General features: G+C 71.5%; 49 protein-coding genes (2 of these 49 cut by a window edge). 25 read left to right on the top strand and 24 right to left on the bottom strand.

Going from position 1 to position 57,374, the window contains the following annotated elements; genetic code table 11:
- Positions 1-94, bottom strand: partial view of a septum formation family protein gene (locus N1031_RS14930; protein ID WP_259480500.1) — the beginning only. 410 nt of this gene lie to the left of the window's left edge; only the first 94 of its 504 coding nucleotides appear in the window; the start codon lies at positions 92-94; its stop codon lies beyond the left edge, outside the window.
- 76 nt (positions 95-170) lie between these two features.
- Here N1031_RS14930 and bcp point away from each other — a divergent pair, with 76 nt between their 5' ends.
- On the top strand, positions 171-653 hold the full coding sequence (gene bcp / locus N1031_RS14925) for a thioredoxin-dependent thiol peroxidase (RefSeq protein WP_259480499.1): 483 nt from the start codon (positions 171-173) through the stop codon (positions 651-653).
- 13 nt (positions 654-666) lie between these two features.
- Here the strand turns inward: bcp and N1031_RS14920 are convergent, their stop codons facing one another.
- Positions 667-1,029 carry a hypothetical protein gene (locus tag N1031_RS14920; protein WP_259480498.1) on the bottom strand — a complete coding sequence of 121 codons (363 nt, stop codon included), beginning with the start codon at positions 1,027-1,029 and terminating at the stop codon, positions 667-669.
- A 278-nt stretch (positions 1,030-1,307) separates the two neighbouring features.
- Here N1031_RS14920 and N1031_RS14915 point away from each other — a divergent pair, with 278 nt between their 5' ends.
- On the top strand, positions 1,308-1,556 hold the full coding sequence (locus N1031_RS14915) for a WhiB family transcriptional regulator (RefSeq protein WP_136641661.1): 249 nt from the start codon (positions 1,308-1,310) through the stop codon (positions 1,554-1,556).
- 12 nt (positions 1,557-1,568) lie between these two features.
- On the opposite strand, the gene N1031_RS14910 is transcribed toward N1031_RS14915, so the two are convergent.
- Complete coding sequence (locus N1031_RS14910; protein WP_259480497.1) at positions 1,569-3,062, bottom strand: sensor histidine kinase; 1,494 nt, start codon at positions 3,060-3,062, stop codon at positions 1,569-1,571.
- Positions 3,063-3,404: 342 nt separating this feature from the next.
- Between N1031_RS14910 and N1031_RS14905 the strand changes: the two genes are divergently transcribed.
- Positions 3,405-3,947, top strand: coding sequence for an Rv3235 family protein (locus N1031_RS14905; RefSeq protein WP_259480496.1), 543 nt, complete (start codon positions 3,405-3,407; stop codon positions 3,945-3,947).
- 75 nt (positions 3,948-4,022) lie between these two features.
- Here the strand turns inward: N1031_RS14905 and secA are convergent, their stop codons facing one another.
- The 6 genes from secA to mtrA form a co-directional block, all read right to left on the bottom strand.
- The gene (gene secA / locus N1031_RS14900; protein WP_259480495.1) at positions 4,023-6,941 is read right to left on the bottom strand and encodes a preprotein translocase subunit SecA; all 2,919 of its coding nucleotides are present in this window, start codon (positions 6,939-6,941) and stop codon (positions 4,023-4,025) included.
- A gap of 118 nt (positions 6,942-7,059) precedes the next feature.
- The gene (hpf, locus tag N1031_RS14895) at positions 7,060-7,764 is read right to left on the bottom strand and encodes a ribosome hibernation-promoting factor, HPF/YfiA family (protein ID WP_259480494.1); all 705 of its coding nucleotides are present in this window, start codon (positions 7,762-7,764) and stop codon (positions 7,060-7,062) included.
- A gap of 132 nt (positions 7,765-7,896) precedes the next feature.
- Positions 7,897-8,571 (bottom strand): ComF family protein, encoded by a 675-nt coding sequence (locus tag N1031_RS14890; RefSeq protein ID WP_259480493.1) that lies wholly within the window; start codon positions 8,569-8,571, stop codon positions 7,897-7,899.
- A 104-nt stretch (positions 8,572-8,675) separates the two neighbouring features.
- The gene (locus N1031_RS14885) at positions 8,676-10,406 is read right to left on the bottom strand and encodes an LpqB family beta-propeller domain-containing protein (RefSeq protein WP_259480492.1); all 1,731 of its coding nucleotides are present in this window, start codon (positions 10,404-10,406) and stop codon (positions 8,676-8,678) included.
- Positions 10,399-12,099: an MtrAB system histidine kinase MtrB gene (gene mtrB / locus N1031_RS14880; RefSeq protein WP_259480491.1), complete on the bottom strand. Its 1,701-nt coding sequence runs from the start codon at positions 12,097-12,099 to the stop codon at positions 10,399-10,401. Before mtrB ends, N1031_RS14885 begins: the two co-directional genes overlap by 8 nt.
- A 16-nt stretch (positions 12,100-12,115) precedes the next feature.
- Positions 12,116-12,793: an MtrAB system response regulator MtrA gene (gene mtrA, locus N1031_RS14875; RefSeq protein WP_259480490.1), complete on the bottom strand. Its 678-nt coding sequence runs from the start codon at positions 12,791-12,793 to the stop codon at positions 12,116-12,118.
- A gap of 121 nt (positions 12,794-12,914) precedes the next feature.
- Here mtrA and N1031_RS14870 point away from each other — a divergent pair, with 121 nt between their 5' ends.
- From N1031_RS14870 to N1031_RS14850, 5 genes are read left to right on the top strand one after another with little or no spacing between them, the layout of a single operon-like run.
- The gene (locus tag N1031_RS14870) at positions 12,915-14,207 is read left to right on the top strand and encodes a DUF7847 domain-containing protein (protein ID WP_259480489.1); all 1,293 of its coding nucleotides are present in this window, start codon (positions 12,915-12,917) and stop codon (positions 14,205-14,207) included.
- Positions 14,204-14,863, top strand: a complete 660-nt coding sequence (locus N1031_RS14865) for a DUF4129 domain-containing protein (RefSeq protein ID WP_259480488.1) — start codon at positions 14,204-14,206, stop codon at positions 14,861-14,863. The genes N1031_RS14870 and N1031_RS14865 overlap by 4 nt, the downstream gene beginning before the upstream one ends.
- Entirely contained in the window at positions 14,860-16,053 is a 1,194-nt protein-coding gene (locus N1031_RS14860) for a DUF4350 domain-containing protein (protein ID WP_259480487.1), read from the top strand. The genes N1031_RS14865 and N1031_RS14860 overlap by 4 nt, the downstream gene beginning before the upstream one ends.
- Before the next feature lie 57 nt (positions 16,054-16,110).
- Positions 16,111-17,088: an AAA family ATPase gene (locus N1031_RS14855; protein ID WP_259480486.1), complete on the top strand. Its 978-nt coding sequence runs from the start codon at positions 16,111-16,113 to the stop codon at positions 17,086-17,088.
- Positions 17,088-18,395: a DUF58 domain-containing protein gene (locus N1031_RS14850; protein ID WP_259480485.1), complete on the top strand. Its 1,308-nt coding sequence runs from the start codon at positions 17,088-17,090 to the stop codon at positions 18,393-18,395. Before N1031_RS14855 ends, N1031_RS14850 begins: the two co-directional genes overlap by 1 nt.
- A gap of 40 nt (positions 18,396-18,435) precedes the next feature.
- Here the strand turns inward: N1031_RS14850 and N1031_RS14845 are convergent, their stop codons facing one another.
- Positions 18,436-19,431 carry a stage II sporulation protein M gene (locus N1031_RS14845; RefSeq protein ID WP_259480484.1) on the bottom strand — a complete coding sequence of 332 codons (996 nt, stop codon included), beginning with the start codon at positions 19,429-19,431 and terminating at the stop codon, positions 18,436-18,438.
- Positions 19,432-19,448: 17 nt separating this feature from the next.
- Between N1031_RS14845 and N1031_RS14840 the strand changes: the two genes are divergently transcribed.
- Positions 19,449-20,276, top strand: a complete 828-nt coding sequence (locus tag N1031_RS14840; protein WP_259480483.1) for an RDD family protein — start codon at positions 19,449-19,451, stop codon at positions 20,274-20,276.
- Between the two features lie 39 nt (positions 20,277-20,315).
- Here N1031_RS14840 and ahcY read toward each other — a convergent pair whose 3' ends face one another.
- Both ahcY and N1031_RS14830 read right to left on the bottom strand, forming a co-directional pair.
- Positions 20,316-21,830: an adenosylhomocysteinase gene (gene ahcY / locus N1031_RS14835; RefSeq protein WP_259480482.1), complete on the bottom strand. Its 1,515-nt coding sequence runs from the start codon at positions 21,828-21,830 to the stop codon at positions 20,316-20,318.
- Complete coding sequence (locus N1031_RS14830; RefSeq protein WP_259480481.1) at positions 21,827-22,060, bottom strand: DUF3499 family protein; 234 nt, start codon at positions 22,058-22,060, stop codon at positions 21,827-21,829. The genes ahcY and N1031_RS14830 overlap by 4 nt, the downstream gene beginning before the upstream one ends.
- Before the next feature lie 66 nt (positions 22,061-22,126).
- Between N1031_RS14830 and N1031_RS14825 the strand changes: the two genes are divergently transcribed.
- The gene (locus N1031_RS14825; protein WP_259480479.1) at positions 22,127-22,567 is read left to right on the top strand and encodes a metallopeptidase family protein; all 441 of its coding nucleotides are present in this window, start codon (positions 22,127-22,129) and stop codon (positions 22,565-22,567) included.
- Positions 22,568-22,615: 48 nt separating this feature from the next.
- Here the strand turns inward: N1031_RS14825 and N1031_RS14820 are convergent, their stop codons facing one another.
- From N1031_RS14820 to N1031_RS14810, 3 genes are all read right to left on the bottom strand, one after another.
- The gene (locus N1031_RS14820) at positions 22,616-24,049 is read right to left on the bottom strand and encodes a DUF5719 family protein (protein ID WP_259480478.1); all 1,434 of its coding nucleotides are present in this window, start codon (positions 24,047-24,049) and stop codon (positions 22,616-22,618) included.
- On the bottom strand, positions 24,039-27,347 hold the full coding sequence (locus N1031_RS14815) for a glycosyltransferase (protein WP_259480477.1): 3,309 nt from the start codon (positions 27,345-27,347) through the stop codon (positions 24,039-24,041). The genes N1031_RS14820 and N1031_RS14815 overlap by 11 nt, the downstream gene beginning before the upstream one ends.
- Before the next feature lie 129 nt (positions 27,348-27,476).
- A complete protein-coding gene (locus tag N1031_RS14810) occupies positions 27,477-27,797 on the bottom strand; it encodes a WhiB family transcriptional regulator (RefSeq protein WP_259480476.1) in 321 nt (106 codons plus the stop codon).
- A gap of 184 nt (positions 27,798-27,981) precedes the next feature.
- On the opposite strand from N1031_RS14810, the gene N1031_RS14805 reads away from it, so the two are divergent.
- Complete coding sequence (locus N1031_RS14805) at positions 27,982-28,938, top strand: GlxA family transcriptional regulator (RefSeq protein ID WP_259480475.1); 957 nt, start codon at positions 27,982-27,984, stop codon at positions 28,936-28,938.
- Positions 28,939-28,978: 40 nt separating this feature from the next.
- Here the strand turns inward: N1031_RS14805 and manA are convergent, their stop codons facing one another.
- Positions 28,979-30,259 carry a mannose-6-phosphate isomerase, class I gene (manA, locus tag N1031_RS14800; protein WP_259480474.1) on the bottom strand — a complete coding sequence of 427 codons (1,281 nt, stop codon included), beginning with the start codon at positions 30,257-30,259 and terminating at the stop codon, positions 28,979-28,981.
- Positions 30,260-30,403: 144 nt separating this feature from the next.
- On the opposite strand from manA, the gene N1031_RS14795 reads away from it, so the two are divergent.
- From N1031_RS14795 to N1031_RS14780, 4 genes are all read left to right on the top strand, one after another.
- Positions 30,404-31,582 carry an acyl-CoA dehydrogenase family protein gene (locus N1031_RS14795; RefSeq protein WP_259480473.1) on the top strand — a complete coding sequence of 393 codons (1,179 nt, stop codon included), beginning with the start codon at positions 30,404-30,406 and terminating at the stop codon, positions 31,580-31,582.
- 69 nt (positions 31,583-31,651) lie between these two features.
- Positions 31,652-33,007, top strand: a complete 1,356-nt coding sequence (locus tag N1031_RS14790) for an O-antigen ligase family protein (RefSeq protein ID WP_259480472.1) — start codon at positions 31,652-31,654, stop codon at positions 33,005-33,007.
- Entirely contained in the window at positions 33,004-34,320 is a 1,317-nt protein-coding gene (locus N1031_RS14785) for an O-antigen ligase family protein (protein WP_259480471.1), read from the top strand. The genes N1031_RS14790 and N1031_RS14785 overlap by 4 nt, the downstream gene beginning before the upstream one ends.
- Positions 34,317-35,198, top strand: coding sequence for a glycosyltransferase family 2 protein (locus N1031_RS14780; RefSeq protein WP_259480470.1), 882 nt, complete (start codon positions 34,317-34,319; stop codon positions 35,196-35,198). Before N1031_RS14785 ends, N1031_RS14780 begins: the two co-directional genes overlap by 4 nt.
- Before the next feature lie 43 nt (positions 35,199-35,241).
- Here N1031_RS14780 and N1031_RS14775 read toward each other — a convergent pair whose 3' ends face one another.
- Complete coding sequence (locus tag N1031_RS14775; RefSeq protein WP_259480468.1) at positions 35,242-36,027, bottom strand: glycosyltransferase; 786 nt, start codon at positions 36,025-36,027, stop codon at positions 35,242-35,244.
- Positions 36,024-37,358, bottom strand: coding sequence for a hypothetical protein (locus N1031_RS14770; RefSeq protein WP_259480467.1), 1,335 nt, complete (start codon positions 37,356-37,358; stop codon positions 36,024-36,026). The genes N1031_RS14775 and N1031_RS14770 overlap by 4 nt, the downstream gene beginning before the upstream one ends.
- Positions 37,359-37,449: 91 nt before the next feature.
- Here N1031_RS14770 and N1031_RS14765 point away from each other — a divergent pair, with 91 nt between their 5' ends.
- From N1031_RS14765 to N1031_RS14745, 5 genes are read left to right on the top strand one after another with little or no spacing between them, the layout of a single operon-like run.
- Positions 37,450-38,370 (top strand): glycosyltransferase, encoded by a 921-nt coding sequence (locus N1031_RS14765; protein WP_259480466.1) that lies wholly within the window; start codon positions 37,450-37,452, stop codon positions 38,368-38,370.
- A gap of 44 nt (positions 38,371-38,414) precedes the next feature.
- On the top strand, positions 38,415-39,158 hold the full coding sequence (locus N1031_RS14760; RefSeq protein ID WP_259480465.1) for a glycosyltransferase family 2 protein: 744 nt from the start codon (positions 38,415-38,417) through the stop codon (positions 39,156-39,158).
- Positions 39,155-39,550 (top strand): DUF2304 domain-containing protein, encoded by a 396-nt coding sequence (locus N1031_RS14755; RefSeq protein ID WP_259480464.1) that lies wholly within the window; start codon positions 39,155-39,157, stop codon positions 39,548-39,550. The genes N1031_RS14760 and N1031_RS14755 overlap by 4 nt, the downstream gene beginning before the upstream one ends.
- Positions 39,547-41,127, top strand: coding sequence for a DUF2142 domain-containing protein (locus tag N1031_RS14750; protein ID WP_259480463.1), 1,581 nt, complete (start codon positions 39,547-39,549; stop codon positions 41,125-41,127). Before N1031_RS14755 ends, N1031_RS14750 begins: the two co-directional genes overlap by 4 nt.
- On the top strand, positions 41,124-42,548 hold the full coding sequence (locus N1031_RS14745) for a glycosyltransferase family 39 protein (protein WP_259480462.1): 1,425 nt from the start codon (positions 41,124-41,126) through the stop codon (positions 42,546-42,548). The genes N1031_RS14750 and N1031_RS14745 overlap by 4 nt, the downstream gene beginning before the upstream one ends.
- On the opposite strand, the gene N1031_RS14740 is transcribed toward N1031_RS14745, so the two are convergent.
- On the bottom strand, positions 42,521-43,057 hold the full coding sequence (locus tag N1031_RS14740) for a GtrA family protein (RefSeq protein WP_259480461.1): 537 nt from the start codon (positions 43,055-43,057) through the stop codon (positions 42,521-42,523). The genes N1031_RS14745 and N1031_RS14740 overlap by 28 nt on opposite strands.
- 125 nt (positions 43,058-43,182) lie before the next feature.
- Here N1031_RS14740 and N1031_RS14735 point away from each other — a divergent pair, with 125 nt between their 5' ends.
- From N1031_RS14735 to N1031_RS14715, 5 genes are read left to right on the top strand one after another with little or no spacing between them, the layout of a single operon-like run.
- The gene (locus N1031_RS14735; RefSeq protein WP_259480459.1) at positions 43,183-44,379 is read left to right on the top strand and encodes a nucleotide sugar dehydrogenase; all 1,197 of its coding nucleotides are present in this window, start codon (positions 43,183-43,185) and stop codon (positions 44,377-44,379) included.
- The gene (locus N1031_RS14730) at positions 44,376-45,161 is read left to right on the top strand and encodes a glycosyltransferase family 2 protein (protein WP_259480458.1); all 786 of its coding nucleotides are present in this window, start codon (positions 44,376-44,378) and stop codon (positions 45,159-45,161) included. The genes N1031_RS14735 and N1031_RS14730 overlap by 4 nt, the downstream gene beginning before the upstream one ends.
- A complete protein-coding gene (locus tag N1031_RS14725; protein WP_259480457.1) occupies positions 45,158-46,183 on the top strand; it encodes an NAD-dependent epimerase/dehydratase family protein in 1,026 nt (341 codons plus the stop codon). The genes N1031_RS14730 and N1031_RS14725 overlap by 4 nt, the downstream gene beginning before the upstream one ends.
- Before the next feature lie 7 nt (positions 46,184-46,190).
- Complete coding sequence (locus N1031_RS14720; RefSeq protein WP_259480456.1) at positions 46,191-47,810, top strand: hypothetical protein; 1,620 nt, start codon at positions 46,191-46,193, stop codon at positions 47,808-47,810.
- 11 nt (positions 47,811-47,821) lie between these two features.
- Positions 47,822-49,570, top strand: coding sequence for a hypothetical protein (locus N1031_RS14715; protein WP_259480455.1), 1,749 nt, complete (start codon positions 47,822-47,824; stop codon positions 49,568-49,570).
- Here the strand turns inward: N1031_RS14715 and N1031_RS14710 are convergent.
- The 5 genes from N1031_RS14710 to N1031_RS14690 all read right to left on the bottom strand — a co-directional run.
- On the bottom strand, positions 49,482-51,581 hold the full coding sequence (locus N1031_RS14710) for an acyltransferase family protein (RefSeq protein ID WP_259480454.1): 2,100 nt from the start codon (positions 51,579-51,581) through the stop codon (positions 49,482-49,484). The two genes, N1031_RS14715 and N1031_RS14710, sit on opposite strands and share 89 nt — an antisense overlap.
- A gap of 40 nt (positions 51,582-51,621) precedes the next feature.
- Positions 51,622-54,216 carry a hypothetical protein gene (locus N1031_RS14705; RefSeq protein ID WP_259480453.1) on the bottom strand — a complete coding sequence of 865 codons (2,595 nt, stop codon included), beginning with the start codon at positions 54,214-54,216 and terminating at the stop codon, positions 51,622-51,624.
- Positions 54,217-54,321: 105 nt separating this feature from the next.
- Entirely contained in the window at positions 54,322-56,364 is a 2,043-nt protein-coding gene (locus N1031_RS14700; RefSeq protein WP_259480452.1) for a glycoside hydrolase family 99-like domain-containing protein, read from the bottom strand.
- Between the two features lie 22 nt (positions 56,365-56,386).
- Positions 56,387-57,196 (bottom strand): rhamnan synthesis F family protein, encoded by an 810-nt coding sequence (locus N1031_RS14695; RefSeq protein ID WP_259480451.1) that lies wholly within the window; start codon positions 57,194-57,196, stop codon positions 56,387-56,389.
- A gap of 2 nt (positions 57,197-57,198) precedes the next feature.
- On the bottom strand, positions 57,199-57,374 hold the 3' portion of the coding sequence (locus N1031_RS14690; protein ID WP_259480450.1) for a hypothetical protein. The gene runs 70 nt beyond the window's last position; only the last 176 of its 246 coding nucleotides appear in the window; the start codon falls outside the window, past its right edge — the gene reads right to left on this strand; the stop codon is at positions 57,199-57,201.

The raw sequence follows: 57,374 nt of genomic DNA, 5'->3' as shown, positions 1-57,374 counted from the left end.
CCTCAGGTGACGGGAGCAGGGCGCACGAAGTGAGGAGGGGGACCAGGACGGCGGCCCCGGCGAGGGCCGCAAGACGGTGTAGGGAGCGGGTCATGGGATCAGTGTCGGGTGCGGGCGACCAGGGGCGTGATGAGCAATTGCTGCTCAGCGGGCTGCGCGATACTGGAGGCATGACCGAGACGACCGCACGCATCCAGGCCGGCGACACCGCCCCCGATTTCACGCTCCTCGACCAAGACGGCGCCGAGGTGACCCTCTCGGGGCTGCGCGGCCAGAAGGTGATCGTCTACTTCTACCCCGAAGCCGGCACGCCCGGGTGCACCACGGAGGCCTGCGACTTCCGCGACAACCTCAACTCGCTGAAGAGCGCCGGCTACACGGTGCTCGGCGTGTCGCGGGACGCACCGGCGAAGCTCAAAGGGTTCGTCGACGATCAGGGGCTGAACTTCACACTGCTCTCCGACCCCGACAGCGCGGTGCACGAACTCTACGCGGCATGGGGCGAGAAGAAGCTCTACGGCAAGACCGTGGTCGGGGTGCTGCGCTCGACCTTCGTGATCGACGAGGAGGGCGTCGTGACCCTGGCGCTCTACAACGTCAAGGCCACCGGCCACGTGGCGTCGCTGCGCAAGAAGCTCGGCATCGACGCCTGACAGCTGCCGTCGTTCAGACCCGCCGGGTGGCCGCCACCACCGGCGGGGTGAACAGCAGGAGCAGGCAGGCCAACGCCGAGAGCAGCAGGTACCAGCCCGCTCCGGCCGGCTCCACGAGTCCCTGGAAGCAGCCGATGGCGATGACGACCTGGAGGATCTGCCAGGTGAGCGTCGCCGCCCGCGTCCACGGCTGGGCGCGCAGCAGATTGACCGCGACGAACGCCAGGAACACCGCCGCGATCGCGGCCAGCACGACGATGGCGGCCGCGGTCTCGAACGACGACTGCTGGTTCGTGAGAAGCTCGAGCAGGAGCCACACCACCACGCCGGCCATCACCAGCGCCTCGGCCCCGACGATCGCGGCGAGAACGCTCAACAGCACCGGTCTGGGCCCGCGTGGGGCACCGCCCGGCCCCGAAGGTTCACCGGATGTCGATGCGTCGTTCACCTGATCAGCCACGGCCGTACTCCATACAAAAGCCTTGATTTGCGTATACCAGTATGCGAGCATATTCGAGGTCAATGTGGCTCACAGTGACGTGAGCGGGTGCAATCTCCTCTGATTGCAGCGTCCACCGTGCCATTGACCTTCACCCGAATCCTTTAGGTCGACGTCTCGACCGAAGCACCCTGGCAACATAAGGAGCTCCCGCTATGGATTGGCGCGACAAAGCCGCCTGCCTGACCGCAGACCCCGAGCTGTTCTTCCCCGTCGGCAACACCGGCCCGGCGGTCGACCAGATCGACAAGGCGAAGGCCGTCTGCTCGCGCTGCTCCGTCACCGAGATCTGCCTCCAGTACGCCCTCGAGACCGGTCAGGACTCGGGCGTGTGGGGCGGCCTCAGCGAAGACGAGCGCCGCGCTTTGAAGCGGCGCGCCGCAAGGGCGCGCCGCGCCTCCTGACCTCGTGTTCCGCTAGGCCTTCTTCACCCAGCGCAACGGGATCTCGATCGTCACGACCGTTCCACTGCCCACCATCGTGTGCCAGTCGATCGTGCCGCCCAGCTCACCCTGGATGAGGGTGCGCACGATCTGCGTGCCGAGACCCGAACCCACCTTGCCCTCGGGCAGACCGGTTCCGCTGTCGCGCACCTCGACCGTGAGGGTCTCCTCCGACCGGGTGGCCACGATCTCGACCTCGCCCTCCTGACCGGCCAGCCCGTGCTCGACGGCGTTCGTGACGAGCTCGGTGAGCGCCAGCGCCAGCGGTGTGGCGTACTCGCTCGGCAGCACGCCGAAACTGCCTGACGACTTCGGATGCACGGTGGTGTTGTGCGCAGAGGCCACCTCGGCCACGAGCAGCAGCACCCGGTCGAACACGGTGTCGAAGTCGACCCGCTGGTTGAGGCCCTCCGACAGGGTGTCATGCACCACCGCGATCGCGGCGACCCGGCGCATCGCCTGGGTGAGCGCCTCGCGGGCCTCGTCGGAGTGGGTGCGCCTGGCCTGGATGCGCAGCAGCGACGCCACCGTCTGCAGGTTGTTCTTCACCCGGTGGTGGATCTCGCGGATGGTGGCGTCTTTCGTGATGAGCTCGCGCTCCTGATGACGCAGCTCCGTGACGTCGCGGCTCAGCACGATGGCACCGAAACGGTGGCCCCGGGTGCGCAACGGGATCGCCCGGAGCGAGACCGTCACCCCGCGCGCCTCAATGTCGGTGCGCCAGGGCGCGCGGCCGGTGACGACCAGCGGCAACGACTCGTCGACGATGAGACGCCCGCTGAGGAGCCCCGTCGTGACTTCGGCGAGCGACTGCCCCTCGAGCTCGCCGGCGAAACCCATCCGGTTGAACGCCGAGAGTCCGTTGGGGCTGGCGAAGGTGACGACACCGTCGACGTCGAGCCTGATGAGACCGTCGGATGCGCGCGGGGCGCCCCGGCGAGGACCGGTGGGGGCGCCGAGATCGGGGAAGTCGCCCGCCGCGATCATGGCGAACAGGTCGTTGGCGCACTCGTTGAAGGTGAGCTCCTGCCGGCTGGGGGTGCGGGCCTCGCTGAGGTTCGTGTGCCGGGTGATGACCGCGATGGGACGGTCGGTCGTGATCTGCTCGGAGACCGAGACACGCCGCATGACGGGGACGGCGCGCACGCGGGTGGGCGTCTCCTCGTACCAGTCCGGCGCGGCGGTGTCGACGATCTGACCGCTCTCGAAGGCGTCGGTGACCTGCTTGCGCCACTCCGGCTTGATGGTCTGGCCGACGAAGTCGCGGTAGAAGAGTGTCGCCGAGCTCGACGGACGCGAGTGCGCGACCGCGATGAAGGTGCCGTCACTCGTGGGGACCCACAGCACGATGTCGGCGAAGGCCAGGTCGGCGAGGAGCTGGCAGTCGCTGACGAGGAGGTGCAGCCACTCGATGTCGGCTTCGGTGGAGCTGCCGTGGGTGGTGACGAGGTCGCTGAGTGTGGACACCCGACTAGCCTAACCGCCCTCATCCGCAGGCTCCCGTGACCGCGTTTCCCTACGAAGCGGCCACGGGAGCGGCTGGATCCGGCCACCCCGGCGACAGGTCGGGGGACGAGGGGTGACCGGACATCTCTGACATCCAGGAGAGATTCCATCATCGACGAGCGCGCGGGCGGTATGAGCAGTTTCCACTCAGTGACCGTCGGCTGTGATCGACCCTCGGCGGATTCCACAGGGCACAAACGCTGCTGGACAAGCTGTCGTCGACACTGGTTGAGTGACTGCCCACGGAATGTAGTTGAGCAATGCTTACCTCAAGCGGGGCTCACGTGGCACCGAAGGAGTTCCATGCAGTCATCACCCTCCCTCCTGGCTCCCGCGCCCGCCCGGCCTTCGGCCAGACGCATCGCTCCGGCCGGCCGTGCGGCCGCACCTCCGGCCCGCCACCCCTCACCGCCGCCGGACGACCTCGCACCCGGGACCGCCGCCCCTCCTGACGACGCCGCCCGGTTCGACACCGAGGCCGCGGGCCGCACCTCGTCGCCGCGGGAGCTCCCCGACCCACGCCCCCTGGTGGAAGCCCTGGCGCGCTGCGTGGTGGAGATCCTCGCAGGTCTGCGCGAACTCGATCAGATCGCGCGCTGGCTGAGCACCGACGCCCACGCGCACCTCATGAAGCGCGTCGTGCTCGCGAGACGCGCGCGGCAGTCGCTCACCGCCAGTCCCAGCCGCCCGGTCTTCAAGATGGGGAGCACCGTGCTCGGGCGCCCCGAACCGGATGTGGTGGAGGCGGTCGTCATCGTGCACGGGCGGGCACGAGCCCGGGCCGTCGCGATCCGGCTCGAAGCGCTCGACCAGCGCTGGAGGGCGAGCGCGGTGCACGTGCTCTGAACCTCCCCCGCCGGCCCGCCTGCGTTCTGCCCACTCGCCCCCAGGGGCGTGGTCAGAACGCGGGCGCGGCCGAGGTCAGCGCTTCTTCTTGCCCTGGGCGCGGCGCTGCGCGCGGTTCACCGGGGCGGCACTCGGGGCGGCATCGCCGCCGGCGGCACCCGAGGTACCCGAACCTGAACCGGAGCCCGAAGCACCTGAACCCGACCCGCCCGCCGGGCGTGCGCCGCCCGAAGACCGGGTGCCGCCTCCGGCCGCCTGCCGACCGGACTGCTGCGGGGTGCCTCCGCGCGAGAAGGTGCTCGACACGGGGGAGGTCTGCTCCTCGGCCTGCTGCGCGCGGGCGGTGGCGGCCTGCTCGATCTGGCCCCGCTGGTTGCGCACCTCCACACCCCCGGAGTCGCTCGGAGCCGAGAAGCTCAGCCGCTCGGGGGCGGCGGTCGGCTGCCCGAGACCCTTGGCCTCGACCGTGGGTCCGCCGACCGCGCTCGGGGCGGAGTTGACCTCGACCTCGAGGTTGAAGAGGAAGCCGACGGTCTCCTCGCGGATCTGGCCCATCATCGACTGGAACAGCGCGAATCCCTCACGCTGGTACTCCACGAGCGGGTCGCGCTGCGCCATCGCGCGCAGCCCGATGCCGTCTTTGAGGTAGTCCATCTCGTAGAGGTGGTCGCGCCAGCGGCGGTCGATGACCGAGAGCACCACCCGGCGCTCGAGCTCCCGCATCGCCGCCTCGCCGAGCGTCTCCTCACGGCGCTGGTAGGCCAGTCGCGCATCCGAGAGCACCTCGTTGGTGATGAAGTCGCGACTCACCCGGCCCTTGCTGCCCGCCTCGGCCACGACCTCGTCGACCGAGATCGAGATGGGGTACAGCGTCTTGAGCTCGGCCCACAGCGCGTCGAAGTCCCACTCGTCGCCGTTGCCCGTGGCCGCGTGGTCGGCGATGACCGCCTCCACCACGTCGTCGAGGAACTTCTGGGCGCGGTCTTGCAGGTTGTCGCCCTCGAGGATGTGCCGGCGGTCGCTGTAGATCGCCTCGCGCTGACGGTTGAGGACATCGTCGTACTTCAGCACGTTCTTGCGGATCTCGGCGTTGCGCCCCTCGACCTGGGACTGGGCGCTGCGGATGGCGCGCGACACCACCTTCGACTCGATCGCGAGGTCGTCGGGCACGCTCGAGCGGCCCATCAGGCTCTCGGCCGCGCCCGCGTTGAACAGCCGCATGAGGTCGTCGGTGAGCGAGAGGTAGAAGCGGCTCTCACCCGGGTCGCCCTGACGGCCGGAACGACCGCGCAACTGGTTGTCGATGCGGCGGGACTCGTGGCGTTCGGTGCCGAGCACGTAGAGGCCCCCGGCCTCGATCACCCGCTCGGCCTCGGTGTCGACCTCGGCCTTGCGCTCGGCGAACACCTCGTCCCACGCGGCCTCGTACTCGTCGGGGGTCTCCACCGGGCTGAGGCCGCGGTTGTTCATCTCGGCCACCGCGAGGAACTCGGCGTTGCCGCCGAGCATGATGTCGGTGCCGCGGCCGGCCATGTTGGTGGCGACGGTGACGGAGCCGTAGCGCCCCGCCTGGGCCACGATGGCTGCCTCCCGGGCGTGGTTCTTGGCGTTCAGCACCTCGTGCCGCACACCGCGCTTGGCCAGTAGCCGCGAGAGGTACTCGCTCTTCTCCACGCTCGTGGTGCCGACGAGCACCGGCTGGCCCTTCTCGTGACGCTCCACGATGTCTTCGACCACCTGGTCGAACTTGGCCTGCTCGTTCTTGTAGACGAGGTCGGGCTGGTCGATGCGCTGCATCGGCCGGTTGGTGGGGATGGCCACCACACCGAGCTTGTAGGTGCTCATGAACTCGGCGGCCTCTGTCTCGGCGGTACCGGTCATGCCGGAGAGCTTCTCGTAGAGGCGGAAGTAGTTCTGCAGGGTGACGGTGGCGAGCGTCTGGTTCTCGGCCTTGACCGCCACACCCTCCTTGGCCTCGATCGCCTGATGGATGCCCTCGTTGTACCGGCGCCCGGCAAGGATGCGGCCGGTGTGCTCGTCGACGATCAGCACCTCGCCGTTCAGCACGACGTAGTCCTTGTCTTTCTTGAACAGCGCCTTCGCCTTGATGGCGTTGTTCAGGAACGAGATGAGAGGGGTGTTCGCCGACTCGTAGAGGTTGTCGATGCCGAGATAGTCTTCGACCTTCTCGATGCCCGGCTCGAGCACGCCCACGGTGCGCTTCTTCTCGTCGACCTCGTAGTCTTCTTCGGCCACGAGCTTCTTGGCCAGCTGGGCGAACTCGTTGAACCAGCGGTTCGCCTCGCCCGAGGCGGGTCCCGAGATGATGAGCGGGGTGCGGGCCTCGTCGATGAGGATGGAGTCGACCTCGTCGACGATGGCGAAGAAGTGGCCGCGCTGCACCATGTCGGAGGCCTGCCACGCCATGTTGTCACGCAGGTAGTCGAAGCCGAACTCGTTGTTCGTGCCGTAGGTGATGTCGGCCGCGTACTGGGTGCGGCGCTCCGCGGGGGTCTGGCCGGCCAGGATGCAGCCGGTGGTCATTCCGAGTGCACGGAAGACGCGGCCCATGAGCTCGCTCTGGTAGCCGGCGAGGAAGTCGTTGACCGTGATGACGTGGACGCCCTTGCCCGCGATGGCGTTCAGATAGGCGGCCGTGGTGGCGACGAGGGTCTTGCCCTCACCGGTCTTCATCTCGGCGATGTTGCCGAGATGGAGGGCGGCACCACCCATGAGCTGCACGTCGAAGTGCCGGAGCCCCAGCGTGCGGGACGCGGCCTCGCGCACCGCCGCGAACGCCTCGGGGAGCAGGTGGTCGAGACTCTCCCCCGACTCGTAGCGCTCGCGCAGCCGTGGCGTCTCGTCGCGGAGCTCCTCGTCGCTCAGGGCCTGGAAGTCCTCTTCGAGGGCGTTGATGGCCTTGGCGTAGTTCTGGAGCCTGCGAAGGGTGCGGCCCTCACCGACACGAAGGACCTTTTCGAGTACTGAGGCCACGGAGTCTCCCACTGCAATCGTGCCTGCGCGTGCGCACAGGCGATAGCAATACTAGTTGCTCGTGCCTGAGCGTCGGCGGGGCATCCGCCGAGTGCGGTGGGAGAGCTCCGTGCCCTGCTCAGCGAGCCGCCGAACCGGTGGTCTCGAGCTCGAGCTCAGCGAACGCGGCCGCGCTCTCGTCGAGCGCGATCACCCCGTAGTCCCAGCCCTTGCGGCGGTACACCACGCTCGGGCGACCCGACTCGGCGTCGATGAACAGATAGAAGTCATGTCCCACCAGCTCCATGTGGTAGAGCGCGTCGTCGACCGTCATCGGCGCCGCACCGAACACCTTCGTGCGGATGACCACCGGGCAGTAGGCCTCTTCGGCCTCTTCCTCCGCGGCCGAACCGGACGGCGCCTCGGCCGCCGGCAGAGTCGAGCCGGTCAGCGCGCCGACGTCGGCAGGCTGGACGTCGATGAGGCTGAAACCGCCCGTGCTGGCCTCGTGCAGGGAGACGGGCCGGTGCTGGCCGCGGTGCACCTTGCGACGGTCTTTGGCGCGGCGCACGCGCTGCATGAGCTTGGCGATCGCGAGATCGAAGGCCGCGTACTTGTCGGCCGCCGCGCTCTCGGCGCGGACGAGGGGGCCCGGGCCGATGAGGGTGAGTTCGACGCGGTCGTCGCCGCTCTGAGCGCCCGTCGCCGAGCTGTGGCGGCTGACCTTCACCTCGAGCACGAGGGCCTTGTCGGCGAGGTGCGCGACCTTGTCTGCCTTCTCGTTCGCGTACTCGCGAAATCGATCGGTGATCCCTAGGTTTCTTCCGGTGATGTTCACGTCCATGGAGACCTCCTAGCCATCGGTGTGTGACGTCGGATCCGGCCGAGGCGGGATCCTTCGCGCCTTGTGTCGTTCACGCTACCCCGTCGCTCCCCGGGATGTCACCCACGGATTCGCTCGACATTTCCTTGCAGGTCACCGAGTGCTCACCCGGCGCTTCACCGCGTATGCCAGACACGCCGCACCCACTACGAGCGCGCCCGCGGCCCGCGCCGCCCTGGCCGCCTCGACCAGGGTCGAACCGGTGGTCACCACGTCGTCGACGAGCAGCACGCGGTGCCCCCGCAGCCTCGCCGAGGCGACCATGGCGCCCTCCAGGTTGAGCCTCCTGGCCTCGGCCGAGAGCCCCGCCTGGTCGTCGACGTCGCGCCGCAGCGACAACCCCGACCTCGCCGGCCGGAGACCCCCGGCGCGCAACAGCTCCTCCACGGCACCGAAGCCGCGGCGGCGCCGGGCACGAGCCGCGGAGGGCATGGCCACGAGGCGGACCGCGGAGGGGTCGGGCGCGAGGGCGCGCACGGCGCACGCGAGCGCCGGCGCCGCCGCGCGGAGGGCGTCGACCCTCCCGTGCTCCTTCGCCGCCGCCAGGAGCGAGGCCACGGGACCGGCATAGACCAGGGCCGCCACGACGGGCGGCCCGCCGAGCGGGACCGACAGCTCGACCCCGACCACCCGCGGACGCAGGAGCGGTCTGCACCGCGCGCAGACCGAGGTGTCGGGGCTGCCGCAGATGGCGCAGCAGAGGGGCGCCACGAGACCGACGGCCTCGCGCATCCAGGAGGTGGTGACCGCGACGGAAGGAGAACTCATGCGGAGATGGTCGACAGCCCGGCCGCATCCCGCTCGCCGATCGACGACTTCTGGGGAGAAGCGTGCGATGCCTCGCGATTGTGCAGGAGGAGTGCTTCTCGGCTTCAGTTCTGCACGGCGAGCACCGAGACCCCGGTCGCGGCGGACTGCCACGCACTCCCCTGCTGCTGCAGCAGACCGCCGTCGGCCGCGCGCACCCGCAGCCCGTCGAGGTCGTTGCCTCCCGCCACGCCGAGGCCGTCGGCGGGCGACCCCATCGGACTCGACCGGCCACCGAGCTCCTGCGCCACCACCCTCGTCTCCCCCGTCGGCAGGGCCGTGAGGGCGGCCACGCTGAACTGATCGGCCCAGGTGGCGTCGAGGGCGGTGCCACCAGGCGTCGTCAGCTCGACCGTCTGCCCGAGGCGCTCCGGCACACCGTCCTGGTTGCGGATGACGGCGGCCACCACGAGCTTCGGCACCCCGTCGACCGAGAGGAACGCGACGGCGCGCGTGCCGTCGCGCGAGATCTCGAAGGAGGTGATGCCCGTCGCGCCGTCCCAGCTCGTGGGCACGGCGATGCCCACGTCGTCGGCTCCCGTCGCGGTGAGCGCCGTCGGCTGGTCGCCCGGCACCGACCACACGAAGCCCCAGGGATCGACCGCGGGGGCGATCGCGTCGCCGCGCTGGTCGACGAGCGAGGCGGTCGCCGCGCCGCCGGACGTCGAGCGCACCGCGTACACCGCGCCGTTGCCGCCGCGCACCGCCGCGGTGCCCGAGGTCGCCGACCAGGCGGCCGCCGTGGGCTGCAGCCCCTCCACGGCGTCGCTCACCCCGTCGATCGGCACGACCGTGGAGCCGCTCAGGTAGCCGAAACCGCCGTCGCGCAGCACCAGGGCACGCGCATCCACCCTCGGGTCGGCGTCGGGAGCCGCCGCCGACGTGCCCGGGATCTGCACCACGTTCTGGTCGACGGTGATGGTCACCGACGACACCGAGGCGAGGTCGCGGAGACTCTCGCTCAACTGGAACTGCATGCGCTGCAAGTCGCGCGCATCCGCCTGCAGCACGTTCGACGAGAGCTCCACCTGCGTCTGTCCGCCCGAGGTGACCACGGCGGGAGTGGTGGTGCCGTCGGGGAAGGCCGTGACCACAGCGCCGTCGCCGAGCCACGAGGTGGGGCCGTCGAGCAGCGCCTTCACCACCCGGGTGCCCACGGCCGTCGTGGTGGGGAACCAGCGCAGGTCGGGCACGAGATAGGTGAACGTGGGGTCGTAGAAGTAGAGCGCGTGGGAGGAGAACACCTGGTCGAAGAAGACGTCCTCGATGACGATGCCGTCGGCCAGACCGCTGATGCGCCACTCGCCGTCCACCGTCGCGAAGGTGAAGGACAGGCTCGACGGCGCGTTGGAGAGGCTCGCGGAGTAGCTGCCGTTCGCGTCGACCGTCGCCACCGGCGTGATTCCCATCCGGATGGAGGTGTCGTTCTCGGTGACGGTCGGCCTCGTACCGGTGTCGACCGTCGTCTCGGCGTTCGGCCGCCAGTTCTGCGCGGCGTCGCTGGTGAGGTAGCGGCGCGCGATGGCGTAGTCGTCCTGCGGACTCTTCGCCGCCTGGATGAAGCCGTTGAGGATCTCCTGCTGGCCGGCACCCGGCACCGGGTCGGCGGCGAGGAAGATGACGTCGATGTCGTCGTCGGTGCCGATGACGTCGCCCGCCTGCACCGGGCCGGAACGAGGGATGCCGCTGCACGCGGCGAGCGCCACCGCCGCCGCGAGCACGGCGGCCACCGCCACCACACGACGGGCCAGGATGCGCGTGGCTCGGCCCGCCGTCGACCGGGTGCCGTCAGCCACGATCCCCACCTCCTCCGCCCGTGGGCGCCGCCGACGGCGGGCGCAGCTCGGCCACCGCCGGCGCCGGCCCGAAGGCGTCGTCGGGTTCGAGGGGCAGGGGAGACCCGCCGATGCTCCCGCCGCGCTCGCGCGGCAGCGTGAGCCGGAAGCAGCTGCCGGCACCGGGCCGCGACCACACCTCGAGCGCGCCGCCGTGCAGCGCAGCGTCTTCGAGCGAGATGGCGAGCCCGAGGCCGGTTCCGCCGATCGTGCGCTTGCGGGAGGGATCGGCCCGCCAGAACCGGTCGAACACTCTCTCCGCGTCGGTCTCGCTCATCCCGATGCCGTAGTCGCGCACCGAGAGCGCGACCGAGCGCTCGTCGCTGTCGACGCTCACCACGATCGGCCGGCCCTCGCCGTGCTCGATGGCGTTGCCGAGCAGGTTGCGCAAGATGCGGCGGATGCGGCGGCCGTCGACGTCGGCCTCGAAGTAGCCCCCGGGCGCCACCAGCCTGAGATCGCTGCCCGCGGCGTCGGCGAGGGAGCGGATCTGCTCCAGGGCGTCCTCGGCCAGACGCACGAGGTTGGTGGGCTCGGTGTCGAGCTGGGCGGAGCCGGCGTCGAAGCGGCTGATCTCGAGGAGGTCTGCCAGCAGAAGCTCGAAGCGCTCGGTCTGCGTGTGCAGCAGCTCGGCGGTGCGGCCGGTGGCGGCCGGGAAGGTGTCGCGCTGGTCGTAGAGCACGTCGCCCGCGAGCCGGATCGTGGTGAGCGGGGTGCGCAGCTCGTGCGAGACGTCGGAGACGAAGCGCTGCTGCACCTGCGAGAGCTCGGCCAGCTGCGTGATCTGCGACTGCATGCTGTCGGCCATCCCGTTGAACGAGCGGGCGAGCGTGGCGATGACGTCCTCCCCCTTCTCGGGGATGCGCACCTCCAGCTGGCCGGCGGCGAGCCGCTCGCTCGTCTCGGCCGCCATCCGGATCGGCTGCACCACGAGCCGCACCACGAGCCACGCCACGAGCCCGATGAGGATCACCAGCGCCAGCCCGCCCAGCCACAGCGTCTGCTGCACGAACACCAGGGTCTGCTCGGCCTCGGCGAGGTTGTAGCCGATGTAGAGCTCGAACGACCCCGCACCCGGGATGGTGAGCGGCGACCCCACCACGATGCCCGGCGCGCTGCCCCCCGACTCGGTGGCGAGCGACACCGACTGCCAGTACTGCTGGGAGCTGCCGGGGTCGGCGGCCACCTCCGCGCGCAGTTCGGGCGTGATGACGCCCTCCGCCGCCAGTTCGGGACTGGCGAACGAGAGCACGGTCGTCGACGTGGAGGTGGCACCCGGTGTGGCGTAGACGGCGATCAGCCGGCTCGACGACGAGGCGATGATCGCCGACTTCGCGGAGCTGAGCAGCGAGATGGTGGACGCCTCACCACTGGCGTCGGCCGAGTCGAAGATGGTCTGCGCCGCCGTCGCGGCGTTCTTCGACTCCACCAGCACCTGATTGAGCCGTGACTGGAAGAGGTCGTTGCCGATGCTGATCGACATGTAGGTGCCGGTGACGACCACGGCGAGCGCCGAGAGCGCGACGGTGATGACGACCGTGCGGAACTGGAGGGAGCTCCGCCAGACGTGGGCCAGTCGCGACGGCCAGCCGCGCCAGCCCCGCCAGAATCCGGCGGCCGACTCGCCGGCCCGGCTCGGCGGCGGACCGCTCATCGCTCCCGGCCGCCGATCACGCCGAACCGGCGCGGTAGCCGACGCCGCGCACCGTGGTGACGATCTTCGGGTTGTCGGGGTCTTCCTCCACCTTGGCGCGCAGGCGCTGCACGTGCACGTTCACCAGCCGGGTGTCGGCCTTGTAGTGGTAGCCCCACACCTGCTCGAGCAGCATCTCGCGGGTGAACACCTGCTGCGGCTTGGAGGCCAGGGCGAGCAGCAGGTCGAACTCGAGCGGCGTGAGGTTGATGCGCTCGGCGCCCCGGCGCACCTCGTGACCGGCCACGTCGAGGTGGAGGTCGCCGATCTGCAGCAGCTCCGGTGTGTTCTCGGGCGCCGGGCGCAGACGGGTGCGGATGCGCGCCACGAGCTCCTTCGGGTTGAAGGGCTTCACCACGTAGTCGTCGGCCCCCGACTCGAGACCCTTCACGACGTCGGCGGTGTCGGTGCGCGCGGTGAGCATGATGATGGGCGTACCCGACTCGGCGCGGATGAGACCGCACACCTCGATGCCGTCGAGGCCGGGGAGCATGAGATCGAGCAGCACGAGGTCGGGCTTGGCGTCGCGGAAGGCGGCGAGCGCCTCGGCCCCGTCGGCGCAGAACAGCGGCTCGAAGCCCTCGGCGCGCAGCACGATGCCGATCATCTCGGCGAGCGCCGTGTCGTCGTCGACGACGAGGATGCGGGGGTCCATGAGCTTCAGAGTAGCCGAGCCGATCGGCCCTCTTCTCGACGGTTGCCGGGAAAACTCCCAGCGAGTGTGACAGCATGGAGCGGGACGCGACGGGTCGGACCGTGCTCTGAAGGAACTGCCTATGGACGACGAGAAGTGGACCGCGCCCGACGCGGCCACCCCACCTCCCGCAGCGCCCGCTCCGCAGGCGCCCGCGGTTCCCCCGGTTCCCGCGGCGGGGCAGTATCCACCCCCGCAGCTCCCACCCGTTCCGCAGTACGGGCAGTACGCACCCCCGCAGGCACCGCAATACGGGCAGTACGCGCCCCCGCAGGCACCGCAATACGGGCAGTACGCGCCCCCGCAGGCGACGCAGTACGCGCCCCCGCCCCCGCCGCAGCACGGCTGGACTCCCCCGCCCAAGCCCGGCCTCATCCCGTTGCGCCCCCTCGGCTTCGGCACGCTCCTCGGCGCACCGTTCCAGGTGGTGCGGCGCAACCCCAAGGCCACCTTCGGCAGCGGCCTCATCGTGCAGCTGGTCATCGTGGTGGTCACCGTGCTCTTCGTCGGGGCCGCCGCGCTCTGGGCGGGCGAGCGCGCGGTGCGCGCCTCGGGCAGTGACGCCGCGGCCATCGAGGCCGGCAACGTGGCGATCGTGCTCGTCTCCCTGCTGGTGCCCCTCGTGCTCACCCTCTTCGGCACGGCGCTGCTGCAGGCCGTGCTCGTGGTGGAGGTCGCCAGGGGCACCCTCGGTGAGAAACGACGACTCGGCGAGCTCTGGAAGGCGGCCTTCCGCCGGGTGCTCCCCCTCACGGGGTGGTTCGCGCTGACGGTCCTCGCCCTCCTCGTGGCCGTCGCCCTCGGCGTGGCGGTCATCGCGATCGGCGCCGCGGTCGGTGGTGCCGCGCTCGGCGTGGGCATCCTGGTCGCCGTGCTGCTCGGTCTGGCCGTGACGGTGCTGTTCGTGTGGCTCGGCACCAAGCTGGCGCTCGTGCCGAGCGTGATCGTGCTCGAACGACGTGGGGTGATCGCCTCGATGCGGCGCTCCTGGTCGCTCACCTCGGGGCATTTCTGGCGCACCTTCGGCGTGATCGCCCTGGTCTACGCGATCGTCTCGATCGCCACGCAGATCCTCTCGACGCCCATCTCCTTCCTCTTCCCCCTCGTCATCACCCTGGTCGACCCGAACAACTCGGGGTCGGGAGTGGTCGCCATCATCGTGCTCTACGTGGTGTTCGCCGCGTTCTCCATCGTGCTGGGGGCGCTCACCTCGGTCATCCAGTCGGCCACGGTGGCCGTGGTCTACATCGACCTCCGGATGCGCAAGGAGGGCCTCGACATCGAGCTGGTGCGCTACGCAGAAGCGGCGACCGCCCCCGACTCCGACGGCCAGACCGCCTGGCCCGACCCCTACGCCCCGAGCCCACGCGGATGATCGCGCCGGTCGAGCCGGGTGCCGACGAGGCACGCGAGTGGCTCCTGGGGGAGCTCTCCAAGCCGCCCTACCAGGCGGCCCGGCCCACCTGGTTCGACCTGGTCTCGCAGGCGATCGGCGACTGGATCGCGTCGTTGCGCGTGCCCGACGGCTCGGGCCTCGGCGGGCTGCTCCCCGTGATCGCCGTCGCCGTCGTGGTGGTGCTGCTCGTGATCGCCGTGATCGTGTTCGGCCGCCCTCGTCTCAACCGGAGGAGCGCGGTCGCGCCGGGGTCGCTGTTCGGCGACGACGACACCCGCAGCTCGGCCGAGCTGAGGGCCTCGGCCGAACGGGCCGCGGCCGCGGGAGACTTCGGCACGGCGGTGCAGGAGGCCTTCCGCGCGCTCGCCAGGAGGCTCGCCGAGCGCACCGTCGTGATGACCGGCCCCGGCAGCACGGCGCAGGACTTCGCGGCGAGGGCCGGCCGGTCGTTCCCGCCGCGGGCCGACGAGCTGCGGGCGTGCGCCGCGCTCTTCGACGGCGTGCGCTACCTCGACCGTCCGGGCACCCGCGACGGCTACGAGCGCGTGCACGCACTCGACCGGCTGCTCGACGCCGAGCGGCCCGTGGCGCTCGACGCCGTCGCGCCGCAGACCGTGAGCGCGGGCAGGGCATGACCGCCGCCCCGCTCGCTCCGAGCGCCGCCGAGACACCGCGCGTGCGCACGAGGCTGCGCCGCTCGGTGTTCTGGGTGGTCGTGGTGGTGGCCGCCGTGGTCTTCGCCGTGTTCACGATGCTGCTCACCGCATCCGGGACCCCCGACGGGGAGCGGTACTCCCTGGGCAACGCCGGCGCCGAGGGGAGCCGGGCGGTGGCCGAGGTGCTGCGGCAGCAGGGCGTGGAGGTGATCGCCGCGTCGTCGCTCGACGAGGCCAGATCGGCCGTCGCCGGTGGGGCGGCGACCGTGCTGTTCACCGACCCCTACGGCTACCTCGACGACACCGGGCTGGCCGCGGTGGCCGGACTCGGCCGGTCGCTCGTGCTCGTGGAGCCCGGCAGCCAGGAACTCGACGTGCTCGCGCCCGGCATCGAACCCGCCGGTGCCGCCGAGGACGCCGAGGAGGTGGCCGCCGCTTGCACCCTCCCGGCGGCGGAGCGGGCGGGCACCGTCTCGCGGCCGACCACCACCTATCGCGCGGTGGACGACACGACGGTCGAGGACAGCTGCTTCCCCTCCTACGACGACGCCTACGGCCTCGTGCGCCTCGACACGGGGCCGTCGACCGTGACCGTGCTCGGCACGGGCGACGCCCTCACCAACGGCACCATCACGCAGGCCGGCAACGCGGCGCTCGCCCTGGGCCTGCTCGGCGAGAACCCGACGCTGGTCTGGTACGTGCCCGGCCCCGACGACCTCGCCGAGGGACCCTCCGACACCCTCGGATCGCTCACGCCGGGCTGGGTGACCCCGGTGATGCTGCTCGGCGCGCTCGTCGTGGTGGCCGCGGGCGTGTGGCGCGGTCGCCGTTTCGGCCCCGTGGTCGTGGAGAACATGCCCGTCACCGTGCGGGCCAGCGAGACCATGGAGGGCCGGGCGAGGCTCTACGCTCGGCAGGGCGCCCACACCCGGGCGCTCGATTCGCTGCGCATCGGCACGCTGGCCCGGCTGAGCGAACGGCTGGCCCTGCCCCGGCAGACCGACGTGGTCGAGGTGAGCCGGGCCGTGGCCGCGGTGACCGGGCGGCACGTCGACGAGGTGCACCGCATCCTGGTGGGCGAGCTGCCCCGCTCGGAGTCGGAACTCGTCGCGGCCTCCGACCGCCTCCTGCTGCTCGAACAGGAGGTGGCCCGTGCCACGCTCCCCTGATACCGCAGGCGACCACCACCGTTCCCGCACGACCGTTCCAGCAGTGAGGACCCCGTGATGACCGATCAGACACCCCCCGCCGACGCCGACGAGCTGCGGCGCGCCCTCGCCCGGGTGCGCACCGAAGTCGGCAAGGCCGTCGTCGGGCAGGACGGCGCCGTCACCGGCCTCATCATCGCCCTGCTCGCGCGGGGCCACGTGCTGCTCGAGGGCGTGCCCGGCGTGGCCAAGACGCTCCTCGTGCGCTCGCTCAGCCAGGCGCTCTCGCTCGACACCAAGCGCGTGCAGTTCACCCCCGACCTCATGCCGGGCGACGTGACGGGGTCGCTCGTCTACGACGCCAAGGCCGGGGAGTTCTCGTTCCGGGAGGGCCAGGTGTTCACGAACATCCTGCTCGCCGACGAGATCAACCGCACGCCCCCGAAGACCCAGTCGTCGCTGCTCGAGGCCATGGAGGAGCGCCAGGTCTCGGCCGACGGCGTGACCCGCCCGCTGCCCGACCCCTTCCTCGTCGCCGCCACGCAGAACCCCGTGGAGTACGAGGGCACCTACACGCTGCCCGAGGCCCAGCTCGACCGCTTCCTGCTGAAGCTCGTGCTCGACCTCCCCGAGCGCGACACCGAGGTAGCCGTGCTCACCCGGCACGCGAACGGATTCAACCCGAGAGACCTCGCCGGGGCCGGAGTGACGCCGGTGCTCGACGCCGCACAGTTGACGCAGGCACAGGCGGCCGCCGCTGCGGTGCAGGCCTCCCCCGACGTGCTCGCCTACATCGTCGACCTGGCGCGTGCCACCCGGCAGAGCCCCTCGGTGAAGCTCGGCGTGAGCCCCCGCGGCTCCACCGCGCTGCTCGCCGCGGCGAAGGCCTGGGCCTGGCTGAACGCCTCGCCCGGGATCACCCCCGACCACGTGCAGGCGATGGTGCTGCCGGTGCTCCGCCACCGCATCCAGCTGCGGCCCGAGGCGGAGCTCGAGGGCGTGTCGGTCGACGCGATCCTGCGTTCCATCCTCACCCAGGTGCAGGTTCCGCTCTGATGGCGGTCTCCGGCCGCTTCGTCGCGCTGCTCGCCCTCGGCGTCGTGCCGGTGGTGCTGCTCGGCGAGCTCGCCGGACGCGCGCTCGAGACGCTGCTGGTGTGGATCGCGCTCGGCATCGCACTGCTCGTGCTCGACCTCCTGTCAGCCGCGTCGCCGCGGGCGGTGCGGCTGGAGCGCAGCATCCCCGGCCGGCTGCGGCTCGGCGAGACCGCCCCGAGCATCCTGTACCTCACGCACACGGGGCGCCGGATGCTCAGGGCCGTCGTGCGCGACGCCTGGCAGCCCTCGGCGGGGGCGAGCACAACCCGCTCCCGCGTCGACGTGCCCCCGGGCGAGCGGCGCGCCGTGACGGTGCAGCTCACCCCGTTCCGCCGCGGCGAGCGCCGAACCGAGCGGGTGACGATCCGGTCGTGGGGCCCGCTCGGGCTCGCGGCCCGACAGGCGACCCTGCTGTCGCCGGGGCGCATCCGGGTTCTGCCCCCGTTCAACTCCCGCAAGCACCTGCCCTCGCGGCTGGCGCGGCTCAGGGAGCTCGACGGGCGCACCAGCGTCATGATCCGCGGACAGGGCACCGAGTTCGATAGCCTGCGCGAGTACGTGCGCGGAGACGACGTGCGGTCGATCGACTGGCGGGCCACCGCGCGGCACAGCGACGTGATGGTGCGCACCTGGCGGCCGGAGCGCGACCGGCGGGTCGTGGTGGTGATCGACACCGGCCGCACCCAGGCGGCGCGCATCGACGACGAGCCGCGACTGGACACCGCGTTCGAGAGCGCACTCCTGCTCGCAGCCCTGGCCACCCGGGCGGGCGACCGGGTCGACCTCGTGCTCTACGACCGGCGGCTGCGCGGCCGGGTGCACGGCGCCTCCGGGCCCGCACTTCTCGCCGGGATGGTCGACGCCATGGCCCCGGTGGAGCCCGAGCTCATCGAGATGGACTGGACCGCGGTGCCCGGCCTCGTGCGCCAGGTCACCACCCAGCGCTCCCTCGTCGTGCTCTGCACCTCGATCGACTCCCCCGGCAGCGCGCGGGAGCTCATGGCGATGGTGCCCGAGCTCACGAAGAACCACCTCGTGGTGGTGAGTTCGGTGACCGACCCCGACGTGCTGGCCGCCTCGCTCGAGCGCGGCGACCGGGAGCAGGTGTACCGGGCGGCGTCGGCCGAGCGGGCGCTGCTCGACACCGCACGGGTCACCTCGGTGCTGCACCGCTACGGGGCCGACGTGGTGACCGGGTCACCGGCCGAGCTGCCTCCGGCGCTGGCCGACCGCTACCTTGCGCTGAAGGCGGCCGGCCGGCTCTGAGGGCCGGCGCGGCTCAGCCCGCTCACCTTGCTCAGCCGGCTCAGCCCGCGACGAGCTGCGTCGCCCCCGCCTCGAACTCACCGATGTCGCCGGTCTCCCCCGCCCGGACCGCCCGCCCGCCGAGCACGATCATGTAGGCCAGGAAGGCCCCGAGCGCGAGTGCTCCGATGCCGATCTTCAGCCACCACGGCCAGGGTGCCGGGGTGACGAAGCCCTCGATGATGCCCGAGACGAACAGCACCAGCACGAGCCCGAGCGCCACCGTGAACAGCGACCTGCCGTTCTCGGCGAGCGAGCGCGTGCGCGTGAGAGCGCCAGGAGCCACCCAGGCCCAGAAGATGCGCAGCCCCGCCGCCGCGGCCACGAACACCGCCGTGAGCTCGAGCAGGCCGTGCGGGAGGATGTACTGGAAGAACACGTCGCCGTTGCCGGTGGAGAACATGACGCCCGCGCTCACCCCGATGTTCTGGGCGTTCTGGAACAGCACCGCGGGCACGTAGACGCCGAGGATGCCGAAGGCGACGCACTGCGCGGCGATCCAGGCATTGTTCGTCCACACTTGACCCGCGAACGACGCCGCCGGGTTCTCGGAGTAGTAGTTCACGAAGTCCTCGTTCGCGAACTGGTCGAGATCGATCTGCCGGCCGAGCACCGCCAGCACGGCCGGGTTCTGCGTGATCCACACGGCGTAGAGCGTGGCGACCAGCACCGTGGCGGCCGCCACCCCGAGGGTGAGCCACCGGATGCGGTACAGGGCCGCCGGGAGCTGCACCAGGAAGAAGGCGGGCAGCTGCCGCAGCACGTTCGAACCCGCCCCGGTGAAACGCAGCCTGGCGCGCGACAGCGACACCGAGAGCCGATCGCCCTGAGCGGTCGAGCCCGCCACCGTCTTGATGGCCGACAACTGCGTGGACCCGGACTGATAGCGCTCGATGAGCTCGTCGGCCTCGCGCCCGCTGAACGACCTCTGACGACCGAGGTCGTCGAGGCGGTTCCATTCCTCGCGGTGTGCGGCGGCGTAGGCGTCGAGGTCCATCTGCTTAGATGATAGCCATGACCGGCCCGGGAGAGCAGGAGCTGCTCACAGGTGAGGCGGTCGGACTCGATGTGCGACCGGCCGGCTTCCTGCTGCGCAGCGCCAGCGGTGCGATCGACTTCCTGGTCTCGGTGGTACCGCTCGCGGCGGCGCTCTACCTGTTCTTCGCCGTCGCGTTCGTGGGCGTGAGCGTCGACCCGGCGCTCGCCCAGGCGCTGTTCGTGGCCCTGCTCGTGGGCTTCATCGTGGTGCTGCCCATCACGGTGGAGGTGGCGACGCGCGGCCGCTCGCTCGGCCGCCTCGCGATCGGCGCCCGGATCGTGCGCGACGACGGCGGCGCCATCTCGCTCCGCCACGCGGTGGTGCGCGGTCTCACCGGCGTCGTGGAGATCTACCTCACCCTCGGCGTGCTCGCCTTCGTCACCTCGATGCTCAACTCGCGGTCGAAGCGCCTCGGCGACCTCCTCGCGGGCACCTACAGCCAGCACGAGCGGGTTCCCGCCCCCCTGCCCTTCGCGGTGGCGGTTCCCCCCGAGCTGGCGATGTGGGCCCGCACCGCCGATGTGGCGAAGCTGCCCGACCGGCTGCAGCGCCGGCTCGTACAGTTCCTCACCCAGGCCGACCGCATGACCCCCGCCACCCGCGAGCGTCTCGCCCACGAGCTCGCGGCCGAGACGGCGCCGTTCGTGTCGCCGCTGCCGGCCGCGCATCCGCACCTGTTCCTGCTCGCGGTGGCCGCGCTCCGCCGCGACCGCGAGTACGCCGCCCTGATGCGCGAGCGAGCGCGGCTCGAGCAGGTGGAGCCGCTGCTGCGCGGACTGCCGCACGCGTTCCCCGACCGCTGAGCGGCGGCCGGGGAGCGGCCCGACGGCGCCCGACCGCTCTCAGTAGCGGTAGTGGTCGACCTTGTACGGCCCCTCGACAGGCACGCCGATGTAGGCGGCCTGCTCGGGCCGGAGCGTGGTGAGCTCGACCCCGAGAGCGTCGAGGTGCAGACGGGCCACCTTCTCGTCGAGGTGCTTCGGCAGCACGTAGACGCCCACCGGGTACTTCTCGGGCGTGACGAACAGCTCGATCTGGGCGAGCACCTGGTTGGTGAAGGAGTTGCTCATGACGAAGCTCGGGTGGCCCGTGGCGTTGCCGAGGTTCATCAGCCGGCCCTCCGACAGCACCAGAACGCTGCGGCCGTTGGGGAGACGCCACTCGTGCACCTGGGGCTTGATCTCGACCTTCTCCGCACCCTCCAGGCGTGCCAGGCCCGCCATGTCGATCTCGTTGTCGAAGTGGCCCACGTTCGACACGATCGCGAGGTGCTTCATGTTCAGGATGTCGTCGACGCCGATGACGTTCACGTTGCCGGTGCCCGTGACGAAGATGTCGACCTCGCCCACCACGCTCTCCAGGCGCGACACCTGGAAGCCGTCCATCGCGGCCTGCAGGGCGCAGATCGGGTCGATCTCCGACACGATCACCCGCGCGCCCTGACCGCGCAGCGCCTCGGCCGCGCCCTTGCCCACGTCGCCGTAGCCGACGACGAAGGCGACCTTGCCGCCCATCAGCACATCCGTGGCCCGGTTGAGGCCGTCGGGCAGGGAGTGCCGGATGCCGTACTTGTTGTCGAACTTCGACTTCGTGACGGAGTCGTTCACGTTGATGGCCGGGAACAGCAGCTCGCCCGCGGCCGCGAGCTCGTAGAGCCGGTGCACGCCCGTGGTCGTCTCTTCGGAGACTCCCCGGATCTCGGCGGCGATGCGGGTGAAGCGGTCGGGCTGGTCGAGCACCGAGTCGCGCAGCAGGTCGAGGATGACGGCGTACTCCTCGCTGTCGCCGGGTGTCGTGTCGGGCACGCGGCCCGCGAGCTCGAACTCCCGCCCCTTGTGCACGAGGAGGGTGGCGTCTCCGCCGTCGTCGAGGATCATGTTCGGGCCGATCCAGTCAGCGTCACCGCCGCTCTCGCGCTCGGCCAGAGCCTCCTCCGACCAGTCGAACGCCCGGTCGGTGCACCACCAGTACTCGGTGAGGGTCTCGCCCTTCCAGGCGAACACCGGCACCCCCGCGGGCTCGTCGACGGTGCCCGACGGCCCGACCACCACGGCCGCCGCCGCCTCGTCCTGCGTGGAGAAGATGTTGCAGCTCACCCAGCGCACCTGGGCGCCGAGCGCCACCAGGGTCTCGATGAGCACCGCCGTCTGCACCGTCATGTGCAGCGACCCCATGATGCGCGCACCGGCGAGGGGCTGCGAGGGGCCGAACTCCGCACGCAGCGCCATGAGGCCCGGCATCTCGTTCTCGGCCAGCCGGATCTGGTGGCGACCCGCGGGGGCGAGAGTGAGGTCGGCGACGCGGTGCGAGACGGCGTGAGACGCGACGGATGCGGGGGTGGAGGGTGCGGAGGTCATCCTCCGATTGTCGCAGGTCCGGCCGTGAGCGGGACATGAGCGTGCCGCATCACCTGCCAGCCCTGCGGCGCCGAGAAGCGCTCGAGGTGCACGGCGCACAGGTCGTAGCCGTGCGGGTCGGCCACGGGGCTGAGCGGGCCGATGACGACGAGCGAGTCGGAGTAGTCGTAGGTGAGCGTGGTCGTCGCCTCACCCCGGCAGGAGGGCCGTGAGCATTCCCGGTTCGTCATCGCCCTCAGCCTAGGCGAGCGGATGCGGTGCACCGGCCTGCGACACGGCCGTGACAGACTGGACCCATGGCCCGTCCCCGCCGCTCCGCCCGCGCGGCGACCGTGCGCGCCCGCACCCGGAGCCGTCACGGGCGGGAGCTGCGCTCCTCGGTGGCCGGGCCCGACCTGCCGTTCCTGCGCACGCGCACCGACCTCTTCGACATGACGGTGGCCTCCACCGCCGAGTACCTCAGGAGCATCTGGCCCAACGAGCTGGCCCAGGTGTCGTTCGAGGTGGCGGCCATGCCCTTCGGACCGTTCGGCTCACCCGATCACGTCGACCGGTGGGCGGTCACGAAGAGCCGCGTCATCCTGTTCAGGCTCCCCATCGAGCGGATGGCGCACCTGCACCGCGACGACGAGGTGCATCGGCGGCTCGCGATCGAGTCGTGCGTGTTCCGGGCCGTGGCCGAGCTGCTCGGCAAAGACCCGTGGGATATCGCGCCCGACCGGTTCCGCCACCTCTGAGCCGCGCGGCCGCCCGTGGGCCGCGCATCCTGTCAGGCGCGCGTCTTCTCAGGGGTAGACGACGAGCGGTGCCGACGGCGGCGCGGGCGGCGTGAGCGCGAAGGCCGAGGAGCGGCCTCCCCCGAGGTAACCGACCATCGCGGCGACCGGCTCCGAGCTCGTGACGGTGTAGCCCGTCGAGCTCTGGAGCGTGATCGACCGGGTGCCGGGCACGAAGGTGACCTCCTGGGTCTCGCCGTCGTCTGCGGTGACGGTGAGCACCACGTCGGCCCCGGTGCCGTTCACCACGTGCAGCCGCGCGGTGGGGCCGGGGGCCGTGGCGACGGCGAAGGTCTCGTCGAGCGTCTGCAGCGCCGGGTACCAGGCGAAGTCGCTCGCACCGTCGGCGACCGTCGAGGTGCGGGCCGCCATCACGATCGGCTGGTCGGAGTCGGCGGTCACCGCGTAGGTGCCGTCGGGCAGATCTTCGAGCGGGAACTCGGTCACGATGCCGGGGGTGAGCCCCACTCGGTACTCGGTGCTCGCACCACCCGTGCGCTCCTCCGCCACCGTCACCGTCACGGAGGCGGGATCGTCTCCGGGCACGAACATCCGGAGCACCGGCTGGAGGTCTTCGTTGCCGGAGTCGGCCAGCAGCGGAGCGATCGCCGAGCTGCCCGAGATCTCCACGCCGGCCACGGTCTGGGTGGTGGCGGGGGGAGCGGTGGCCCCGACGAGCTCGACGCCCCCGGGCTCGAGGCCGCGCACCACGCTCTGCTGCACGGCGGCCACCACCGCGCCCACGCTCGCCTCGACGTGCACCACCGGTGCGGCCAGGTCGGGGGCGAGGCCGGCCAGCGACAGGATGCGCGTGGACCGCGCCGGCACGTCGATGTTGCGCCCGCCGGGAGCCTCCACGGCACCGGTGTCGCCGAACACGGTGACGTCGACCACCGCGGCCACGTCGGCCGGGTTGGTGAGCGAGACGAAGCTGGTGCGGCCGACGGTGGTGGAGCCGGCGACCAGCCAGCTGTCGTCGCTCGCTTCGCCGCAGGCGGTCGCGGCGAAGCCGACGAGGTCGCCCGAGGAGACCGACTGCGACTGCGCCGCCGCGAAGACGGCGCCCGAGGAGACCGCGTCGGCCGGGAGTGCCACGCGGGCGGGAGCGGATGCGGCCGCGGCGCCCGCACTGTCGTCGGGCGACGCGAGGGTGCTCAGCTCGAGCTCGAGACCGCTGTCGCCGGAGGTCGCGACCTGGTCGGCCGATCCGACGCTCGAGATGGCCGTCGCATCCTGCCCGCTGTCGTCGGAGAGACGCACCAGCGGGCCGGGGCACGCGCGCACCTCCTCGGCGGCGGCGGGGTCGACCGTGAACGACGAGGGCGTGGCGGTGACGCCCGGGAGCGGGAGCAGCACGGCGGCGCTCACGACGCCCGCGGCGGCGGCCGCGGTGACGACGCCCACCACCACGCGCGTCGCGGTGCGGAGAGGGCTAGCGGCCATCGTGGTCTCCCTCCTCGGGGGCGGATGCGGCCACGTCGGACGGGGTCACGGTCGATGTCGGAGCGGTGTCGGCATCGGGCTCGGCCGCCGGCTCCGGCTCCGGCTCCGGCTGTGATTCAGCCGCGGTCTCGACCTCGGCCTCCTCCGTCGTCGCCGCCTGGGCGGATCGCACGCTCAGCACGGTGTCGTCGTCGGGGTGGTAGTCATCCGGCGGGGAATCGATCGCCGGGGCGACGTCATCCTGCTGGACCGGTGAGTCGCCCTGGACCGCCGGAGCGGAGATGGGCGACACGACCGTCAGCGGTGTGTCGGCCGCGAGGCCCGCGAGCGGGGAGCGCGACGCCGTGAAGACCCCTGTCGGGGCGCCGGGCGCGGCCGGGTCGGAGTCGAGCACCTCGGGCTCGTCGCCCACCGGCACCTCGTCGTCGTGGTCGGCGGTCTTCTCCTCGGCGAGCTGCTCCTCGGGCGAGTCGGCGGCCGCCGCGTGCGCGGTGGCGCTCACCGCCCGCGAGCCCTGAGCCTGGAGGCGGCCGGCCGGGAGTGCGAGCAGCACGGCGACGAGGAAGACGAAGGCCTGCACGGCCAGCACGAGGATGCCGTACGGCGTGCCGGTGGGGGTCGGCGACGGCTCCGGCAGCGCCGCGACGGGGTCTGTGTCGCCCGCGACCTGCCACAACCGGCCGAAGGCCGTGTCGCCGATGAAGGTGGACTGGGCGTTCGCGTTCAGCGCGGCGGCCGAGCGCGCGGCCACGTCGTCGGCGTCGTCGCCCTCCGTCGCCGGCGAGAGCAGCACGAACTCCACTCCGAGGGAGGTGAGCTCGCCCGCGACCTCGGCCCCGCTCACCGACGCCACGTTGCCCACGATCGAGGCGAGTTGCTCGCCCTGCTCCCCCGCGAGCGCCGCGGTCGAGGCGAGGGTGGACTGCTGGCTCAGCGTGGGACCGGTGCCGTGCACCACCGACGCGGCAAGACCCCCTCCGGGCTGCGGATCGAGCACGAGGGTACCGACCCTCGGCGTGGCCTGGGCCTCGGCCGACACGTAGGCCGGCAGCTGACGCCCGGTACCGGGCACGACCTCGGCCGTTCCGAGGAGCACACCGAGCCCCGAGGGCAGCACGATCACGCCCACCGCCGTGAGGGCGATCACGGCGGGCACCGTGGCCAGCCGCGGCAGCGCTTCGAGGGCCACGCAGGCCGCGCCCACGAGCCCCAGCCAGTAGAGGCTGAGCCCCGATCCCGGCCAGATCGACACGGCCTCGTCGCCCGAGGTCGCGAGAGCGAGCTGGGTGGCACCCACCGCGGTCGCGAACCCGAGCAGGGCCACCACGACGGAGAGCACCGCGCGGTAGGAGCCGGGCAGCACCAGCGCCGCGACCGCGAGGATGCCGAGCGGCAGGGCGAGCAGGCCCACCACGATCAGCGCGGTCTGCGCATCGATGCCGAACCCCGCGGCGAGCGACTCCCACCCGCCGAGACCGGTCTGCGGCAGGCCGAGCAGGAGGTCGAGCACCGGGACGGAGGGGCGCCACACCGGCACACCCGGATCAGCGAGCAGCGCGAGCGGGGTGCCGCGCAGGAACTGGTCGACGGCCAGCGGCGCGAACAGCACCAGGGCGGGGATCGGCACCCCGATGAGGCGCATCACGTCTCGGCGCGCGGCGACGGTGGCGATCAGCCAGAGCACCGCCAGCGCCGGCCAGAGCGACGGGGCCGCGGCCAGAACCGCCGCGAACAGGATCGACGCCATCGCGGAGGCCGACCACGACCGCGGCGCCGCCAGCACCGCGAGCACGAGCCAGGGCAGCAGCAGGTGTGCGAGGAGCGGCCCGATCATGCCCGCGTCGAGGGCTCCGAGGAACGGGGGTGCGAGCACCCAGAGCACGGCGGCCGTGGTGCGCACCAGGGGACGCTGGGTGAGCCGTGCGGCGAGGAACCAGGCCGCGAGCGCCGCGAGCGGGAGCGCGACGAGGTAGAGGCAGACGAGGGCGAACGACGGTGCCCAGAACGTGATCGAGCCGAGCACCGCCAGGAGAGTGGCGAACGGATCCGCGGCACCGGTGAACCCGAGGCCGAGGTCGCGGAATCCCGTGCCGATCTGCTGCCAGAGCTCGCCGACGGAGCCGTCGAGCGGGAGCGCGCCGCCGCCGATCAGGGCGGAGGCTCCGAACGCCGGGAGGAACACCACGAAGCCGATGAGCGCGATCACGAGCACGGTGACGGCGCCGCCGCTGGCGATGAACTGGATGCGGTCACGGTCGCCGCGGAGATAGGTGAGGGCGATCTCCCGCTGCAGTGATCGCCGTCGGCGTACCTCTTCGCCGGGCATCCTGAGCGGTGCGATGGCCTTCCAGCCCACCTTCCTGGCGGACTTCAGCCGGCGTCTGGCCTCACCGATGTGCGAGCCGAACGCCGCGCGGAACGCCGCCGCGAACTCGCCCCCGATGGCGCCGGGCTGCTTGCGCACGAGCTGCACGATCGACCGCAGCACCGCGAGGGGCACCAGTGAGAGCCAGTGGAACACCACCGCGAACGCGGGTGCGTAGACCAGCCGGCGATGCAGCTGCGCCGCCCGCCTGGCCGTCTGGCGGCGCCGGCGCGCGGATCCCTTCACCGATCGGCTGGGCCCGGAGTAGCCGTCGCCGTCGGTCGCCACGCGAGCCGCGGGCACGGCGATCACGCGGTGCCCGGCCAGTCGCACCCGCACCGAGAAGTCGAGCCCGTTGTCGGCCGTCGGCAGAGCGGGGTCGAAGCCGCCCACCTCGTTCCAGACGGTGTGCCGCACCAGGAGGCCGGCCGCGCCCATCCCGAGCACGTCGCTCAGGCGGTCGTGCTGCGCCTGGTCGAGCTCGGTCTCCACGAGCGCCACGCTCGAACCCAGCGAGGTCACGGTCTCGCCGAACTCGGCGATGTAGTCGCCGTCGCCCCACTCCATCTGCTTCGGGCCGGCGGCCGCGACCGAGGGGTTCACCTCGACGGCGGCGAGCAGGGCGGCGAGTGCGCCGGGCTCAGGGGCGGTGTCGTGGGCGAGCAGCCAGATCCAGTCGTTCTCCGACTCGGGCGGCGGCGCGACGCCGAGCGCGTGGGCGACGCCGGTGCCGAACGAGAGCCGGCTCGAGGCCGAGATGAAGCGGGTGGGATGCGCGGCCGCGAGCAGTGCGGCGGTCTCGTCGGTCGACGCGCAGTCCACGACCACGAGCGCGTCGGGCCTCCGCGTCTGGGCCGCGATGGCCTCCAGTGTTCGCGGAAGGTGCCCGGCTCCGTTCGAGGAGACGAGGACGGCGGTGACTCGAGCGTGCATCGGGTCGACTCTAAGCGCGGCCCCGCGCATCCGGCGGGGGCCTCATCGGCGTGCCGGGTTTATGTGAACCACATGTGGACCGCGCCCCCGGTCGACCCCGCGCCGCAGCAGCGGCGGCGCGCTAGAGATTCACACCGCGCGCTTGCGCAGCTTGCGGCGTTCGCGTTCGGAGAGGCCGCCCCAGATGCCGAAGCGCTCGTCGTTCTCGAGGGCGTAGTCGAGGCACTGCGCCTTCACCTCGCACGAGGTGCAGATGCGCTTGGCATCGCGGGTCGACCCGCCCTTCTCGGGGAAGAAGGCCTCGGGGTCGGTCTGCGCGCACAGCGAGTCGGCCTGCCAGGCGAGGGGGTTGTCATCGCCCGCGTTCTGCCGGACTCCCGGGACACCCAGATTGACAGGATCGACGAACCAGTCATCAGGAACGCCCGAGCGATAGTCTGACAATGCCATATCACGCTCCACACTCTGAATCGGTCTGCGACCTGCCGAACCCCGTGCACTAATTACAGCCGTGTAGTTCGCTCACGTCAAGTCGCGGATCGTAAACCCTCAAGCCGTTGTCGAGGGTTAGGCGCGGCGCTCGGCGTGGCGCGTGCGATGGACATTCCGAGCAGTTCATCGATATCCTGCCAGGATGTTGCGGAAGATCGTGCTGCTGGCCATCCCCGGCGTCGCCCCCTTCGAGTTCGGGGTGGTGTGCGAGGCCTTCGGCATCGACCGCAGCGAGCACGGCGGCCCGGTGTTCGAGTTCTCCATCGCCACCGCGGAGCCCGGCCCGGTGCGCACCAGTCTCGGCTACGACATGGTCATCTCGAACGACCTCTCGGCCGCGGCCGACGCCGACCTGGTCGCCGTGCCCGCGCACGACGTGAACGCCGACGTCGACCCGCGGATCGCCCAGGTCATCCGCGACGCGGTGGCCAGGGGCGCCTGGGTGCTGAGCATCTGCAGCGGCGCCTTCACCCTGGCCAAGAGCGGGGTGCTCTCCGGCCGCAGCGCCACCACGCACTGGATGCACGCCGACCGGCTCGCCCGCGAGTTCCCCGACGTCGCGGTCGACCCCGACGTGCTCTTCGTCGAGGACGGCACCGTCATCACGAGCGCCGGCACGGCCGCCGGCATCGACGCCTGCCTGCACCTCATCCGGTGCGAGCTGGGGGCCTCCGCCGCGAACGTGGTGGCCCGGCGCATGGTGGTTCCGCCGCAGCGGTCGGGCGGGCAGTCGCAGTACATCGCGGTGCCCATCCCCGCCAGCCGCGACGACTCCTTCGCCGAGGTCACCGACTGGATGCTCGAACACCTCTGCGAAGACCTCACGGTCGACGAGCTCTCCCGCAAGGCGCTCATGTCGCCGCGCACCTTCGCCCGCCGCTTCAAGGCCGACCTCGGCACCACCCCCGGCGCGTGGCTCAACCGTCAGCGGCTGCTGCGCGCCCAGCAGCTGCTCGAGGAGACCGTGCTGCCGCTCGACACCGTCGCGTCGGAGAGCGGCTTCGGCACCGCGGCGGTCATGCGGCACCACTTCGCGAAGTCGCTCAACACCACCCCCGCCGCCTACCGACGCACCTTCTGCATCCGCGACACCGCCTGACCCGCGTCGCGACGCGCCGCGCGGAGCCGGGCGCCGGGCGCTACGGCAGCAGGTGCGCGGGGGCGCCGGGAGCGGCGAGGAAGAGGGTGCCGGTGCCCGAGACCGTGAGCTCGCCCTCGTCGGGGGTGACGAAGACGGCGTCGCCGCGCACGAGCGCGTGCGAGCCCGACGCGCCGGCGATGCTCAGCGAGCCCGCCACGCAGATGCCGATCGCCGCACCGAACGGGGTGTACGCGACCGAGGTGGGCGCATCCGCCCCCAGCCCGGGCTCGACGCGGGCGAGCACGAAGTCGGGCACGTCGGGCACGAACAGCTGCAGCCCGGCGGACGGCTGCTGCGGCTCGAGGTAGGGCACGGGCAGCGGGTCGAAGTCGAGCACCTCGAGCAGCTCGGGCACGTCGATGTGCTTCGGGGTGAGGCCCCCGCGCAGCACGTTGTCGCTCGCGGCCATGAGCTCCACGCCGAGCCCCGAGAGGTAGGCGTGGATGTTGCCGGCCGGCAGGTACAGCGCCTCGCCGCGCTGCAGGGTGACGCGGTTGAGCAGCAGCGAGATGACGATGCCGGGGTCGCCCGGGTACTCCTCCGAGAGCCGCACCACGGTCTCGAGCGAGGCCGTGTAGGGGTCGGTGAGGTGCGCGTGCGCGGGGTGCAGCGCCTTCTCGGCGGTGCGCACGAGGTGACCGACGAGCGCCGACACCTCCTCTCCGCCCCCGAGCAGCCAGGCCACCACCGACTGCAGGATCTCGGCATCGGTCTCGGTGAGGGTCACCGAGTCTTCGAGGAGGTGCACCATCGGGCCGTAGAGCTCCCACCGCGGGGCGGTCTGCGCGTTGTCGATCGTGACGAGCAGGTCGACGATCTCGCGCACCTCGTCGAGCGGGCGGAAGCCGCACAGGGCGTCGTAGCGCTCGCTCAGCGCCACCACGAGTTCGGGCTTGTGCAGGGCGTCCTTGTAGTTGCGGGTCGGGTCGTCGAGCGCGACGCCCGCCGCGTTCTCGCGGGCGAAGCCCTCCCGGGCCCGCTCGAGGGTGGGATGCGCCTGGAGCGAGAGCGGGGCGCCCGCGGCCAGGATCTTGAGCAGGTAGGGCAGCGACCCCTGCCGCCCCACGATGCGCGTCGGGTCAGAGGCGATCCACGCGGCGAGGTCGCCGGCACCGCCCGTCTCGGCGGGGTCGAGCACCTGGCTCGGGCTGCCGGGATGCGCGCCCAGCCAGAGCTCGGCCTGCGGCTCGCCGGTGACGGGCGTGCCGAGCAGCTCGGGGATGGCCGTGGCCGACCCCCAGGCGTAGGGGCGGGGGGTGTTGCCGATCGCTACGAACATGGTCCCAATCTCGTTCCGTGCCGGCCGGCGCCGAAGCCGGTTATGTGCCCCCTACAAGCCGTGCGGAGCACGGGTCGCGGGCGGTTGGAACAAAACTACCAAGCCGCCGTGCCCGCATCCGGTCGCTCGCTATGCTCACCGGCCATGAGCTTCGAACCCCTGGTCAGCGACTTCTACGACTACGCCTCCCTCCTCAGCGACGAGGAGCAGGCGGCGCTCGCGCGACTGCGCGCCCACCTCGAGACGGCGGTGAAGCCGGTCGTGAACGAGCACTGGCAGAGCGCCACCATGCCCGAGGGCATCATGCCCGGCCTCGCCTCGACGGGCGTGTTCGGCTTCGCCTGGGAGGAGACGAAGCCGTTCGAGAACTCCGCCGTGTTCCGCGGCTTCGTGGCGCTCGAGCTCGCCCGCGTCGACGCGAGCGTGGCCACCCTCGTGGGCGTGCAGAACGGGCTCGCCATGGGCTCGATCAGCGTCACCGGATCGCCGGAGCAGCGCGCCGAGTGGCTGCCGCGGATGGCCGCGGGCGAGGTGGTGGGCGCCTTCGGCCTCACCGAGCCGCTCTCCGGCTCCGACTCGGCGCAGGGCCTGCGCACCGTGGCCACCCGCGACGGGGACGAGTGGGTGCTGAACGGCTCCAAGCGCTGGATCGGCAACGCCACCGTGAGCGACATCACCGTCATCTGGGCGAAGGACGCCGCCGACGGCCAGGTGAAGGGCTTCATCGTGCCCACCTCGACGCCCGGCTACTCGGCCACGAAGATCCAGGGCAAACAGAGCCTGCGCATCGTGCAGAACGCCGACATCACGCTCGAGGACGTGCGGGTGCCGGAGAGCCTGCGGCTGCAGGGCGCGAACTCGTTCCGCGACACCGCGAAGGTGCTGCGCCTCACCCGTGCCGAGGTGGCGTGGGCCGCGGTGGGCAACTCCATCGGCGCCTACGAGGCGGCGCTGCGCTACGCGAAGGAGCGCGTGCAGTTCGGCAAGCCGATCGCCGGCCACCAGCTCATCCAGGACCTGCTGGTGAAGTCGATGGGCAACATCACGGCCAGCCTCGGCATGGTGGTGCGGGTGTCTCAGATGCTCGACGACGGCACCCAGCGCGACGAGCACTCCGCGCTCGCGAAGGCCTTCACCACGGCCCGGATGCGCGAGACGGTCGCGTGGTGCCGCGAGGTGCTCGGCGGCAACGGCATCGTCCTCGACTACGACGTGGCCCGGCACTTCGCCGACGCCGAGGCGCTCTACTCCTACGAGGGCACCCGCGAGATGAACACGCTCATCGTGGGCCGCAGCCTCACGGGCGCAGCCGCCTTCGTCTGATCGCCGCCCCCGCATCCGCCTCGCCCCCTCGGCCGCGGCCGGGGCGCCCCGAGAAGTAGGCTGTTCGCCATGCGCTACCCCGTCGACGCCACCACGAAGGCCCTCTCGGTGCTCGTGGTGTTCACGGCGTTCGCCGGCGACTTCTGGCGCAACCTCCTCGGCTGGTGGGGCTACCTCGCGCTCGTCGCCGCGATCACGGCCGCCGTCGCGGTGCTGATGACGCGCCGGGGGCTGTGGCGACGGCTCGACCCCCGGCGTCTGCCCCGCACCCTCCTGCTGCTCGCGACGCTCATGGTGCTCTCGCTAGCGTGGTCGGCGTACCCCGGGGCGACGGTGCTCGGCATCCTCGCGCAGGCCGCCACCACTCTCTGCGCCCTGTTCCTCGCGGTCGCGAACGGATGGCCCCAGCTCGCGCTCGCGGCCTCGCGCGCGTTCACCGCGATCCTCGGTCTCTCGGTGGCGTTCGAGCTCGTGGCCGCGATCTTCGTGCGGCAGCCCGTCCTGCCCTTCTTCACCGACTACTCCGGCCAGAAGGTGCCGAACGCGTTCTACTGGACGCAGGCCGACCTCTTCACCGGCGGCCCCATCCAGGGCATCGTGGGCAACCGCAACCTGCTCGCCTTCGTCGCGCTGCTCGCGCTCGTGACCGTGGGGGTGCTGCTGGCCCAGAAGCTGGTGCGCACCCGCCCGGCCGTGGCCTGGCTGGTGACCGCGGTCGTGGTGCTCGCCCTCACCCGCTCGGCCACCGTGATCGCCGCGCTGGTCGTGACCGCCGGGATGCTCGGGGTGCTGCTTCTGGCACGCCGGGTGGGCCCGGGGCGCCGGATGGGCGTGGCGGTGGCGACGGCGGCACTGGCGGTGGCGGCCGTGGTGGCGGTGAGCGCATCATGGAGCACGCTGCTCGGGCTGTTCGGCAAGTCGGACGACCTCACGGGGCGCGTCGACATCTGGAACTCGGTGGTGTCGCTGGCCTCGGAGCGGCCCGTGTTCGGCTGGGGCTGGGTGAGCTACTGGGTGCCGTGGGTGGAGCCCTTCGACGGGCTCGCCGTGCGCAACGGGGTCACCTATCTGCAGGCGCACGACGCCTGGCTCGACGTGTGGCTGCAGCTCGGGTTCGTGGGGTTGGCGCTGTTCGCCTTCTTCGTGCTCGGCAGCTGGCACCGCTCGTGGTGGTTCGCGGTCGACACCTCCCTCGACGGCCGCGGGCGCCCCCTGCCCCACCTCGCGGTGACGCTCGCGCCCGCGCTCATCCTCACGGCGCTGCTCGTGCAGAGCCTGGTGGAGAGCCGCCTCCTCGTCGAGGGCGGGTGGCTGCTGCTCGTCGCGATCGGCGTGAAGAGCAAGATCGAGCAGACCGACGTGGGGCTCGACCTCACCGGGATCGAGACGGTGCCGAAGGCGGCACCGGTCGCGACCGCGCCGTGACCCCTGCTGCCCGGTCCGCGCATCCGGCCGCCGCCGCGGTGCTGGAGTTCTTCGGCTCGACCCGGTTCGCGAAAGCGCTCACCGTCACGATCCTCGCCACGGCGTTCGGCTCGTTCCTCATCCGGGCCACCCTCGGCTGGCCCGGCCTCATCGCCATCGTCAGTGCCCTGGTGGTGTTCGCCGCCCTCTCCTTCGCCGGGCGGTGGGACCGCCTCGACTGGCACGGGCTGCTGCCCATCTCGCTGCTGCTGTTCCTCGGCTGGTGCGTGCTCACCGTGTTCTGGAGCAAGTACGTGCCGTCGAGCCTCAACGGCATCGCCTACCTGCTCGCTTACGCCTTCCTCGGCGTGTACGTCGCGGTGGTGCGCGACCTCATCCAGATCGTGCGCGCACTCGGCGACGTGCTGCGGGTGGTGCTCACCGTGTCGCTCGTGCTCGAGATCGTGGCGGGTGCGCTGCTGGACGCGCCCATCCGGTTCCTCGGCATCACCGGGGCGCTGTCGACGGCGGGGCCGATCCAGGGTGTGCTCGGCACGCGCAACATGGTGGGATTCGTGGCGCTGCTGGCCGTCGTGACCTTCGCGATCGAGTGGGCCACGAGGTCGGTGCGCCGGGGCACCGCGGTGTACAGCGTGGCGATCGGTCTGGCGGCGATCGTGCTCTCGGGGTCTCCGGTCACGACCGCGGTCGCGGTGGTCACGGCGCTGGCCGCGGGGGTGCTGCTGCTGTTGCGCCGCGCGGCGCCCGAGACGCGGCGGGGCTGGCACTTCGTGCTGCTGGCGCTCTCGCTCGCCGGGCTCGTGGTGGCCTTCCTCATGCGCGGGCGCATCCTCGAGATCCTCTCCACCCGGCGCGAGTTCACCTACCGGCTCGAGATCTGGCGCGAGCTGTGGCGGCTGATCGAGCTCAACCCCCTCGAGGGCTGGGGCTGGGCGGGCTACTGGCGCAGCAGCGTGTCGCCGTTCTTCGCGCTCGACGTGATCGGCAACCGCTCGCACACCTCGGCCCTCAACGCCTTCATCGACGTGTACTTCCAGACCGGACTGGTGGGCTTCGTGATCTTCGTCGGATTCGTGGGGCTCACCTTCGGGCGCGCCTGGGTGCTCGCGGCGTCGAAGAAGAGCATCGTCTTCCTCTGGACCGCCCTCGTGCTGGTGGTGCTCATCGCCACCTCGATGGCGGAGAGCATCATGCTCGTGGAGTACGGCTGGCTGATGCTCGTGATCTGCTCGGTGAAGGCCGCGCGCGACCTCAGCTGGCGGGTGCGGCTCCGGCGCGCCGACGAACCGCACGAGGGGGTGCCCGCGGAGTGACCCTCGACATCATGATGCCGTTCTGGGGGCGCCCCGACCATCTGCGGGAGGCGGTGCAGAGCGTGCTCGCGCAGAGCGATCCCGACTGGAGGCTCGTCGTGGTCGACGATGTCTACCCCGACACCGAGCCGGGGCGGTGGGTGCAGTCGCTCGGCGACCCGCGCATCCGGTATCTGCGCAACGCGGAGAACCTCGGCGTGGGGGGCAACTTCCGCGAGTGCGTGCGGCTGGCCGAGCACGAGCGGGTGGTGCTCATGGGGTGCGACGACCGGATGCTGCCGGGGTTCGTGGGGCGGGTGCGCTCGCTGGTCGACGCGCACCCGGGGGCTGCGATCGTGCAGCCGGGGGTCGAGGTGATCGATGCGGCGGGGGCGGTGCACCGGCCGCTCGCCGACCGGGTGAAGGGCATGGTGCGGTTCGGCGGCTCGGGGGCGCGGGAGTTCTCGGGCGAGCGACTGCTCACGAGTCTGCTGCACGGGAACTGGGCGTACTTCCCGTCGCTGGTGTGGCGGCGCGACGATCTGGTGCGGTTCGGGTTCCGGCCCGGGTTCGAGGTGGTGCAAGACCTCGCGCTGATCGTCGACGTGGTGCTCGCGGGCGGGTCGCTGCTGCTCGACGACGAGACGGTGTTCCAGTACCGGAGGCACGCGGGCAGCGTGTCGGCGCTCACCGGGCCCGACGCGACCAAGTTCGGCGAGGAGTCGGCGCTGTTCGCCGAGGTGACGGCACGGACCGCCGCCGCCGGGTGGGGCCGCGCCTCCCGGGCGGCGCGCCTGCACCTCACCTCGCGCCTCAACGCGCTCACCGAGCTGCCCGCCGCGCTCCGCGCCGGCGACCCCGTCGCCCGGCGCGCTCTGCTCCGCCACGCGCTCGGCTGACCTGCCGCGCGCATCCGCCGCCCTGCGCCCTGCGGGCGCGACGTCAAGGGCGGGCGGAGCGGCGGGCGCGGAGGCTGCGGAGGGCGGCGCGACGACGGGTGGTGGCGAGGAGCACGAGGCGGGCGAGCATGAGGCGGGCGCGGAGGATGGTGGGGAGGCCGCGGAGGCCCAGCGGGGTCTGGTTGGAGTCGTGGAGACGGCGGGCGGTGACGTCGCGGTCGAGATGCCGGATGCTGCGGCGCACGTTGCCGGTGATGGCGATCCACACGTCGTGCGACTCGGTGAGGTAGCCGGGGAAGGGCAGGATGCCGTCGTCGATCGCCTCGCGCCGGAAGCCCATCGCGCAGCCGAAGTAGGGCCGGTAGCCGATCATGATCGCGACCAGGTTCGCGAGGTGGTGGCGCGAGGTGCGGGCGCGCAGCGGCGGGTACCAGAGCCGGGCGCCGTCGCGGCCGAGGATGGAGTGGTTGCCGGCCACGACGAGCGCGCGCGACAGGCCTGCGATCATGTCCTCGTGCCGGCCGGGCAGCCACACGTCGTCTTGATCGGAGAGGAACACGAAGCGGCCGCGGGAGCGCCGGATCGCCGCCTCGAACGCGCGCACGTAGCCGACGTTGGTGTCGGTCTTCGTGAGCAGGATGCGCGACTCCCCCAGCCGTTCCGCCGTGCGCACCACGACGGCCGCGGTGTCGTCGGTGGAGCAGTCGTCGACGACGACGAGCTCGTCGTGCGGACCGAGCTGCGCCACGATCGACTCGATCTGCTCCGCCACGTAGGCGGCGCCGTTGTAGGTGGCCATGCACACGCTGGCGCGGATGTCGTCGGTCACGATGCCTCCTCGGGATCGGGCGAAGGGGCGGGGCCGGGCCGCGCCCGCCGCAGCGCCACCGCGTGCACCACGAGGCCCGCGACAGGCCCGAGCAGCAGCGCCAGCACCGCCCGCAGCTCGAGCCCGAGCGGCAGCAGCAGCACCACCACGGCGAGCGCCGTCGCCGCCAGCCACCCGGCCGAGTACGCGCTGTGCCAGTCGAGCGCGAGACAGAGCGCCCCGGTGATGGTGAGCAGTGCGAGCATGCCGGCGGCGAGCACCAGCCCGGCCACCGTGAACGGCCCCACCACGTAGTCGGGCCCGTAGTACCAGGTGAGCAGGAACGGCCCGAGCAGCCCCCCGAGCACGGCACCGCCCACCGCCACGAGCGCGATCAGCCGCGCCACGGGCACGAGCGCCCGGAAGCCGAGCGACCGGTTGTTGAGGAAGTGCGCGATCGCGACGCCCTGGTAGGCGTTGAGCGGGATGAGCAGGGGCGCCCGCGTGAAGGTGATGGCCACCAGGATGGGCGCGGCGGCGTCGTAGACCGCCTCGCTCGAGGTGAGCCGCAGCAGCACCGGGAACCCGACGACGAGCACCGCGCTCGACCCCGAGGCGAGGCAGGCGTGCCCGAGGCGGCGCAGGAACGGGCCGAGCCCGACGTCGGCCCGTGCGGCCGCCGCGCGCCGGAGCGTCGGCGACACGAGCAGCCCGAGCAGCCAGGTGACGCTCGCCACGCTCGCCGCCACCGCGAGCCCGGCCACGCTGGCCGCGACCAGCGCCGCCACGACGACGAGCAGGATGCGCAGCAGCGAGTCGCCGATGACCAGCCGCGCGAAGGTGTTCCACTGCAGCCGCCCGCCGAGCACGCCCACGATCACCGCGTGCCCCGAGAACAGCGCCACGGCGGCGCTGAGGGGCAGCGCGAGCCCGGCGTGGGCGGGGCCGAGCACGAGCGGCCCCCACCACAGCCCGGTGGCCCACAGCAGCACGCCGAGCGCGACACCGACACCGAGGCCGACCCCGAGCATCCGCGGCTCACGCCGGGAGGCGGCGGGTTCGGCCCGGCGGTCGCTGTCGTGCACGGCGCGGGTGGACTCGGCCGAGAGTCCGCCCAGGATGCCGAACCACGCGAACAGGAACGACCAGAACGCCAGGAAGTCGGCGGTGTCGGGGCCGCTGAGGATGCGCGGGGCGATCAGCAGCACCGCGAAGCCGACACCGGCCGAGACGAGCGACGCGGCTCCGACGCCGATGAAGCTGCGGCGGCCGATGGTGGGCGTCTCCCCCGAGGGCGGCTGCCCCGACGGCGGCTGGCCCGACGGCGGCTGGCCCGACGGCGCCTCGCTCACGACTGGCTCGGGTCGCGGCGGGATCCGGTCATAGAGTGAAATCATAGTGCGGGCGGCTCCGGGTTCCCCGGGCGCGGAGGGAGTGGTGCGGGTGAGCGACGACGTCGCGGCGATCGTGACCGCCTACGGGCCAGGGGGCGGGCTGCTCGAGCTGGTCGAGTCGCTGCTGCCGCAGGTGGCGCGGGTGGTCGTGGTCGACGACGGCAGCGACCCGCGTTTCGACCCGGTGCTCGACGCGGCCAGGCGGTCGGGCGCCCTCGTGGTGCGCCACAGCTCGAACCAGGGCATCGCCGCCGCGCTCAACACGGGCGTGCGCGCCGCCGAGGCCGACGCCGTGACGGCGCCCACGTTCGTGCTCACCCTCGACCAGGACTCCGAGGTCTCCCCCGATTTCGTCTCCTGCCTGGTGGGCACGGCCCGCGAGGCCGCGGAGGCCGGGATCACGGTGGGCATGGTGGCGCCCGCGCACGTGGAGGGGCAGCCGTCGCCGGTCGCCGGGGCCGTGCGGGGCTTCCTGCTCGGCCGGGCCCCGATCCAGTCGGGCATGCTCATCCCACTCGACACCCTGCGCCGCGTGGGGGGCTTCGCCGAGCAGCTCTTCATCGACGGCGTCGACACCGACTTCGCCCTCCGGGTCGACCGCGCGGGACTGCGCATCGTGCTCTCCCCCGCGGTGCGGCTCGGTCACTCGCTGGGCCGGCGGCACACCCCCCGGCTGCTCGGGGTTCCGGTGCGCCTCGGCGGGGCGCCGCTCGAGCTCACCCACAGCGCCCCGTTCCGCTACTACTACATCGTGCGCAACCGGGTGCTGCTCAACCGGATGCACGGCCGGCGCCACCGCGCCTGGAGCGTGCGCGAGACGCTCGCCGACGCGCGGCACCTGCTCGTGGTGCAACTGCTCGTGCCGGGCAGGGTGCCCCGCGCCCGCGCCGCCCTGGCGGGGGTGCGCGACGGCTGGGCGGGTCGCTCGGGCCCCATGCCCGAGCGGCTCAGGGCGGCGCTCGACCGCTGACCGCCTCCCGGGGTCGGCGCACCCCCGCGGCTATGATGGGGCGCATGCCGTCCCCCCTCGATCGAACGCTCGTGGTGATGCCCGCGTTCAACGAGGAGGAGGCCGTCGGCGACGTGGTGCGCGAGGTCTTCGCCACCGCGCCCGGCGCCTCCGTTCTCGTCGTCGACGACGGCTCGGCCGACGCGACCGCCCGCGTCGCGGCCGACGCGGGCGCGACGGTGCTCCGCCTGCCGATCAACCTCGGCGTGGGCGGGGCGATGCGCGCCGGGTTCAAGTACGCCGTGGAGCGGGGCTTCGCCAACGTGGTGCAGGTCGACTCCGACGGGCAGCACGACCCCCGGGGCATCGCCGAGCTGGTGGCCCTGCTCGACCGCTTCGACCTGGTGCTCGGCGCCCGGTTCGCCGGTGTGGGCGACTACCGGGTGCGGGGCCCGCGCCGGTGGGCGATGCAGGTACTCTCGGGCATCCTCAGCCGGCTCACGAAGACGCGGCTCACCGACACCACCTCGGGCTTCCGGGCCTCGGGGCCCCGCGCCGTGGCCCTGTTCGCCCGGCACTACCCCTCGGAATACCTCGGCGACACCGTGGAGTCGCTCGTGATCGCCTCGCGCGCGGGGCTCTCGGTCACCCAGGTGGCCGTGGCCATGCGCCCTCGGGCCGGCGGGGTGCCCTCGCACAACCCCTACAAGGCGGCCGTCTATCTCGGCCGCGCGGCCATGGCGCTGTTCGTGGCGCTCATCCGCCCCCGTGTGCAGCTGCCGCCGACCGAGGCACCGATCGTCGCATGAGTCTCGGCACCTACCTGCTCGGCATCGTGGCCGCCCTCATCACCCTCGGCGTGGTGATCGAGTCGCTGCGCCGCCGCCACCTGCGCGAGCGCCACGCCATCTGGTGGCTGGCCGCGGGCATCGTGGCGCTGATCATCGGCGTGTTCCCCGACATCCTCGGCGCCCTCGCCGGGTTCCTCGGTGTGGCGGTGCCCACGAACCTCGTGTTCTTCCTCAGCATCGCGGTGCTCTTCCTGGTCTCCATCCAGCACTCGGGCGAGCTCACCGAGCTCGAGAGCGAGACCCGCACGCTGGCCGAGTCGGTGGCCCTGCAGGAGCTGCGCATCCGGGAGCTCGAGCGGGCGCTCGCCGAGCGCGACGAGCAGGCCCCGGATGCGCGGGGAGACTCGTGACGGTCGCCCCCGCCCCGCACACCACCCAGGGCCGCCGCTCGGTGCTGCGCGCCCTCCTTCTGCCGTGGCTGCTGCTCGCGGTGCTCGGCACCCTCTGGGCGCTCGCCACGCCGCTCAGCGGCTCGCCCGACGAGCCCGCCCACGTCATCAAGGCGGCGTCGGTGGTGCGCGGCCAGCTGCTGCCCTCGGAGATGCTCGCCACGGGCGGCGTGGTCGAGGTGCCCGCCGCCGTCGCGCACGAGAACGTGCTCGGCTGCTTCGCCTTCCACCCCGACGTCGACGCCTCCTGCGCGCCGGCGTTCGAGGGCGACCCGGCCGAGCTGGTCGAGACGACGACCTCGGCGAGCCTCTACAACCCGCTGTACTACTGGGTCGTGGGCTGGCCCTCCCTGCTGGCGCCCGACACCGCGGGCATATACGGGATGCGCATCGTGAGCGCCGTGCTCTGCGCCGGTTTCCTCGCCGCGGCGTTCTGGATGATCGCCGGCTGGGCCCGCAGCCGCGTGCCCGCCCTCGGCGCCCTCGTGGCCGTCACCCCGCTCGTGCTCTACCTCTCGGCCACGGTCAACCCCAACGCCGTCGAGTTCACCGCGGGACTCGCCCTGTTCACGGCGATGCTCGGCATCGTGCTGCACCCCTCGCCCGACCGGCTGGTGCCGAGGCTCGTGCTCATCGTGGTGGCGGCCACCCTGGTGTCGAACGCCCGCGGCATCTCGCCGCTCTGGGTCGCACTGCTGCTCGTGCTGCCGCTCGTGCTCCTCCGGGCGCGCGAGGTGCTCGCGCTGCTGCGCCGGCCCGTCGTGATCGCCGCGATCGCCCTCGTGGTGGCCGGGGCCGCGGTGAGCGCCTGGTGGACGCTGTCGAGCAACTCGCTCGGCACCGCGCCGAGCAGCGGCCCCGACGTGGCACCGCCCAACGAGGGTGTGGGGCTCAGCCCGCTGCAGGGGTTCGTGGGCCAGTTCGGCGACCTCTACAACCAGCTGCGGCAGATGATCGGAGTGCTGGGCTGGCTCGACACCACGCTGCATCCAGTGGTCTACCTCGTCTACTACGCCCTGTTCGCGGTGGTGGCGGTGGCCGTGGTGCTGTTCGTGCGGGGTCGCGCACTGGTGTTCACGGCGCTGCTGGCCGCCGCGTTCCTGCTCCTGCCCCCGCTCATCCAGTCGTTCTACATCACGCGGGGCGGCTACATCTGGCAGGGGCGGTACACCCTCGTGCTGCTCGTGAGCCTCCTGGTCGGGGCCGCCGCCGTGGTCGCCGCCTCGCCCCGCTTCGCCGCCTGGCTGGAGCGCCCGCGCGCGCCGCGCATCCTCGCCGTCGTCTCGTGGGCGATGGCCGCCGGGTGGGTGTTCGCCACCGTCTTCGCCTTCGCGACGGGCCTGCGCCGGGTGACCGCGGGCTACACCGCGGGCTGGGGTGAGATGCTCGACGCCGCGGCCTGGCAGCCGCCGCTCGGCGCCGTGACGCTGCTCGTGCTCTACGCCCTCGCCGCCGCCGGGTTCGCGGTGGCCGTGCTGCTCGGCGTGTCACCCACCCGCGCCCACGCGATCACCCCCGCCCGGAGCGTGCGCGGGTGACACCGGGCGGCCTCGCGCCGACTCGGGGCGGCCGCGCGCTCGAGTGGTGGGCGTTCGCGATCGTGATGGCCTGGGGCGCCTACCAGTGCTTCTGGAACCTCGCCGGGGCGAACATGGGCGCCGACGAACCGGTGTACGTGCAGGCCGGGTGGGACTACCTGCACGGCGACGTGTCGTCGAACCAGGAACACCCGCCGGTGGCGAAGTACCTCATGGGCCTCACGCAGACCCTGTTCGGCCACGGCCTGCTCTCGGGGCGCGTCACCGCGGCGGTCGCCGCCTTCGCCGTCGGACTCGTGCTCTACTTCTGGCTGCGGCGGGAGCTCGGCTGGGTCGGCGCGCTCGCGGCCGCGGGCTTCTGGCTGGTGCTGCCCCACGGCATGCCCGGGAGCGTGCGGCTCGACCGCATGGCGCTCCTGGAGCCCATCGCGATCTTCTTTGCCGTCGCCGCGTTCGCGGCGGCGTGGCAGTGGATGCGCGGGCGGGCCTGGTGGTGGCTGGCCCTCTCGGCCGCCGCGATGGCCCTGTCGGTGACCTCGAAGGTCTCCAGCGCGGTGCTCGTGCCCGCACTGCTGCTCGTGGTGGTGCTGCGCCGCCGGCTCGTGCCCGTGCTGCTCGGGATCGGCCTGATGGCGGTGGTCGGCCTCGCCGTGGCGGTGGCCGTCTACTGGCCGGTGGGGCTCGGCGACTCGATCGCCTACATGGTGCGCTACCAGTCCGAGCACGACCTGCAAGGGCACCTCACCACCGTGGCCGGGGTCGCCTACCAGTTCCCGCCGTGGTGGTCGAACCTGTGGTTCTGGTTCGACGGGATGGGCGTGCTGCCGGTTCTGGTGCTGCTGGCAGGCTCGATCGCCTCGCTGTGGTCGAGGAGGTGGGCGCTGCTCGGGGTCATGGCCGCGGCCGTCGGGGGCCTGTGGCTCTTCCACCTGGTGATCGCCGACGTGTCGCTCAGCCACTACTACTACGCGTGGGTCTGGCCTTTCTGCGTGACCGCGGGAGCTGGTATCGGTGCACTGTTCGCGGTAGGCCGCCGCCGGACGACCCGCGCCGTCGCGCACGGCACCGCCGCGGTCATCCTCACGGCGGCGCTGGTGTGCGGGGTGTACACGTCGGCCGTGGTGGCGCAGGAGCGGGCCTCGGGCATGGCGCTCGTGCTGGGCGTCCTGAACGACCGCGGCCTCGGTGCGGGGTCGGTCTACGTGGGCGGCATGGCCGAGTGGGAGTACACCTACCTGCTGGGCGGCCGGCAGAGCACCGACCCCGACGATCCCGCGGTCGTGGCGTTCGCCCTCAAGGACCAGGTGCGGTTCCCGCTCGACCCCGCTCTCGTCGCCAGGCTCGACGAGCATCCGGAGACCTTCGAGCGCCTCGAGATCGACGACGTGACCCTCTACCTCGTGCGGGCCGACGAGGACTGAGACGGCGCATCCGTCTCGGCCGCCTCACCGGCGGCGGCTCGGAGGCGGGCGGTGTGGCCGTCGGAGCGGGTGGGCGCGAACACCCAGAACCGGTAGAGCAGAAAGCGGAACGCCGTCGCGAGCACGAGCCCGACGACGTTGCCGGAGATGTTGTCGGCGAGCAGCGACGTGAACCCGAACACGTAGTGCGAGAGGTACAGGCAGGCGAGCGAGATTCCGAGGCCGATCACGGCGATGAGCGTGAACTCGGCCAGCTCGAGCAGGAAGTTCTTGCGGCGATGCTCACGGAAGGTCCAGTAGCGGTTGCCGAACCAGGTGGCGAGGGTGGCCACGGCGACCGAGATGAATTTTCCGCCGAGCGGGGTCTCGTACCAGCCGTCGCCCAGAGCGCCCGACCAGAGCAGGTTGGAGATGCCGAGATCGATGAAATACCCCGCCAGCCCGACCACCCCGAACTTCAGGGCGTAGCGGACCAATCGCTCCCAGAGGTAGTCCCAGATCTTCTTCACTCTCCACCGATCTCGAGCCCGTTCCAAGCCCGCGCGCCGGGCCATGGAAAATGATAGCTGGTCATGTATCCTTTCCCTGCCCAGCACCACTACACCTGATGAAGTCGAGGCGAAGAGTGCCACAGATGTTCGAGAACGACGTCGTCGTCATCGGGGGCGGAGGACACGTCGGTCTCCCGCTCGCCATCGCTCTGGCCGATCGCGGATCGAGCGTCGTGGTCTACGACGTGAGCAGCCGCGCGGTCGAGGGCATCACCGCGGGCCGCATGCCGTTCAGCGAGCCCGGTGCCGAGCCGGTGCTGCAGAAGGTGCTCGCCGAGGGCCGCTTCAGCGCCTCCACCGACCCCGCAGTCGTGGCCACGGCCGAGCACGTGATCGTGGTGATCGGCACCCCGGTCGACGAGCACCTCAACCCCGACCCGAACGCCATCCCGGCCGCCCTCGAGACGTGCCTGCCGTACTTCTCCGACGAGCAGCTGCTCATCCTGCGCAGCACCGTCTACCCCGGGGTGACCGCCCTCGTCGAGCGCCGGCTGCGCGAGGCGGGGCTCGCCACCGAGGTGGCCTTCTGCCCCGAGCGCATCGCCGAGCACAAGGCGATGGAGGAGCTCTTCACGCTCCCCCAGATCGTGTCGAGCCACAGCGAGTCGGGGCGCGCCCGCGCCTCGAAGCTGTTCCGCACGCTCACCGACCAGATCGTCGACCTCGAGCCCGAGGAGGCCGAGCTCGCGAAGCTGTTCACGAACACCTGGCGGTACATCAAGTTCGCGGCCGCCAACCAGTTCTACATGATGGCCAACTCCCGCGGCCTCGACTTCGAGAGGATCCGCGCGGGTCTCACCCACGACTACCCCCGCGCCAAAGACCTCCCCGGCCCCGGCTTCGCCGCGGGCCCGTGCCTGTTCAAAGACGCCATGCAGCTCGCGGCGTTCAGCGACAACCAGTTCTCGCTCGGCCACTCGGCCATGCTCGTGAATGAGGGCCTTCCGCTCTACGTCGTCACCCAGCTCGAAAAGCGGTTCGATCTCGCGAATCTCACGGTGGGGATCCTCGGCATGTCGTTCAAGGCCGGGTCGGACGACATCCGCTCGAGCCTCAGCTACAAGCTCCGCCGGGTGCTGAAGTTCCGGGCGAAGGCGGTGCTCGGCACCGACCCCTACGTCTCGGAAGAGACCGACGACACCCTGCTGCCCCTGGACGCGGTGCTCGAGAAGGCCGACATCCTCATCATCGCCACCCCGCATCCCGAATACCGCGACCTCGTCACCGACAAGCCGGTCGCCGACGTCTGGAACCTTCTCGGCCAGGGGGTCGTGATTTGAGCGAGGGCCTGCGCGCCTCGATCGTCATCCCCGCCTACAACGAGGGCGAGGACATCGTGGCGGGCCTGGACCGCATCTTCGAGGCGGTGCACCTCGACTCGGAGGTGCTCGTGGTGGTGGACGCTCCGAGCGACACCACCGTTCCCGTGGTGGAGCGCTACGCGGCAGAGAAACAGCCCGCACTGAGGCTCCTCGTGAACGACTACGGCCGCGGTCCGGCCTACGCCATCCGCTACGGCATCGATCACGCCGCCAGCGACACCGTGGTGGTGACCATGGCCGACGGATGCGACGACCCCCGCCAGATCGACGACCTGGTGCGTCTGGTGGAGCGCGGTGTCGTGGTGGCCGCGGCGTCGCGCTACATGCCGGGTGGCCAGCAGGTGGGCGGCCCGCGGCTGAAGAGCTTCCTGTCGCGGATGGCGGGCATCACCCTGCAGCTGTTCACGAACGCGGGCACCCGCGACGCCACGAACTCGTTCAAGGCCTACAACGCCGAGTTCGTGCGCGAGGTGGGCATCGACTCGGTCGACGGCTTCGAGATCGGACTCGAGCTCACGGCGAAGGCGCGGCGACTGCGGCGCCCGGTGGCCGAGATTCCGACCATCTGGCTCGACCGCACCTTCGGCGCCTCGAACTTCAAGCTCGCGAAGTGGATCCCCAAGTACCTCCGGTGGTACCGCTTCGCCTTCGGCCGCCAGCTCAGCGTCGACGAGCTCCGTGCGCTGACGGCACCGACCACGAACCCCCACACCCCTCACGAGAAAGAACACAGCGAATGAAGAAGGTCCTCGTCACCGGCTCCGCCGGATTCATCGGCGGTTACATCGTCGAAGAGCTCCTCGCGAAGGGGTACCAGGTCGTCGGAGTCGACAACTACTCCAAGTACGGCCCGGTCAAGAAGAGCTACGACGACAACCCGCACTACGAGCTCGTCGTGGGCGATGTGCAGGACGTCGAGCTCATGACCCGCCTGCTCGAGGACTGCGACCACTTCATCGCGGGCGCGGCCCTCATCGGCGGCATCAGCTACTTCCACACCTACGCCTATGACCTGCTCGCGCAGAACGAGCGCATCATCGCCTCGAGCGTGGATGCGGCCATCGCCGCCCACAAGAAGGGGCGCCTCGAGAAGGTGACCTACATGTCGAGCTCGATGGTGTTCGAGTCGACCGACCGCTGGCCATCGAAGGAGGGCGACGAGCGCGAGGTGCCGCCGCCGCTGTCGTCGTACGGTTTCCAGAAGCTGGCCGTGGAGTACTTCGCGCGTGCCGCGTGGGACCAGTACAAGCTGCCCTACACGATCCTGCGCCCCTTCAACTGCGTGGGCATCGGCGAGAGCCGGGCGCTCGGCGACGTGGAGATCGACTCGGGCAACGTCAAGCTCGCCATGAGCCACGTCGTGCCCGACCTGGTGCAGAAGGTGCTGAAGGGGCAGGACCCCCTGCACGTGCTCGGTTCGGGCGAGCAGGTGCGCCACTACACCTACGGCGGCGACCTCGCCCGGGGCATCGTGCTCTCGCTCGACCACCCGGCCGCGCTCAACAACGACTTCAACATCTCGACCGCCGCGGGTCACACGGTGACCGAGCTGGCCGAGGTCATCTGGAAGAAGATCAAGGGCCCGGATGTGCCCCTCCGCATCACGAAGGACCCGGGCTTCGAATACGACGTCGCCAAGCGCGTGCCCGACGTCTCGAAGGCGAAGGAGCTGCTCGGCTTCGAGGCCACCACGTCACTGGAGACCATGCTCGACGAGGTCATCCCGTGGATCGAGAACGCCGTTGCCGACGGCACGATTTGACTCTGCGGTGCTCACCGGGCTCCGCCGCGTGGCCGACAGGATCGGCCCGCGGTGGGGCTCGGCACTGGCGCTCGGCGCCGTGCTGGCGATCTCGGCCGCCGTGCTGTTCGCGAACGTGCGCACGCAGTGGTTCATCTACGACGAGTTCGACTACCTGACGCCTCCGGAGGGGAGCGGGTGGCTGGGGTGGCTCGTGACCCCCCACAACGAGCACACGATCGTCTTCACCAAGCTGTGGTTCTCGATCCTCTACCAGGCCATCGGCCTGCACGGTTATGCGCTGTACGCCGTGCCGATGCTCGTGTCGCACCTGGCCGCCGGCGTCGCCGTCTACCTGCTGCTGCGCGCCGTCGTGCGCTCGCGGGCCATCGCGATCGCCGCGGTGGCGCCCCTCATGCTCATGGCGGCCGGGGCGGGCACCCTCACCTGGGCCGGGCAGTTCCAGTACACCGCGGCCACCGCGGCGGGGCTGTGGCTGCTCTGGTTCGTGCTCGTGCGCGCCTCCGATCGCCCGAGCACGTGGGTGTGGGCGGTGGCGCTCACGGTCTTCGGCACCTTCAGCGGGTCGGCCTTCATGCCGATCGGCATCGCCGCCGGGTTCGCGCTCCTCAGCCTCCGACGCTACCTGCTCGGGGTCGTCGTCATCGCCATCCCGTCGATCTGGTTCGTCGTGGTGCGGCGGCTGTGGGACATCCCGAGCTACAACAGCGCCCACGACCTGGGGCAGGTGCTGCGCGACGGCCCCGAGTTCGTTTTCGCCCTCCTGCAGAAGGCCGTCGACGACTCCATCCCGGTGAGCGGCTCGTTCACGCCGGCCGTGCTGGTGCTGGCCACCGTGGGGGTGCTGGCGTTCTTCTCGGTGCCCTCCAGCACCCCGGAGCGGCCCAGGGCCCGCCGGGTGCAGCTGTTCCTGCTCACGGCGCTCACCCTGAGCCTCGCCATCACCCTGATCGGCCGGCTCAGCCGCGAGCTCGCCGACTCGGCGAGCGGCGGCTACTCCTACTTCATCCTCATCGTGGCGATACCGGTGTTCATCGCCACGATCGCGCGGTTCTGCTCGGACACCCGCCTCAGCACCTCGATCATCGTGCTCCTGCTGCTCGGCTGGGCGGCGGCCGGCGCGGCCGCCCTCACCACGACGTCGGCGGGTCTGGCCTCCTGGAAGAGCGGAAACGCCACCCTCCTCAGCGGCGCGGCCTACCTCGCCGACGAGGGCTTCGAGGTGATCGGCGATCGTCCTCCCTCGCCCGCGCTCGGCCCGACCGTCAGCTGGAGCGACCTCACCGCGATGGCCGAACGGGGTGCGATCACGGCGAGCCCGCCGAGCACTCAGACCGCCGATCAGCTCTCTCTCGACCTCCAGTGGTCCGCCGCCAAGGGGGCTCCCTCCACCGAGGGCCTGGACTGTGCGACGATCGCCGCCCACGACTCACTCGCCCTGCCGGGCGACGGCTTCTCCCTCGTGACTACGAGCGCTGGGTCGGACTCTCAGCTCACCCTGAGCTACACCAGCAGCGGGGCCGTCCGGGCCCTGAACCTCCCGGCCACCGGTCTCACGGTGGACTCGGTCTCCGGCCGCGACGCCCTGCTCACCGCGGGCGACCTGCCGCTGACGGTGTGCCGCTGACGATGGGAGCGGTGGAGCTGCTGTCCGTCCTCGTCGCGCTCGCGGCGATCTGCGTGCCGCTCGGGCTCGTGGCCGTCGCCTCGACCTCCCTCTCCCGTGTGCTGTGGCGCGCCGTTCCCGAGGCGGCGCCCCTGTTCGGTGTGCTCGGGCTGGCCGCCGCCTCGTGGCTGGTGTTCCTCGGCACCTGGGCCGCTCCGGCGGCCGGCGTGATCGTGGCCGCCGTGCTCCTCGCCGGCTCCCTCGTGGTGTGCCTGCGCTCGCACCTCCTCGAGCTGCTGCGGGGCGCGTTGCCCCTGGCTGGCCTGCTCGCGTCCGCCGTGCTGCTCTCTCTCGGGTTCGCCTATCTGTGGGGTGGCAGCGGCCCCTACGACGTGATCGCGGAGCGCTTCTTCGCCTTCCGTCTGCCGATCGACAACACCATCCCCTCCCTGTTCGCCGACCGGCTGAGCTCCGGCGAGTCGACCCACGCCCTGCTCGGCGACTGGAACGGCGGCGACCGCCCTCCGCTCCAGTCCGGGCTCGAACTCCTGTTGCGTCCGCTCACCCTGCTGGGCGGGATGCTCGTGGGCGCGCCCGCCGGCGCGGCGGCTCCCGAGGTGGTGTCGTTCGCGGCCGACCTCGCCGCCCAGCTGCTCTGGGTGCCCGCCGCGTTCGCCCTGCTGCGGCTGCTCCGGGTGCCGCGCGGATTCGCCCTGGGCGCCGTGGCGTTCGCGCTCCTGCTCCCCTCGGTGGCGGTGAACACGGTCTTCACGTGGCCGAAACTCCTCTCCGCCGCGCTCGTGCTGGTGTCGCTGGGCCTGGTGGTCGCCGCACGGCACGATCCGCGCCGGTTCGTCGTGCTCTTCGCGCTCGCCGTCGCCTCGGCGGTGCTGGCACTCCTGGCCCACGGTGCCGCCGCGTTCGCGGCCCCCGTGCTCCTCGTGGTGGGGGTCTCGGCGCTGCGCGGCCGCGGGATGCGCACGGCCGTCGCCTCGATGGCCTGGGGCGCGGGGGCCGGGTTGGTGCTCTACCTCCCGTGGGCGGTGTTCCAGCGCGTCGTCGACCCTCCGGGCGACCGCCTGCTGAAGTGGCACCTCGCGGGGGTGCAGGAGGTCGACGCCCGGCCGTTCGTCGAGGCCCTGGCCGACCGGTACGCCGCTCTGACCCCGTCCGAAGCCATCGCCACCCGGTTGCAGAACCTCAGCACGGTGTTCGGCTCCGACCAGTTCGAGCGTCTCGCCGACGGCCGCTTCGACCTGCTCACCTTCCTCCGGGTGGAGGACTACACCAGCACGATGGTGGCGCTCGGCCTCGTCGGCGCGCCGCTCGCCCTCGTGATGGCCGCGGTTCTCGCCACCCGGTGGCGGTCGCTCGACGAGCCCGGCCGCCTCACGGCGCAGATCGTGTTCGGGTGCTTCGCGAGCATCCTGCTCTGGGCCCTGGTGCTCTTTACGCCCTACTCGGCGATCGTGGCGCACGGTTCCCACGTCTGGATCCTCCTGCTCGCCGTCCTGCCGTTCGGCTGGCTGCTGCAACGGAGGCCCCGCCTCGGCTGTGCGCTCCTCGGCGTTCAGGCGGCCGTGTTCCTCGCGGTCTACTGGGTGCCGCTGCTCGCGCCCCCTGGGCCCCTGTCGCGGGTCGCCCTCGTGGTCGCACTCGCGGGGGCCGCCGGGGTGCTGGCGGTCGCTGTGGTCATGATCCGGAGGGAGTCGCGGCCGGGAGTCCCAGCAGGGGTCTCAGAGCCTCTTCGAGCGGCTTCTGGAGCGTCTTCGCGAACGTGACCGTGAAGTGCTCCTTGTCGCCGTAGACGACCACGTGACCGATGACCGGCAGGCACACCCCGTCGGGACAGTAGAGGTCGCTGAGGTCGATCGCCTCGGCACCCTCGGTGCGCTGCACGGCCTCCATGAGCGGGTCGGGGCCGCCGAGGGCCTCTGAGCGCGGCGTCGCGCAGTTCTCCACGGCCGAGACGGGATCGGGATGCTCGGTGACGCAGGTGACGACGTCGTCACGCATCGTGGGATTGTCGCGGAGCGCGATGATGCGCGTGCCACGGGCCACCTGCGGGGCCCAGGCGTCGACGAGGCCCTCGACCGTCGCCTCCTCGACAGCGGCGGCGCCGGCACCCTCCGCCACGATCGGCGGCGCGCCCCGGCGGGCGTTCGTGACCACGATGGCGTCGTAGGGCGGCTGGGCCGCGAGGTGCGCTTCGAGCTGCGACTTCCACGACTCGCAGGCGTCGACCATGTCCTGGGCGGGCTTCTGCTGCACCGCGGTCGTCCAGTAGCAGCCGTTGTGGCCGGAGAGGTCGATGCGCCAGCCGTTGTCCTCGGCGATGGCCCGGTAGGTGGTGAGGAGCCGGTTGCTGTGCGAGTCGCCGATCACCGCGATCCGCACCGCCGAGTCGGCGGGGCCGAGGGTGCAGATGTTGAAGGCGGGATCGCTCACGCCCGACCAGCAGTCGGGAGAGTTCACGTCGTCGGCCGCGGCCTGCGCGGGCGGAGGCACGAGCAGGCCGTCGGGGATGGCGCCGTCGCAGCCGTCACCGGTGTCGAGCGCGCCGAGGCACGACTCGTAGCGCGCGGTCGCCGACGCCACCGCATCCTGGGCCCGGGCATCCTGGGTCAGCGCGTAGACGCTGCCGGTGACCGACCCGGCGAGCACGGCCGCCATGGCCGCTGCGCCCCATCCGAGCACCGCCCGGGGCGGGCGGGCGCCGAGGAGCCGCGGCGAGAAACGCACGGGGTTCTCGACGAACCGCGTGGACGCCCAGCCCAGCACGAGCGACGCGGCCACGATCGCGAGCTTCTCGGCGGTGCCGAGCTCGCTGCCCGTGACGAACGGGAGCAGCACGATGAGAGGCCAGTGCCAGAGGTAGACGGAGTAGGAGACGTCACCGACGAAGCGCACCGGCCGGAGGCCCGTCACGGCGCGGAGGCCCGTCGCCGCCGCCTGCCCGCCCCAGATGACGAGCGCCGTCGCCAGTACGGGCAGGGCCGCAGCGGTACCCGGGTACGGTGTCGACGACGACAGCAGCAGCACCGCCGCCACGAGCCCGACGGCGCCGACGAGGAAGGCCGTCGTGGCCGGCACCGTGCGCCGGAGCGCCGGAGCGAAGACCAGGAGCGCGCCCACGCCGAACTCCCACACCCGGGTGACGGTGGCGAAGTAGGCGGTCGGCGCGCTCACGGCCGTGAGCCACACCGAGCACGCGAACCCGGCCGCCGTGACGACGACGAAGGTCGCCAGCACGAGCCGGCGCCGGTTGCTCTGCCACCCGAACCGCCGCACGGCCCACAGCAGGGCGACGAGCAGCACCGGCACCGCGATGTAGAACTGCTCCTCCACCGAGAGCGACCAGAAGTGCTGCACGGGTGAGGCCGTGTTGTGCGCGGCGAGGTAGTCGACCGAGTCGGCCGCCAGCCGCCAGTTCTCCACATAGAGGGTGGAGGCGGTGATCTCGCCGAAGAACTGCCGCCACAGGTTCTGCGGCACCCACACCACCACCGCGACCCCGACCACGGCGAGCACCACGAGCGCGGCGGGCAGGATGCGCCGGGCACGCCGCGCCCAGAAACGGGCCAGATCGATGCGCCCGCCCTCGGCCTCGCGCACCAGCGCGCCCGTGATGAGGAACCCGCTGATGACGAAGAACACGTCGACGCCCGCGAACCCGCCGGGAAGCCGGCCCGGCCACAGGTGATAGACGAGCACGGCCAGCACCGCGAACGCGCGCAGGGCCTGGATGTCGGTGCGGAAGCCCGCAGCGCGCTCGATCTGTGTGCTCACCACGCTGGAACGATAGCCGTACTCCCTGGTGCCCCGCCCGTCGTCAGGGCACGGCGACGGTGGAGCACCCGAGCGCCCTGCCGTCGAAGGTCGACGTGATGCACACCCGCCGGTTGCCCGTGGCCGCAGGGATCACCTGGTCGATCCCGTGATCGGTTCCGACGCCGGGGAAGTAGGCGTCGATCCAGCCCAGGGTCTTGTTCGCCGCGACGGCGGTGCCCTTGCCGTCGACGTCGACCCAGAGGTAGGTGGTCGCGGTCGAGGTGCGGTCGACCGACCAGCCCGTGATGCGCACGCCGCCCGGCACCCCGGTCACGGAGTCGATGCTCGCCGCCCCGCTCGAGGGCACGTCGACGTCGCGGCAGCCGAGGTTCTGGCCGTCGTAGCTCGCCGTGATGCACACCGTGTGCTTTCCGGCCGTCGCGGGGATCGTGATGTCGAAGCCGTGGTTCTTGCCCGCCTTCGGGAAGTAGGAGTCGAACCAGCCGAGGGTCGTGGAGGCCGGGTAGCTCTGGGCCTTGCCGTCGACCGACACCGACACGTTCTGGACGGCCGTCGACAGCCGGTCGGTCGCCCATCCGGTCACCCTGATCGACCTGTCGGCCACCGACACGGAGTCCCACGATGCCGCACCGCTGGAGGGCACGGTGACCTTTTTGCAACCGTACGACACGCCCTCCTTGGTTCCGCTGACGCACACCTCGTGAGTCCCGGCCGAGGCCGAGAAGAATCCGCTGAAGCCGTGCTTCGCGCCCTTCTTGAACATCGCGTCGATCCAGCCCAGGGAGGCGCCGGCGTACAGCGCGCCACCCTTGCCGTCGATGTTCACCCAGACGTAGGTCGACTCGGTGCTCGTGCGGTCCAGCGACCAGCCCGAGACCTGGATGCCGCCCAGCACCCCCGTCGCGGTGTCGAACGAGCCGACCTCGTTGTTCGGCACGGTGACCGTGCTGCAGCCGTAGGAGGTGTTCGCGACCGTGCCCGTGACGCACACCCGGTGGGAGCCCGGCGAGGCGGAGAAGGTGGTCGAGAAGCCGTGCTTCCTGCCCCCGGCGGGCCACGCGGCCGCCGCCGCGGCGGAGTCGCCGCCGGCGTAGACGGCCTTGCCCTTGCCGTCGACGTCGACCCACACGTAGCTCGGAGCCGTGGTGCGCTTGTCGAGGCTCCAGCCGCTCACCGTGATGGTGCCGAGAGTTCCCTCGACCTTCTCCACCGCTCCCGCCTCGTTCGAGGGCACGACCACGTTCGAGCAGCCGAGCAGCACCGAGGCGTAGCCGTAGACGCACACCGTGTGAGCCCCGGGCGTCGCCGTGATGACGCGGTCGAACCCGTGGGTGTTGCCGGTGCCGGGGTAGAGCACCGGGGTCCAGGCGAGCTTCTTGTCGACCACGTAGGCACCGCCGCGGCCGTCGACGTTCACCCAGATGTAGCCGGTGGCGGCGCTCTTGGTGTTGAGCGACCAGCCGGCGATGTGCACGCCGCCGACGACGCCTTCCGCGGTGTCGAGGTATCCCGCCGCGGTCGAGGTGGGCACCGTGACCGATTTGCACCCGAGATCGACGCCCGTCGACTTCACCACGCACACGGAGTGCTTTCCGGGCGAGGCACCGACGATCGCGCTGAAGCCGTGCAGTGCGCTCTTGCCGGGGTAGAGCACCGAGATCCAGTCCAGCCGCTGATCGGCCGCGACCGTGGTGGGGTTCGCGCCGTCGACCGTGACGGTGAGCGAGACCGTCTTGTCGGTGGACGCGTCGACGGCCCATCCGGTCACCTGCACGCCGCCCGCCACCGGGTTGACCGAGTCGAAGGCTCCGTGGGGGTTGTTCGCCGCACGGGGGTCGCCGAACCAGTCGGTGTACAGGCGCCAGAAGTTGCGGTTGCCGTACGACGAGCATCCGTCGGTCTGGCCGCCGTAGACGTTCGACATCGCCGTGGCGTTGGGCTGGTACGGCGTGTAGTAGTAGAGCCCGGCCGTCGCCTTGTTCTTGATGAGCACGGCCGAGGATCCGCAGGCCGCGTTGGGGTGGTAGCGCACGCTGGCGTACTTGCCCACCGGGAACCAGGTGAAGAACGCCGAGGTGCCCGCCGGGTTGGTGTAGCGCTTGTACTGCCAGGCCGCCTTGTAGACCTGGTTGTAAAAGCCGGAGTACTCGGCGTCGCACGGGGCGGTGTCGGGGCAGGCGAACCCGGTGGCGGCGCGGTACTGGCTCGCGCTCGGGTAGGTGTCGGTGATGAGCGACTGCTCCTTCTGCAGCAGCACGATGAGCACGGCCTGGCTGACACCGCAGGCCTGGCCGACCTTCGCGATGATGGTCGCGGCGGTCTCGTTGGCCGCACCCGTGTAGGCGTTGCACATCGCGTCGGCCGAGCGGCTCCAGGTGGTCTGCGTGTAGTCCTTGAGGCAGGTGTAGCCCGAGCGGCACGACGCGACACGGGCGTCGAGGAAGCTCTGCACCGCGGGGGCGGAGAGCGCGTTGCCGTTGAAGAAGTTCTCGTCGCTGATGATGTTGCCGGGGTCGAAGTCGCTCGCCACCGCGGCCTGTGCGCTCGTCGCCGGCACGGCGAACGCCGTCAGGCCGGCCAGCGCGATCACGGCCACGAGCGCCGACGCGATGAGCGACGTGCGCTTCTTTCTCATTAGTAACATCAGCCTCACCCGCACCATCCTAGAGATGAGTTGAGGAATGACCGAGAACTTTCTGAAGAAACGGAAGAAATCGGCGCGGGAGAGGCGCGATCGGGCCTAGCGGTGCAAGACGTCTCGCACGGCCAGCAGGTAGGTGCGGGCCCAACGCTGCGAGGGCTCGAGCACGGCGCCCTCGGCCCACTCGTTCCACGCGTTCACGAACACCACCCGCTCGTCGCGGTCTCGGTCAGCCACCGACGAGACCGTCGTGTTGAGCCAGCGACGGAACACGTAGGGGTTCGAGCCGTACCACATGTCGGGCTGCCACTGCCGGCGGGCCGTGTTGTCGAAGTTCACCATCACGCCCGGATAGCGGTGGGCCGGCGGCGTGGTGTTGAGCCGCTCCTCGGCTTTCTCGGCCATCGCCGGGTAGCTCAGCAGATTGCCCTGGAAGCGCTCGTCGAGCCCCCGGTGGTCGCGCGGCAGCGCCCCCCAGTACATGTTGTGCGGGGCGAACTCGAGGTAGGCGTCGAGCCCGTGGGCGGCGAGCTCGCCCTCCACTCCCTGCATCGATGTGCCGACATCGACCGTGATCAGCGTGAGACCGGGCAGGCCCGCCTCCTCCGCCACCTTCCGCCAGTGGGCGATCACCTCGACGTGGTCGGGGATCTGCGTGATGCGGTAGACGGCGATGACCGGCTTGTCGTCGATGCGGATGTAGCGCGGATCGGTGATGAGGTGCAGCACGTCGTCGATGAACTGCTTCGCCGACACCCGGTCGTAGTCCTGGGCGATGAGGATGTTCTTCTCGCTGCCGTCCCAGCGCCTGGTCCAGTTCTCGTTCGCCCACATGAGGCAGAAGGGCTGATCGGCGTCGGAGGCGTGCAGGTCTTCGACCGGCAGGTCCATGAGCTTCTTGCCGGCGAACCAGTAGTAGTAGTACATGAAGCCCTCGATGCCCGCCCACTCGGCGAGGGCGTACTGGGCGTCGCGCACGCCGGGGGTGCGCAGGTCGTAGTAGCCGAGCTCGCTGGGCAGGAAGGGCTGGATGTGGCCCGGGTACAGCGGGGTGCCCGCCGCCACGTTCGACCACTCGGTGAAGCCCTTCTCCCACCACTCGTCGTTCTCGGGGAAGGTGTGGAACTGGGGCAGGTAGAACGGGATGACCCGGGCGCGGGGCACCACCTCGGTCTCGGGCAGCCAGCGCTCGAACGCCCCGGCGCCCGCCGCGGCCTCCGTCAGCGCCCCGGCCTCGCGGATGTCGTAGCCCGCGATTCCCGTCACGATGCCGAGGATGCGCTCCACCGCGTGCGCGGTCGTCGCGTCGACCTGGCCGGCCTCCTCCTCGAAGTCGGCCGCCGTGAGCTCCAGCGATCGGAGACCCTGCAGCAGGAAGCCGCGCACCCAGTAGATGGATCCGGCCGCGAAGCGGAGCGCCTCCTCGTCGAAGTCGGTCTGGATGCGCGCGAGCAGCGAGCCCACGATCTCGCGGTCACCGCCCCAGAACTCGGGACCCAGCACGTTGCCGGTGGAGGTGAGGATGCCGAGGCCGGGGTCGGAGGCGAACTCGCCGAGGATGCGCTCGAAGGTCTCGGCCGAACCGGCGAGCTCGCTGAAGAAGCTCTCCCGCCATTGCTCCCCCGAGCCGCCGAGCTCGGTGTGCGCCTCGCGCCACACGCTCTTCTTCGTGTGCACCTTGAAGACGATCTCGTAGGGGTCGAGCAGGCCCGCGTTCACCACCGAGATCAGGGGCAGGATGTCGCGGCCGTGGTTGGCGATGTCGAACAGATGCACGCGGTCGAGCCGGCCGAGCCTCGAGGTGTCGAGTTCGAGGCTCTCGCCGGAGGAGTTCGTGACGATGAGGTCGAACGGCACCGGCATCGACTCGAGCGAGGTGAGGATCTGCTCGACGAGGTCGGTGTAGAACACGTGCACGACGACGGCCACCCGCGACGTGGGGGGCTCGGGAAGGAACTGCTTCTTCCACTCCCCCGGGTACAGCGCCTTGAGGCGGCCACTGCGGCCCGCCGACCAGGTGGCGAAGCTCGCCGGAAAGCTCGGCGGCTCCACGGGCACGGGCGTCTCGGCGAGCACGTCGCCGGCGCGCTTGAGCACGCGGCCGGTGCGGCGCTTCACGCCGCCGATGGTGATCTTTCTCATGACTTCCTCATCCGTCGGCGCCTCAGACCCAGTCGCGGGGGTCGACGCCGTACATCTCTTCGACCACGCCCGGGAGCTGCCCGCCGTCGGGCACCAGGGCGGGGTTGGTGACCAGCTCGCGCTTGACGAAGGGGAAGCCGAGATCGAGCAGCCCTCTCCACCCCGAGATGGTGGGGTTCTGCGAGTAGTGCACCACCTGCTCGTAGTCGAACCAGGCACCGCTGACGAAGCCCTCGCCGTAGAGGAGCCGGCTGAGACCGAGCTCGTACTTGTCGATGATGTCGAACTTCGTGGGCTGCTCGGGCAGGTGCCGCCAGAAGTACTGCAGCGCGGGGTCGAGCAGCACTCCCCCGCGGAAGCCCAGCAGGAAGCTCTGCAGGTGCTGCATGTACTGGGCCGTCCAGGTGCCGCCCCACACGTCGTAGTACGAGCCCTCGAAATCGGCGATCATCGGCTCGAGGCTCGCGAACGGCCCCACGAGGGAGTCGTTGGTGATGAGCACGTACTGCTTGGCCGCGATCTCGGGGAACATCGCCAGCCCGGTGGCCCAGGAGCCGAAGTCGTAGCCGATGTTGGGCTTGCGCAGCACGATCGCGTCGTTCGCCGGTCCGCGCGACCAGTCCAGCGGCGCGGGATCGTCGGAGGCGCGCACGACGACCACGCTGTACCCCTGCTCCTCGAGGCGGTGCACCATCCACGACAGCGAGAGCGACACCCGGGAGTCGGGGCCGAAGCTCGCCACCACGGCGACGCGGTCGGTGGCGGGCAGGGTGCGGCGAGGGCTCTCGACGACGACGTGCGGGAGCACCTGCTCCAGGACGCTCGACGCCACGCTCAGGTCCAGCCGTTGTTGAGCGCCTTGCGGCGGCGCATGCGCAGCGGGCGGGTGATGGCCCACGAGCTCGAGCTGCGCAGCGCCTTCAGCTGCGCGGCGTAGCGCTCCGCCTGGTTGCGGCTGGCCACGAGCCGGCGCCGGTACTCCTCGGTCTGGGCGGTGTGCCGGGCGAGCT

Source organism: Herbiconiux moechotypicola (genome assembly GCF_024979255.1).
Taxonomy (GTDB): domain Bacteria; phylum Actinomycetota; class Actinomycetes; order Actinomycetales; family Microbacteriaceae; genus Herbiconiux; species Herbiconiux moechotypicola.
The sequence above is the reverse complement of the archived record's forward strand: the minus strand, read 5'-3'. Positions and strand labels throughout refer to the sequence as shown.

Bases quoted from the DNA above. Each gene is read 5' to 3' on its own strand.
- N1031_RS14805 (WP_259480475.1), top strand. From the start codon at position 27,982: ATGTTGCGGAAGATCGTGCTGCTGGCCATCCCCGGCGTCGCCCCCTTC.
- N1031_RS14850 (WP_259480485.1), top strand. From the start codon at position 17,088: ATGGCGGTCTCCGGCCGCTTCGTCGCGCTGCTCGCCCTCGGCGTCGTG.
- mtrA (WP_259480490.1), bottom strand. From the start codon at position 12,793: ATGGACCCCCGCATCCTCGTCGTCGACGACGACACGGCGCTCGCCGAG.
- N1031_RS14870 (WP_259480489.1), top strand. From the start codon at position 12,915: ATGGACGACGAGAAGTGGACCGCGCCCGACGCGGCCACCCCACCTCCC.
- N1031_RS14735 (WP_259480459.1), top strand. From the start codon at position 43,183: ATGTTCGAGAACGACGTCGTCGTCATCGGGGGCGGAGGACACGTCGGT.
- mtrB (WP_259480491.1), bottom strand. From the start codon at position 12,099: ATGAGCGGTCCGCCGCCGAGCCGGGCCGGCGAGTCGGCCGCCGGATTC.
- N1031_RS14840 (WP_259480483.1), top strand. From the start codon at position 19,449: ATGACCGGCCCGGGAGAGCAGGAGCTGCTCACAGGTGAGGCGGTCGGA.
- N1031_RS14820 (WP_259480478.1), bottom strand. From the start codon at position 24,049: ATGGCCGCTAGCCCTCTCCGCACCGCGACGCGCGTGGTGGTGGGCGTC.
- hpf (WP_259480494.1), bottom strand. From the start codon at position 7,764: ATGGACGTGAACATCACCGGAAGAAACCTAGGGATCACCGATCGATTT.
- N1031_RS14760 (WP_259480465.1), top strand. From the start codon at position 38,415: ATGCCGTCCCCCCTCGATCGAACGCTCGTGGTGATGCCCGCGTTCAAC.
- N1031_RS14815 (WP_259480477.1), bottom strand. From the start codon at position 27,347: ATGCACGCTCGAGTCACCGCCGTCCTCGTCTCCTCGAACGGAGCCGGG.
- N1031_RS14825 (WP_259480479.1), top strand. From the start codon at position 22,127: ATGGCCCGTCCCCGCCGCTCCGCCCGCGCGGCGACCGTGCGCGCCCGC.
- N1031_RS14855 (WP_259480486.1), top strand. From the start codon at position 16,111: ATGACCGATCAGACACCCCCCGCCGACGCCGACGAGCTGCGGCGCGCC.
- N1031_RS14905 (WP_259480496.1), top strand. From the start codon at position 3,405: ATGCAGTCATCACCCTCCCTCCTGGCTCCCGCGCCCGCCCGGCCTTCG.
- ahcY (WP_259480482.1), bottom strand. From the start codon at position 21,830: ATGACCTCCGCACCCTCCACCCCCGCATCCGTCGCGTCTCACGCCGTC.
- N1031_RS14865 (WP_259480488.1), top strand. From the start codon at position 14,204: ATGATCGCGCCGGTCGAGCCGGGTGCCGACGAGGCACGCGAGTGGCTC.
- N1031_RS14810 (WP_259480476.1), bottom strand. From the start codon at position 27,797: ATGGCATTGTCAGACTATCGCTCGGGCGTTCCTGATGACTGGTTCGTC.
- manA (WP_259480474.1), bottom strand. From the start codon at position 30,259: ATGTTCGTAGCGATCGGCAACACCCCCCGCCCCTACGCCTGGGGGTCG.
- N1031_RS14795 (WP_259480473.1), top strand. From the start codon at position 30,404: ATGAGCTTCGAACCCCTGGTCAGCGACTTCTACGACTACGCCTCCCTC.
- N1031_RS14700 (WP_259480452.1), bottom strand. From the start codon at position 56,364: ATGAGAAAGATCACCATCGGCGGCGTGAAGCGCCGCACCGGCCGCGTG.
- N1031_RS14915 (WP_136641661.1), top strand. From the start codon at position 1,308: ATGGATTGGCGCGACAAAGCCGCCTGCCTGACCGCAGACCCCGAGCTG.
- N1031_RS14890 (WP_259480493.1), bottom strand. From the start codon at position 8,571: ATGAGTTCTCCTTCCGTCGCGGTCACCACCTCCTGGATGCGCGAGGCC.
- N1031_RS14725 (WP_259480457.1), top strand. From the start codon at position 45,158: ATGAAGAAGGTCCTCGTCACCGGCTCCGCCGGATTCATCGGCGGTTAC.
- N1031_RS14705 (WP_259480453.1), bottom strand. From the start codon at position 54,216: ATGAGAAAGAAGCGCACGTCGCTCATCGCGTCGGCGCTCGTGGCCGTG.
- N1031_RS14790 (WP_259480472.1), top strand. From the start codon at position 31,652: ATGCGCTACCCCGTCGACGCCACCACGAAGGCCCTCTCGGTGCTCGTG.
- N1031_RS14845 (WP_259480484.1), bottom strand. From the start codon at position 19,431: ATGGACCTCGACGCCTACGCCGCCGCACACCGCGAGGAATGGAACCGC.
- N1031_RS14860 (WP_259480487.1), top strand. From the start codon at position 14,860: ATGACCGCCGCCCCGCTCGCTCCGAGCGCCGCCGAGACACCGCGCGTG.
- N1031_RS14755 (WP_259480464.1), top strand. From the start codon at position 39,155: ATGAGTCTCGGCACCTACCTGCTCGGCATCGTGGCCGCCCTCATCACC.
- bcp (WP_259480499.1), top strand. From the start codon at position 171: ATGACCGAGACGACCGCACGCATCCAGGCCGGCGACACCGCCCCCGAT.
- N1031_RS14830 (WP_259480481.1), bottom strand. From the start codon at position 22,060: ATGACGAACCGGGAATGCTCACGGCCCTCCTGCCGGGGTGAGGCGACG.